General features: G+C 50.4%; 56 protein-coding genes and 1 pseudogene (1 of these 57 running past the window's edge). 49 read left to right on the plus strand and 8 right to left on the minus strand.

Annotated features, from left to right (window positions below; translation table 11 throughout):
* Window positions 1-165: 165 nt before the first annotated feature.
* The 6 genes from PHT49_01905 (at window position 166) to PHT49_01930 (ending at window position 6999) form a co-directional block, all read left to right on the plus strand.
* Window positions 166-939, plus strand: coding sequence for an AMP nucleosidase (locus tag PHT49_01905; GenBank protein ID MDD5450635.1), 774 nt, complete (start codon window positions 166-168; stop codon window positions 937-939).
* Window positions 940-1232: 293 nt separating this feature from the next.
* Entirely contained in the window at window positions 1233-1499 is a 267-nt protein-coding gene (locus tag PHT49_01910) for an ATP-binding protein (GenBank protein MDD5450636.1), read from the plus strand.
* A gap of 316 nt (window positions 1500-1815) precedes the next feature.
* Window positions 1816-2163 (plus strand): hypothetical protein, encoded by a 348-nt coding sequence (locus PHT49_01915; protein ID MDD5450637.1) that lies wholly within the window; start codon window positions 1816-1818, stop codon window positions 2161-2163.
* A 450-nt stretch (window positions 2164-2613) separates the two neighbouring features.
* A complete protein-coding gene (locus PHT49_01920) occupies window positions 2614-4242 on the plus strand; it encodes an ATP-binding cassette domain-containing protein (GenBank protein ID MDD5450638.1) in 1629 nt (542 codons plus the stop codon).
* Window positions 4243-4282: 40 nt separating this feature from the next.
* Window positions 4283-4912 (plus strand): 3'-5' exonuclease domain-containing protein 2, encoded by a 630-nt coding sequence (locus PHT49_01925; protein ID MDD5450639.1) that lies wholly within the window; start codon window positions 4283-4285, stop codon window positions 4910-4912.
* 500 nt (window positions 4913-5412) lie between these two features.
* Window positions 5413-6999 (plus strand): peptide chain release factor 3, encoded by a 1587-nt coding sequence (locus PHT49_01930; protein ID MDD5450640.1) that lies wholly within the window; start codon window positions 5413-5415, stop codon window positions 6997-6999.
* Between the two features lie 76 nt (window positions 7000-7075).
* On the opposite strand, the gene PHT49_01935 is transcribed toward PHT49_01930, so the two are convergent.
* A complete protein-coding gene (locus tag PHT49_01935) occupies window positions 7076-8239 on the minus strand; it encodes a cytochrome c3 family protein (GenBank protein MDD5450641.1) in 1164 nt (387 codons plus the stop codon).
* A 417-nt stretch (window positions 8240-8656) separates the two neighbouring features.
* Window positions 8657-9076 carry a response regulator gene (locus PHT49_01940; GenBank protein MDD5450642.1) on the minus strand — a complete coding sequence of 140 codons (420 nt, stop codon included), beginning with the start codon at window positions 9074-9076 and terminating at the stop codon, window positions 8657-8659.
* A 450-nt stretch (window positions 9077-9526) separates the two neighbouring features.
* Here PHT49_01940 and PHT49_01945 point away from each other — a divergent pair, with 450 nt between their 5' ends.
* The 11 genes from PHT49_01945 to PHT49_01995 all read left to right on the plus strand — a co-directional run bounded on the left by PHT49_01945 (window position 9527) and on the right by PHT49_01995 (window position 19720).
* Window positions 9527-9829 carry an STAS domain-containing protein gene (locus PHT49_01945; GenBank protein MDD5450643.1) on the plus strand — a complete coding sequence of 101 codons (303 nt, stop codon included), beginning with the start codon at window positions 9527-9529 and terminating at the stop codon, window positions 9827-9829.
* Window positions 9830-9842: 13 nt separating this feature from the next.
* Window positions 9843-10220 (plus strand): response regulator, encoded by a 378-nt coding sequence (locus tag PHT49_01950; GenBank protein ID MDD5450644.1) that lies wholly within the window; start codon window positions 9843-9845, stop codon window positions 10218-10220.
* 9 nt (window positions 10221-10229) lie between these two features.
* Window positions 10230-12371 carry a chemotaxis protein CheA gene (locus PHT49_01955; protein MDD5450645.1) on the plus strand — a complete coding sequence of 714 codons (2142 nt, stop codon included), beginning with the start codon at window positions 10230-10232 and terminating at the stop codon, window positions 12369-12371.
* Window positions 12372-12390: 19 nt separating this feature from the next.
* The gene (locus PHT49_01960; protein ID MDD5450646.1) at window positions 12391-14700 is read left to right on the plus strand and encodes a methyl-accepting chemotaxis protein; all 2310 of its coding nucleotides are present in this window, start codon (window positions 12391-12393) and stop codon (window positions 14698-14700) included.
* Window positions 14701-14715: 15 nt separating this feature from the next.
* Complete coding sequence (locus tag PHT49_01965) at window positions 14716-15165, plus strand: chemotaxis protein CheW (protein MDD5450647.1); 450 nt, start codon at window positions 14716-14718, stop codon at window positions 15163-15165.
* Window positions 15152-16069 (plus strand): protein-glutamate O-methyltransferase CheR, encoded by a 918-nt coding sequence (locus PHT49_01970; protein ID MDD5450648.1) that lies wholly within the window; start codon window positions 15152-15154, stop codon window positions 16067-16069. Before PHT49_01965 ends, PHT49_01970 begins: the two co-directional genes overlap by 14 nt.
* A gap of 50 nt (window positions 16070-16119) precedes the next feature.
* Entirely contained in the window at window positions 16120-16662 is a 543-nt protein-coding gene (locus PHT49_01975) for a chemotaxis protein CheD (protein MDD5450649.1), read from the plus strand.
* Between the two features lie 27 nt (window positions 16663-16689).
* Window positions 16690-17742 (plus strand): chemotaxis response regulator protein-glutamate methylesterase, encoded by a 1053-nt coding sequence (locus PHT49_01980; protein MDD5450650.1) that lies wholly within the window; start codon window positions 16690-16692, stop codon window positions 17740-17742.
* Window positions 17742-18647, plus strand: a complete 906-nt coding sequence (locus PHT49_01985) for a diguanylate cyclase (GenBank protein ID MDD5450651.1) — start codon at window positions 17742-17744, stop codon at window positions 18645-18647. The genes PHT49_01980 and PHT49_01985 overlap by 1 nt, the downstream gene beginning before the upstream one ends.
* Window positions 18648-18759: 112 nt before the next feature.
* The gene (gene greA / locus PHT49_01990) at window positions 18760-19245 is read left to right on the plus strand and encodes a transcription elongation factor GreA (GenBank protein MDD5450652.1); all 486 of its coding nucleotides are present in this window, start codon (window positions 18760-18762) and stop codon (window positions 19243-19245) included.
* 19 nt (window positions 19246-19264) lie between these two features.
* The gene (locus PHT49_01995; protein ID MDD5450653.1) at window positions 19265-19720 is read left to right on the plus strand and encodes a universal stress protein; all 456 of its coding nucleotides are present in this window, start codon (window positions 19265-19267) and stop codon (window positions 19718-19720) included.
* Here PHT49_01995 and PHT49_02000 read toward each other — a convergent pair.
* On the minus strand, window positions 19673-20905 hold the full coding sequence (locus PHT49_02000; GenBank protein ID MDD5450654.1) for an MFS transporter: 1233 nt from the start codon (window positions 20903-20905) through the stop codon (window positions 19673-19675). The two genes, PHT49_01995 and PHT49_02000, sit on opposite strands and share 48 nt — an antisense overlap.
* A gap of 61 nt (window positions 20906-20966) precedes the next feature.
* Here PHT49_02000 and PHT49_02005 point away from each other — a divergent pair, with 61 nt between their 5' ends.
* Entirely contained in the window at window positions 20967-22403 is a 1437-nt protein-coding gene (locus PHT49_02005; GenBank protein MDD5450655.1) for an aspartate ammonia-lyase, read from the plus strand.
* A gap of 253 nt (window positions 22404-22656) precedes the next feature.
* On the opposite strand, the gene PHT49_02010 is transcribed toward PHT49_02005, so the two are convergent.
* From PHT49_02010 to PHT49_02020, 3 genes are all read right to left on the minus strand, one after another.
* Window positions 22657-22977 carry a BON domain-containing protein gene (locus PHT49_02010; GenBank protein ID MDD5450656.1) on the minus strand — a complete coding sequence of 107 codons (321 nt, stop codon included), beginning with the start codon at window positions 22975-22977 and terminating at the stop codon, window positions 22657-22659.
* Between the two features lie 108 nt (window positions 22978-23085).
* The gene (locus PHT49_02015; protein MDD5450657.1) at window positions 23086-24987 is read right to left on the minus strand and encodes a biotin/lipoyl-binding protein; all 1902 of its coding nucleotides are present in this window, start codon (window positions 24985-24987) and stop codon (window positions 23086-23088) included.
* A gap of 29 nt (window positions 24988-25016) precedes the next feature.
* Window positions 25017-26456 (minus strand): biotin carboxylase N-terminal domain-containing protein, encoded by a 1440-nt coding sequence (locus tag PHT49_02020; GenBank protein MDD5450658.1) that lies wholly within the window; start codon window positions 26454-26456, stop codon window positions 25017-25019.
* Window positions 26457-26946: 490 nt separating this feature from the next.
* Between PHT49_02020 and groES the strand changes: the two genes are divergently transcribed.
* From groES to PHT49_02070, 10 genes are all read left to right on the plus strand, one after another.
* Window positions 26947-27237: a co-chaperone GroES gene (groES, locus tag PHT49_02025; protein MDD5450659.1), complete on the plus strand. Its 291-nt coding sequence runs from the start codon at window positions 26947-26949 to the stop codon at window positions 27235-27237.
* 50 nt (window positions 27238-27287) lie between these two features.
* A complete protein-coding gene (gene groL, locus PHT49_02030) occupies window positions 27288-28922 on the plus strand; it encodes a chaperonin GroEL (GenBank protein ID MDD5450660.1) in 1635 nt (544 codons plus the stop codon).
* Window positions 28923-29066: 144 nt separating this feature from the next.
* On the plus strand, window positions 29067-29339 hold the full coding sequence (locus tag PHT49_02035; protein MDD5450661.1) for a TMEM165/GDT1 family protein: 273 nt from the start codon (window positions 29067-29069) through the stop codon (window positions 29337-29339).
* A 2-nt stretch (window positions 29340-29341) separates the two neighbouring features.
* On the plus strand, window positions 29342-29845 hold the full coding sequence (locus PHT49_02040) for an Lrp/AsnC family transcriptional regulator (protein ID MDD5450662.1): 504 nt from the start codon (window positions 29342-29344) through the stop codon (window positions 29843-29845).
* Entirely contained in the window at window positions 29842-31125 is a 1284-nt protein-coding gene (hemL, locus tag PHT49_02045) for a glutamate-1-semialdehyde 2,1-aminomutase (protein ID MDD5450663.1), read from the plus strand. The genes PHT49_02040 and hemL overlap by 4 nt, the downstream gene beginning before the upstream one ends.
* A gap of 110 nt (window positions 31126-31235) precedes the next feature.
* Window positions 31236-31460 (plus strand): AtpZ/AtpI family protein, encoded by a 225-nt coding sequence (locus PHT49_02050; protein ID MDD5450664.1) that lies wholly within the window; start codon window positions 31236-31238, stop codon window positions 31458-31460.
* A gap of 5 nt (window positions 31461-31465) precedes the next feature.
* Window positions 31466-31867, plus strand: a complete 402-nt coding sequence (locus PHT49_02055; GenBank protein MDD5450665.1) for an ATP synthase subunit I — start codon at window positions 31466-31468, stop codon at window positions 31865-31867.
* Between the two features lie 3 nt (window positions 31868-31870).
* A complete protein-coding gene (gene atpB / locus PHT49_02060; protein MDD5450666.1) occupies window positions 31871-32584 on the plus strand; it encodes a F0F1 ATP synthase subunit A in 714 nt (237 codons plus the stop codon).
* Between the two features lie 63 nt (window positions 32585-32647).
* Window positions 32648-33016 carry an ATP synthase F0 subunit C gene (gene atpE / locus PHT49_02065; GenBank protein MDD5450667.1) on the plus strand — a complete coding sequence of 123 codons (369 nt, stop codon included), beginning with the start codon at window positions 32648-32650 and terminating at the stop codon, window positions 33014-33016.
* Between the two features lie 92 nt (window positions 33017-33108).
* Entirely contained in the window at window positions 33109-33741 is a 633-nt protein-coding gene (locus PHT49_02070) for a redox-sensing transcriptional repressor Rex (protein MDD5450668.1), read from the plus strand.
* On the opposite strand, the gene uvrA is transcribed toward PHT49_02070, so the two are convergent.
* Window positions 33724-36549, minus strand: coding sequence for an excinuclease ABC subunit UvrA (uvrA, locus tag PHT49_02075; GenBank protein ID MDD5450669.1), 2826 nt, complete (start codon window positions 36547-36549; stop codon window positions 33724-33726). The two genes, PHT49_02070 and uvrA, sit on opposite strands and share 18 nt — an antisense overlap.
* Window positions 36550-37563: a 4-hydroxythreonine-4-phosphate dehydrogenase PdxA gene (pdxA, locus tag PHT49_02080; protein MDD5450670.1), complete on the minus strand. Its 1014-nt coding sequence runs from the start codon at window positions 37561-37563 to the stop codon at window positions 36550-36552. It abuts the gene before it with no gap.
* A gap of 248 nt (window positions 37564-37811) precedes the next feature.
* Between pdxA and hpt the strand changes: the two genes are divergently transcribed.
* The 21 genes and pseudogenes from hpt to PHT49_02185 form a co-directional block, all read left to right on the plus strand.
* Window positions 37812-38333, plus strand: a complete 522-nt coding sequence (hpt, locus tag PHT49_02085; protein MDD5450671.1) for a hypoxanthine phosphoribosyltransferase — start codon at window positions 37812-37814, stop codon at window positions 38331-38333.
* A 290-nt stretch (window positions 38334-38623) separates the two neighbouring features.
* On the plus strand, window positions 38624-39193 hold the full coding sequence (locus PHT49_02090) for a DUF4390 domain-containing protein (GenBank protein ID MDD5450672.1): 570 nt from the start codon (window positions 38624-38626) through the stop codon (window positions 39191-39193).
* A gap of 4 nt (window positions 39194-39197) precedes the next feature.
* Window positions 39198-41429, plus strand: coding sequence for an ATP-binding protein (locus PHT49_02095; protein MDD5450673.1), 2232 nt, complete (start codon window positions 39198-39200; stop codon window positions 41427-41429).
* 21 nt (window positions 41430-41450) lie between these two features.
* Window positions 41451-42827, plus strand: a complete 1377-nt coding sequence (locus PHT49_02100; protein ID MDD5450674.1) for a sigma-54 dependent transcriptional regulator — start codon at window positions 41451-41453, stop codon at window positions 42825-42827.
* A 78-nt stretch (window positions 42828-42905) separates the two neighbouring features.
* Window positions 42906-44678 carry an AAA family ATPase gene (locus PHT49_02105; GenBank protein MDD5450675.1) on the plus strand — a complete coding sequence of 591 codons (1773 nt, stop codon included), beginning with the start codon at window positions 42906-42908 and terminating at the stop codon, window positions 44676-44678.
* Between the two features lie 195 nt (window positions 44679-44873).
* Window positions 44874-46067 (plus strand): 12,18-didecarboxysiroheme deacetylase, encoded by a 1194-nt coding sequence (gene ahbC / locus PHT49_02110; protein ID MDD5450676.1) that lies wholly within the window; start codon window positions 44874-44876, stop codon window positions 46065-46067.
* 2 nt (window positions 46068-46069) lie between these two features.
* Window positions 46070-47044: a porphobilinogen synthase gene (hemB, locus tag PHT49_02115; protein MDD5450677.1), complete on the plus strand. Its 975-nt coding sequence runs from the start codon at window positions 46070-46072 to the stop codon at window positions 47042-47044.
* Window positions 46960-48171 carry a heme b synthase gene (gene ahbD / locus PHT49_02120; protein ID MDD5450678.1) on the plus strand — a complete coding sequence of 404 codons (1212 nt, stop codon included), beginning with the start codon at window positions 46960-46962 and terminating at the stop codon, window positions 48169-48171. The genes hemB and ahbD overlap by 85 nt, the downstream gene beginning before the upstream one ends.
* A 229-nt stretch (window positions 48172-48400) precedes the next feature.
* Window positions 48401-48844, plus strand: coding sequence for an AsnC family transcriptional regulator (locus tag PHT49_02125; protein MDD5450679.1), 444 nt, complete (start codon window positions 48401-48403; stop codon window positions 48842-48844).
* A 75-nt stretch (window positions 48845-48919) separates the two neighbouring features.
* Window positions 48920-49474, plus strand: a complete 555-nt coding sequence (locus PHT49_02130) for an HD domain-containing protein (GenBank protein MDD5450680.1) — start codon at window positions 48920-48922, stop codon at window positions 49472-49474.
* Between the two features lie 56 nt (window positions 49475-49530).
* On the plus strand, window positions 49531-50781 hold the full coding sequence (locus PHT49_02135; GenBank protein ID MDD5450681.1) for a (Fe-S)-binding protein: 1251 nt from the start codon (window positions 49531-49533) through the stop codon (window positions 50779-50781).
* A 157-nt stretch (window positions 50782-50938) separates the two neighbouring features.
* Window positions 50939-51319 (plus strand): cytochrome c3 family protein, encoded by a 381-nt coding sequence (locus PHT49_02140; protein MDD5450682.1) that lies wholly within the window; start codon window positions 50939-50941, stop codon window positions 51317-51319.
* Between the two features lie 319 nt (window positions 51320-51638).
* Entirely contained in the window at window positions 51639-52934 is a 1296-nt protein-coding gene (locus tag PHT49_02145; GenBank protein ID MDD5450683.1) for an RnfABCDGE type electron transport complex subunit C, read from the plus strand.
* The gene (locus tag PHT49_02150; protein MDD5450684.1) at window positions 52931-53899 is read left to right on the plus strand and encodes an RnfABCDGE type electron transport complex subunit D; all 969 of its coding nucleotides are present in this window, start codon (window positions 52931-52933) and stop codon (window positions 53897-53899) included. Before PHT49_02145 ends, PHT49_02150 begins: the two co-directional genes overlap by 4 nt.
* Complete coding sequence (locus PHT49_02155) at window positions 53886-54482, plus strand: RnfABCDGE type electron transport complex subunit G (GenBank protein MDD5450685.1); 597 nt, start codon at window positions 53886-53888, stop codon at window positions 54480-54482. The genes PHT49_02150 and PHT49_02155 overlap by 14 nt, the downstream gene beginning before the upstream one ends.
* A 20-nt stretch (window positions 54483-54502) precedes the next feature.
* Window positions 54503-55111 (plus strand): annotated as a pseudogene (gene rsxE / locus PHT49_02160) (electron transport complex subunit RsxE).
* A gap of 21 nt (window positions 55112-55132) precedes the next feature.
* Window positions 55133-55711, plus strand: coding sequence for an RnfABCDGE type electron transport complex subunit A (locus tag PHT49_02165; protein ID MDD5450686.1), 579 nt, complete (start codon window positions 55133-55135; stop codon window positions 55709-55711).
* 48 nt (window positions 55712-55759) lie between these two features.
* Entirely contained in the window at window positions 55760-56566 is an 807-nt protein-coding gene (locus PHT49_02170) for an RnfABCDGE type electron transport complex subunit B (GenBank protein MDD5450687.1), read from the plus strand.
* An 11-nt stretch (window positions 56567-56577) separates the two neighbouring features.
* The gene (locus tag PHT49_02175; protein ID MDD5450688.1) at window positions 56578-57054 is read left to right on the plus strand and encodes a universal stress protein; all 477 of its coding nucleotides are present in this window, start codon (window positions 56578-56580) and stop codon (window positions 57052-57054) included.
* A gap of 2 nt (window positions 57055-57056) precedes the next feature.
* Window positions 57057-57491 (plus strand): SoxR reducing system RseC family protein, encoded by a 435-nt coding sequence (locus PHT49_02180; protein ID MDD5450689.1) that lies wholly within the window; start codon window positions 57057-57059, stop codon window positions 57489-57491.
* A 49-nt stretch (window positions 57492-57540) separates the two neighbouring features.
* Window positions 57541-57671, plus strand: partial view of a sodium:proton antiporter gene (locus PHT49_02185; protein MDD5450690.1) — the start only. Its footprint extends 1315 nt past the window's final position; the window shows 131 of its 1446 coding nt (coding positions 1-131); its start codon is at window positions 57541-57543; the stop codon falls past the right edge of the window.

Here is a 57671-nt window from a genome sequence, read left to right on the forward strand (position 1 = left end):
GCTCCGGGGGCAGACGCCGCCAGGTCGGCCGAGGGCGGAGGACGCCACCTTCCCTTTGAGCCAAAGGCCGATGGGCGAAAATGGCGAGACAAAAGGTCCTTTATCTGCTACGATAAACAATCATGGAATCCCTCTGGTGTGTGAGCGTTAAGGAGGCACTTGCCCATGCTTGAGCGACTTGAGATCGCCAAGTGCTGGCTCCCCCGTTATACCGGAATGCCCATCGATCTTTTCGGCGACTATATTCTTCTGACCAACTTCCGGTACTACCTCACGAACTTTGCCGAAAAGTTTAAATGCGATATATACGGGGACAACAAGCCGATGCAGGCCGCGACCAACAACAGCGGTCTGACCATAGTCCACTTCGGCATCGGAACGGCCAACGTTGCGACCATAACGGATTTGCTCAGCGCCCGCCACCCCAAGGGAGCACTGTTTCTCGGCAAATGCGGAGGGTTGAAGAGATCGACCGAGATTGGCAACTTCATCCTCCCAATCGCAGCCATAAGGGGCGAAGGCACCAGCAACGACTATTTCCCGCCTGAAGTGCCTGCGCTTCCGTCCTTCAAGCTGCATAAGTTCGTCTCTGAAAAAATTATGGAGCACGGGCATGAATACCGGACCGGGGTAGTTTACACGACAAATCGTCGCCTGTGGGAACACGACCAGCGTTTCCAAAATCGGCTTAAGCAAATGACCTGTATAGCCATTGATATGGAGACAGCGACGTTCTTCATCGTGGGCCACTACAACGAGATATCCCGGGGGGCGCTCCTGCTGGTATCCGACCTTCCGCTTACACCTGAAGGGGTCAAGACAGAAGAATTGGACGAACGCGTGACCGCGCAATGGTCTGAAATACACCTTCAGATTGGTATTGAGGCGATGACGGAGATTGGAGAAAAGGGTGAGCAGATCAAACACTTCAGATACTGACGTCTCCAGGCAGACGCCTTCTCCACGCCTTGCCTTCAAATAGTTGCCGCAGCAAATCTCCTTGACCATTCCCTTAATTTTGTGATATTTTTCTTGAAATTTCATAATGATACGTTTCTTAACCCTAGCAGAGGGGCGATGGATAATTGTCCCATAACCCTCTTATTGTAGATTAGAATGCTGGTTGAACAACTATGCGAACTTCTCCAAGAGGAATCCATGACGCTAGGCGCAAAAGTTACATTTAATTTGACATATGCAATAAGGTGGTGGAGGTTAGTGTTTAAGGCATCATGACGACGGTGGAAGAATTTGATAGGTGGCTGAGACAGCCTGAAGACAGAGACATTGAATTCAAGAAAGCAGAGTATACCTTCAGTAAGGATAAGGGCCTGCCCGACTACTGCGCCGCAATGGCCAATGAAGGAGGCGGGAGGCTGATTCTCGGTGTAAACAATAACAGGCAGGTTGTCGGCACAAGGGCGTTTGAAGGGACTGGGGTGTACTGTCCACTATTGACAGTACACCCCAAGAATATGCTAGAATCTGCCCAGATTTAGGGCTTAAAACCACCATTTGTGGCTCAAAATGAGGCACCTAAGAAAAGGGAGCTGAGATGCCGAGGGCAAACCGGCACTATGTACGGGACGTGCATAGCAAGTGGTCGGTTGCCAAGAAGAAGGAGCGGATGCGCTTCGACAGACTGAGAGTGCTTAGAGTACCGGTTGCGCCCCCGGAACGGCTGCTGAATGACAGACGGCCAAATTAACTGGATTTTCGGCGGAAATTCTGGTAAGAGGTAACCTCCGTCTCCGGGCACGATGATGAGGAAACGGTGAAGATACCCGACACGGAAAAACCAAAAAGGAGAAATCAATGGCATCCGAACGCAGGGAAACGCGGCTGAAACAGAAGGCCGAATGGGAAGTGAAGTTGCAGAAGCGTCTGGCGCTTCTTGCGGAGAAGGGGGCGGACAAGAAAAAGATCGCGCGCGATGCGCTCGTCAAGGGATTGAAGGCAAAGATTAGGGAATCGCAGATTCGTCTGCGGGCGATCGACGCCACGGAGAAGCGAACGGCGGAGTTGGCCACGATCAAGGCGGAACGTCTGGCAAGGCCCAAGGAAGAGACCCCCAAGGCAAAAAAAGTCGCCGCGCCGCCCTCCGAAGCCAAGCCCAAGAAGAAAAAGAAGAAGGAAGAGGGCGCAGCGCCTCAGCAGAGTTAGCCCGTTGAAAACTATCCGAAACCCTTGCAGGATTGAAGCCAAAATCCCTCCCAACCTCCCTTTTCCAAAGGGAGGAATTAAGTTCCCCCTTTCGCAAGGGGGGATAAAGGGGGATTTTTAAGCGCAGCCTGTTGGATAGTTTGTTTTTTCCCAAACAGCTAAAGCGTTACAAAGAGGCAATCGCGAGAACCGGAAGTCTGATTCAAAACTTTCTTACATGGAAAGCACGTTCGGAACGACCCTTATGTTGCACGGATGGAGAAAGATTATGAAGAGGGTTGCACCGGGGAGGCATGCGGGAAAGGTCCCGGACATGAGCAATCCACAATCCGCCGTTGACTGAACGCTGTTTTTTGTGTACAATACGAAACACCAAACGGGCCTGACGGCCCGATTTTTTTTGTTTTACAACCATTTTTTGGGGAATTCATCAGTTTTAGGAAGGCAAGAATGATCAACGCATCGAATGTCGCCCTCGCCTACGGCAAGAGGGTTATTTTTAAGGACGTCAATATCAAATTTGCCCCCGGCAACTGTTACGGACTGATCGGCGCCAACGGCGCCGGCAAATCCACTTTTCTCCAGATTCTCGCCGGCGAAATAGAACCGGACAAGGGAGAAATCACAGTCGGGGCCGGCGAGCGGATTGCGGTGCTGCGGCAGGACCATTTCGCCTTTGACGAGGAAACGGTCTTCCATACCGTCATCATGGGGCACCGAAGGCTTTACCAACTGATGGCCGAGCGGGAGGCGCTCTACGCCAAGACCGAACTCTCGGAAGCGGACGGCCTCCGCTGCGGGGAGATCGAGGTCGAATTTGCCGAGATGAACGGCTATGACATTGAATCCGAGGTGGCGGTGCTGCTCAACGGGCTCGGCATTCATGAGGACCTGCGCCAGAAGAAGATGAAGGAGCTCGATGGCGGAGACAAAGTGCGAGTGCTGCTCGCGCAGGCCCTGTTCGGGAACCCGGACATCCTTCTGCTTGACGAGCCGACAAACAATCTGGACCAGCAATCCATCATCTGGCTGGAGAATTTCCTTTTCCGATTTCAGAACACGACCATTATCGTTTCCCATGACCGCCATTTTCTGAATCAGGTCTGCACCCACATGGCGGATATCGACTTCGGCCGCATCCAGGTGTATGTTGGGAACTACGACTTCTGGTACGAGGCCAGCCAGTTGATTCTCAAGCAGAGGCAGAATGAGAACAAAAAGGCTACTGCCCGGGCCGACGAGCTCAAGGCGTTCATCCAGCGTTTCAGCTCCAACGCCTCCAAGGCCAAGCAGGCCACCTCGCGGAAAAAACTGCTGGAAAAGCTCACCATCGAGGACATGCCGGTCTCGTCGCGGAAATACCCCTATGTGGTGTTCAAGCCCGGGCGGCCCTGCGGCGACATCATCCTCGAGATCAAGGACCTCTGCAAGGAGGTGGACGGGGTCACGGCCTTGCATAATTTAACCCTCACCGTCAACAAGGGGGACAAAATCGCCTTTGTCGGCGACAGCACCTTGGCCAGGACGACCCTTTTCCAGATACTGACCGGGGAGATGGCGCCGGACAGCGGCAGCTTCCGCTGGGGCCAGACCATCTCCACCGCCTATTTTCCTAAGGAGAACAGCGACTACTTCGCCCATGACCTGAACCTGATCGAATGGCTCCGCCAGTTTGCGCCCATCACCGAGGGCGAGAACTTTGTCCGCGGGTTTCTCGGCCGGATGCTCTTCTCCGGCGAAGAGGCGCTCAAGCAGGTCGGCGTCCTTTCCGGCGGCGAGCGGGTCCGCTGTATGCTGGCGCGGATGATGCTGGCCGACGCCAACACTCTCATCTTCGATGAGCCGACCAATCACCTGGACCTTGAATCGATCACCGCCCTCAACAACGGCCTCATAGCCTTCCCTGAGGTGGTGCTTTTCGCTTCCCATGATCACCAGTCCGTCGCCACAGTGGCGAACCGGATCATCGAGATTACCCCGACCGGGATCATCGATCGGATGACAAATTATGACGATTATCTGGAAGACGCGGAGGTGACGAGGCTCAGAGGTGATCTCTGCCAGGCAATGGCGAGCTGAAGCCCCTACAGAAATATCCAATCACCCGGGAGAATAAGCAATGTCCGGAAAAGAGGCCGGCGACGGCCGGGGAGTTGCCCGGCGGCTTAACAAAAAGGAAATCAACGCCTGCCCTATGACCAAATGGCGGGGACCGGTTCACGTCATCCGCACTGCCGGGGAGCTGGCCGACGCGGTCCGGCATTTGGCAAAGGAGACCCTGCTAGGGTTGGACACGGAAACCAGGCCTGCCTTTAAAAAGGGAGAGAGTTACCCGCCATCACTGCTACAGCTCGCAGGCGAACAGGAGGTTTTCATTTTCCAGTTGCAGTACCTCGGCCTGCCCAAACCGCTCCGCCGCCTCTTGGCGCAGCCCGAGATCACCAAGGCCGGCGTCGCCCTGACGTATGATATCAGGGAATTGCAGAAACTGGCCCCCTTCCAGTCGGCACGGTGCGTGGACCTCGACAGGATGGCCAGAGAAGCGGGCCTTCTAAATCAAGGCTTGCGGGGACTTGCCGCCGTTCTGCTGGGGCTACGCATCTCCAAGGCAGCCCAGACTTCCAATTGGGCACGGAGCACACTAACCCCGCTGCAAATTCGATACGCGGCCACCGATGCCTGGCTGGGCCGGATACTCTTTCAAAAACTCCTGCAGATCAAAGATTCAGGAGATTCGGCAGGCTCCTAGCGTTTTTTCTCATCCTTTTTGGCTCTTTTCGCGGCCTTTTTTTCCTTCAGGGTCTTGGCCGGTTCCTTCTTGGTTGTCTTTTTGCTGTCCATGCCTTTGCTCATGCTTTTTCACCTCCCAGGATCGGCAATAGTAACAGGGGGCTAAAGACGGCCGGTAATGCTGTGGATGGGCGCATGTTGTACCTGCCGGTTCAGCTCTCAAATATCTTATTCTTGCGCGACCTTAGCTAGAAGCTGGTTTCTTGTCAACAGAAAACAGTCTAAAGGCCGGCTTTTTACCGCTTAAGGGTTCAATCCTTTTTGTCACCCCGATGTTGAGATGAGATGTAAGGCGGAGACCGGTGCGCATCATCACCTACCGGGTCGAGCTTTGTCTGCGCTATGCGGCCCAATCCGGCGTTGACTGAATGTTGATTTTTGTGTATATTACGAAATATCAAACGGGCCTGACGGCCCGATTTTTTTTGTTTTACAACCATCTTTTTCGGGGTTTATAGCGTGAACAAGGAACATCAGAGAGAAGTTGACCGACGGCGCACTTTCGGCATCATCAGTCATCCTGACGCCGGGAAAACCACCCTTACGGAAAAACTCCTCCTCTTCGGTGGGGCCATTCAACTGGCCGGGGCCGTGAAGGCCCGAAAGGCTGCCCGCCATGCTACCAGCGACTGGATGTCCATCGAGAGGGAGCGAGGCATATCAGTTACCACTTCGGTGATGAAATTCAACTACCGTGATTTCGAGATAAACCTGCTTGACACCCCCGGGCACCAGGATTTTTCTGAAGACACGTACAGAGTCCTCACGGCGGTGGATAGCGCCCTCATGGTGATAGACAGCGCAAAGGGCGTGGAACCGCAGACGGAAAGACTGATGGAGGTCTGCCGACTGCGTAATACCCCGATCATAACCTTCATCAACAAGCTGGACCGGGACGGGATGTCCCCCCTGGATGTGCTTGCGGACATCGAAGACAAGCTCCAGATCGAGTGTACGCCGCTCTCCTGGCCGATCGGAAGGGGCAAGAGTTTCAAAGGAGTGTATGACTTCTACCGTAAGAAACTGCGTCTTTTTACTCCGGGGCAAGAGACCCGGATTCAGGACGGGGTAACGGTCACCGACCTGGCCGATAGTCTGCTCGATGAAATCCTCGGCACCCAGGCTGATGAGCTGCGCCGAGACGTGGAGTTGATCGAGGGCGCGGCAAACCCCTTTGAACACGAGCACTATCTGAAAGGGAGCCAGACCCCGGTGTTTTTTGGAAGCGCTATCAATAATTTTGGCGTCAAAGAGCTGCTTGACGCCTTCGTAGAGATGGCTCCCGCCCCCGGGCCGAGGGCCGCCGTCTCGCGTGAAGTCCACCCCTACGAAGAACCATTTTCGGGGTTCGTTTTCAAGATACAGGCGAACATGGACCCGGCGCATCGAGACCGCATTGCCTTTCTCCGCATAACTTCAGGCAAATTCACGCGCGGGATGAAAGTCCGCCACAACCGGACCGGTAGAGAGGTAGCCCTGGCCAATGCCACTATTTTTATGGCCCAGGACCGCATGAATGTGGAAGAGGCTTACCCCGGAGACATCATCGGTATCCACAATCATGGAACCATCAAGATCGGGGATACCTTCAGCGAGAAGGAACCCCTCAAGTTCACTGGCATTCCAAATTTCGCCCCGGAACACTTCCGGCGGGTACGCCTGAAGAACCCCATCAAGGCCAAACAACTGCAAAAAGGCCTGACGCAGTTGGCGGAAGAGGGGGCGGTTCAGGTCTTTCGGCCGGTTCAGGGAAACGACTACATCCTGGGAGCAGTGGGGATTCTACAATTCGACGTAACCGTCACACGCCTTAAAGGCGAATACGGTGTGGATGCGGTCTATGAGCCGGTAGAATACACGGCGGCGCGATGGGTCAGCTGCCGGGACAAGAAAATAATGGAAGGGTTTCAAAGGAAATACCTGCTCAACATGGCGCATGATGCAGAAGGACACCTAGCCTACCTGGCGCCCAGCGAGTGGCGACTTGGTTTCGTGATGGAAGACTGGCCTGATATTGTCTTCCTCAAGACCCGCGAACACAACTGATATTGCAGTTATTCAATGTAGTCGATAAGCCCCCATGGTGTTCCCCTGGATTTTGTTAACGCCTCCCGTAGAGATTCTAATTCTTGCTTGTGTGACACTGGAAGCAGCCGCCGGTTCCTCCACCGCTGGCCTGGATAGTCGCATAGTCCCATCGAAGCATGTCAGGATAGGGGCTGGCGTGGGCCTTATGGCAGGAGAGACACATAACCATGTCCGTACCGATGGTTACCGTGTCACTGACCGCGACGAGTGCGGGGCGGGCTACGGGGACGATGGGGTCATACGTCGCGGTGCCGCCACCGGCACCGAAAGCGTCGGCGTATTCACCGGACGCCGGTATCCTGCGATCTACGGGGTGTCGTATCCAGGCCCCTCCCTGTCTCTTGATGTGGAAATTTCCGTGACAACCGCAGCAGAAGGCTGTGGCCGTGTTGGCCTGTATGGAGACAAACCCGCCAGTCCCGCTGGCGACCTGCTTACCGAGGTACTCATTATGGTCATTGGCACTGCTGGTGTATTGCCAGTCGCCGTCCTCTATGCCTGCAACTCCGTACTGGTAACCGCTGAAATGGCCCGACAGAAAGCGGTACCATCCCTCTGCAGCGCTATCCGCCACCCCATCCGTAACACTGGTATGATGCCAACTCTTGATTTGACTGAACTTGTTGAAGCCTGATACCATATGACAGCCGGTGCAGCCGGATCGCCCGTTCAGGTAGCCATGAATGGGCTCGAATTCGGAAGAAGCCTGAAAAGGAAGATGGAGATTGCTATGGCAAACGTTTGTGCCACAGCCGCCGCCTACGTACGCTTCCCCGGGGGCGCTCATCAGGACGTCATCGGGATTGGTTGAGAATATGTTATGCCCGTTTGCGTCATTTACCGTTACCCAATAAAAATTCCCGCCGGCGAGGCCTTGACTGCCGTAGGAGGGCTGGCCGGTATTATTGACAATAGGAGCGCCGGTTACCGGATCTTTCCAGGTCGCGCCGTCGGTGGCTGAATGGCAGCCCACACAGTCGCCTACCAGGAGTTGACCGTAGGGGCCTCCGGGTTCTACCGGAAGCCCCCCCTGACTGTTGTGCATGGTGTGGCAGTTGGCACATGGTCCTGTTACTCTGGCGGAAGCGGCGGGTGGGAGCGATAGGATCAGGACAAGGGAAAAGATTAAAGTCGCCGCGAATGTGAGTGCCTTTTGCCGGGGTATCTTGATGACCGATTTCGTCCGGTCCTTGGGCATGACCATAATGCTACTCCTGAGGCGGCCTGCGGATGCTGCTTTACACGGTAAAGCTGACGACGTCGATGATCGTAGCTAATGCAAATGGAGTGCCAATGGCATGGACATCACTGAAAGACGCTAACATGTTGTTATTACGTTGTCAATAAAGATGATGGCTAAGACGATTACCGCGACAGAGGGAGAAAGGGATTGGACCAGTGGAAAAACAATTCCACTAAAAGAGAACAATTGTTCCCATGCCACACCCCCTTATGATGCTACCTGTTTGGATTCAGACACCTTTGTCAGATTGTCCGCGGGCCTTTTCTCCGGCGCCACCCCAAAGCGGAACCTGAGCTGACGCTGCACCCGGACCATAGTGCTAAGAACAGCCGGTGCATTGCTTTTTTGTTTGGTTACTCTTCAGACGAAGTCTTACGAGAACATTTTTTTTACCCAGCTTCCTTCAACTTTTGTCTCAGGTCCCTGGCTTGCCATCACTTTTTCAACCTTGTCGACCAAACGGGTGAGTTGCTCGTCCTTGACGACGTATTCTTTTGCGCCCAGAGAAAAACCCCGTTCTATGTCGGCAATCTTGTCCGCAGTCGTAGCCATAATGACGGGTATCTTGCGCAATTCAGGATGAATCTTTAAAGAGCGAAGGACCTGCCAACCGTCCATCCCCGGCATATTCACATCCAGGATAATGAGGTCCGGCTTTTTTCCCCTGGCGATACTCAGCCCTTCTTTGCCGTCGAGGGCACTGATAACTTGAAACCCTGCATTCTCCAATGCCAACCTGAACTTGGCTTGAACCAACTTTGAATCATCGACCAACAAGATCGTTATGTCCATTTTTCCTCTTTTCCTCCTTTTCCGTCAGGGGCGTACGTTTGTGTAAGGCGTTCATAGTGCCCCCCCACTCTTCTGTGTTTTTTTTGAACATGCATAGCGAACGCATTCCCCGTCCGTCCAGGCGGACTGCGGGGAGCTTCAATATTGGATAACTACCCCTGTAATATTCCTGCAGGCAAGTTTCTGATCCGGGTATCTCCTTCGAAGACCTTATACCTGACTAAGTGGGGGCGCTCATTAGTTTAACAGATCGGCACGTATGGCTAATAACAAAAGGGCCTGAAATAAATACGGACTCTGAATATGGATGACCGAGAATACAGCTTTTCTTTTACCCCACGTCCGTCCCCGTAAGCTGAGATAGAAAAAAATTCTTTTCGTTTAAGTAAGTCTTCCTGTTAGCCGAAAAGCCATAATGAACCATTAGAAATGTAAGACTGCGAGAATTCAATGGCTGATGCGTATTCTCCGTGTCAGGAACAGGCAGAAGGCATTATTAAGTTGCGTGGCGAGATAGGCGTCCACCATCTTGACGACTTATATGAGTGCCTGAAGGATCGGTTTGTGCTGGAGCAGGATCTGACTATAGACTGTCAGGAAGTTGTACAGATGGATACAGCGGCTATACAGATACTGATAGCCTTCAAAAAATCTCTTACCGAAGGTCACAGGCTGACCATTAAAAATATACCGCCCGACTTGGAAAAGGTTTGGGAAATAATCGGGGTCAAACAGATGCTCCTGAAAGAATAGGCGGGGACGCTATATGGAAAAACATGTCCTGGTAGTTGATGATTCACCCACTCTGCGCGCCAGCATCTCTTTTTGCCTGACCAACGCCGGTTACAGGGTATCTGAGGCTGTGAACGGTCAGGACGGGCTCGTCAGGCTGCAAGAGATGGAGTCCCAAAAGAAGCCGCCGGCCTTGATTATCTCAGACGTAAACATGCCCGAAATGGACGGCATAACCTTTATAAAAGAAGTCAAAAAAACAAACTGGAAGTTTATCCCGATCCTTGTTCTGACCACCGAATCACAAGAAGCGCAGAAATTGAGAGGAAAGTCTGCCGGAGCCGCGGGCTGGCTCTTGAAACCTTTCCGGCCGGAACAACTTCTCTGGGTCGTAAGAAAATTTGTCCGTTGAGAATAGACTATGGAACAGGACGAGCTGTTACAGATATATTTTTCAGAAGCTGACGAATTGTTGCAAACCATGGAACATAGTCTGATGACCCTGGAATCCGATCCGCAAAATCAGTCCGTTATTAACGAGGTCTTCCGGGCGATGCACACAATGAAGAGCAGCTCGGCTATGGTCGGCTTTACCCAGCTCTCTGAACATGCCCATCTCCTGGAAAACCTCATGGAAAGGATACGCAGCAAACAACTGCCTATAACCCAAAACCTGGTTTCCTTTCTCCTGGAAAACCATGATGTTATAAAATCGGCAGTGGAAAATGCGGCCCAGGGAAAGCCGGACGTGGGGCTGGATGCCTTTCCGGCCATGGCCGAAAAAGTAAAACGGTTCCTGGGCCTCGCCGCAGGACAAGAAGAAGACCGGGTAACTGCGCCGATAACTACCGGCATGTCCGGCGGCCAGAAGGAATCCTCCGGGGGATCTTATTATGAGATTGATATGCGCTTTCGCAAGGACATCTTCCAGACCGGACAGGATCCGCTGATGCTGCTGTATGAACTGGGAGATTTGGCTGAGATAATATCAGTAGAGACAGACCTGTCTTCTCTGCCGCCATTTCTGGAAATGGACCCCTTCCAGCTTTACCTTGCCTGGCGGCTCCTGATCAAAACCGACCGACCCCTGCCCACCATAGAAAAGGTATTCGTCTTTGTTCAGGAAGATGAATTAAACCAGGTTTCCATAAGAGACGTATCATCACATTTTCGGGAAGGGGTGGACACCAGAATGGCTGACAAGCCGCTGGGAGAGATATTAATTGATCAAAAACTGGTCAGCGAGCAGGAAATACAAGAAGTCCTCACCCAGCAGAAAAAGGTGGGAGAGGCTTTATTAGAAAAGGGCAAAATCTCCCCGGATGAACTAAATAAGATCGTTGACCTCCAGGAAAAAAGCCGGACGGTCCTTCGTAAGTCCACGGTACGCGTAGATACAGATAAGCTCGACCAGCTCGCAAACATGGTGGAGGAAATGACCATACAACTGGCGCGAATCTCCGCCATCCTGGGGGATTTGCCACCGGACGTCACCAGAAAATTGGGCAGTGAGCCGGATATCCTGAACAGGATTGGCCGGGAGGTGCAGGAACAGGTTATGCGTCTCCGCATGTTTCCTATCGAAGGCACATTTCAAAGGTTTCAAAGAATGGCCCGGGACCTGGCCCGGGAGCAACATAAGCAGATTAAGATTATTCTGGGCGGGGGAGAGACAGAACTGGACAAGGATGTTATCGAACACATAAACGATCCCTTAACGCACATAATACGCAATTGTATCGGCCACGGGATCGAAGATCCTGACGAAAGAAAGCAGTCGGGCAAAACCCCGGAGGGGATCATCAACCTTAATGCTTACCAACAGGAAGGCAAGATATACATTGAAATTAAGGATGATGGCCGCGGTATCGACGCCGAAGCAGTGCGGCGAAAGGCTATAGAACGGGGCCTGATCAAAGAAAACGACCAGCCCTCGCCTGAAGAGATTTACAAGTTTCTATTTATTCCTGGATTTTCCACCGCTAAAGAGGTCAGTTCTATATCCGGCCGCGGGGTAGGGATGGACGTAGTACAGAATAACATTCAGCAATTGGGAGGGACGATCGATATCTTTTCCGAAAAGGGCAAAGGAGCTACCTTCGTCATAAAGCTTCCTTTAACCCTGGCGGTTATTGATGGTATGTATGTTGGCGTGGGGGCCGATATTTTTGTCATACCCTTGCTAACCGTTCTAAGCACAGCCGTGCTTAAAAAAGGCAACTTAAAGACCATAGAAGGCAAGGGTGAGGTGGTACGTTTGGGGGATTCATACGTGCCGCTCATCCACCTGGATAGAATCCTGGGTATAGAACGCCGGCAAACAGATACAGAACCATTGGTCGTCTTTGTAAGCAGTGAAAAAAGGATCCTGGGCCTAGGCGTGGACGAAATACTCGATCATCAGCAGGTCGTAATTAAAAACCTGGAGAAAAATTTCTGTAGAATTTCCGGGATTGCCGGAGGCGCTATTATGCCTGATGGCAGCGTAGCTCTCGTCCTGGACGTGTATGGTCTGGATCATCTATTCTTTGGTCGAAATCGGGTCCATGAGCTAGTCCATTGAATCAAAAAGGGGGTTTCCCATGCTTAAATTACTTAAGGCCTACATCAACAAGAAATTGCGCTTCAAGATTCTGATTGCACTAATATTGACCTCGGCGCTTTTTGTGGGGGTCCTTATATACCTCGGCGTTAATGGTTACAGAGAAGACGTCCTGAATAAAGTGACGCGGTTTGAGCTGGAACTGGCGAACATGACACACGCGGGAATAAAACACCCCATGGCTATCGGCAATATGGATGCAGTCAAGGAACAACTAAAAGACATCAAAACGGCTATGAAGGGGATAGAGGTTTACATAACGGATGCCGACCAGACTGTATTCTATGCCAGTCATGAAGAAACAGTCGGAACTAATCTCGGAAACCTGTTAGCGGATCCTGAACTCACAAAAACCCTGAGCAACATACTTTCTACCGGCGCTGATCCCAGACGACCATTCCTGCAGACTATAAATGGCGAACCATATAACCTTATCTTTCATCCCATTCTTAATGAACCGGCTTGTTACAACTGCCATGCCCCGGCCAAAAGGGTGCTGGGCTCTCTGGTGGTGCGTCAATCCGTAGCCGCTGATTATGCTTCTATTGCCTCTCTTAGAAACCGGTATATCATGGCCGGAGCGCTGGGAGTCATATCTTTGGTTGTAATCCTTAACTATCTGATAACCCGCCTCATCACGCGTCGCATCCGTTACCTATCCGATAAGGTAACCCAGGTAGCCGAAGGAGACGTAGATGTAAATATCGAGGTGAGGGGCGAAGACTCCATAGGAAGGTTGAATAAAAACTTCAATATCATGCTGCTACACCTGCGTGACAGGATAGAATATGCGAACAGTCTGAAGCGCGGGATCAGCGATCCATTCTTCGTTGTCGATCCAGATCTAACCATAACCTATATGAACGATGCCGCTGCGGCCATAACCGGATACCAGAAAGAGGAAGTAGTAGGCAAGATGAAGTGTTGGGACGTTTTCAAAAGCAATCTCTGCACCGACTGTAGCTTAAAAAAGTGTATGGCCACCGGCCAGGCTGCGGAAGCGGAAAGGGTGCGGTGCGAAATAACCAACCGCCATGGAAAGATAGTTCCCATAGAGGCCAGCGTTGCCGCCCTTAAAGACGCTGGCGGCAAGATACTGGGGGGCTTCAAGATCTTTCATGATATCACCGCCAGGGTCGAAGCAGAAAAGATTCTCAAAGAAACAGCCGCTAAGGAAGAGGAGCAAAGGCGATATCTGGAAGGACGGGTGGACAATCTGCTCAATGTCCTGGACAAGGCCGCCGGGGGAGATCTCACGGCCAGAGTAGAGTCCATAGGTAAAAAAGACCTCATGGACAGGCTGGCAGACAAGGTCAACGAGATGTTCGAGAAGATTGGCTCGCTCATAAAGCAGACAAAAAGGACTGCGAACATTGTGGCTCAGGGGACAAATCAGATCTCCGCGGGTAATCAGGACCTGTCGCAGCGGACTCAGGAGCAGGCGGCCACTATAGAAGAAGCCGGCGCCACCCTCGAACAAATGACCGCCAATGTCAGCCAGAACGCTGCCAATACCATGAAGGTCAACCAGTTGGCCCAGGAATCCGTGACCCTGGCGCAGGAAGGAACATCAGTAGTGAAAGAGACGGTCCATGCCATGACTGAGGTGTGGACCGCCAGCAAAAAAATTGTAGAAATTATGGACCTGGTTAACGAGATCACCTTTCAGACCAATCTCCTGGCCCTTAATGCCGCGGTGGAGGCCGCCCGGGCCGGTGAACACGGCCGCGGTTTTGCGGTGGTAGCCACGGAAATACGCAATCTTTCCAAGAGAAGCGGGGAGGCAGCTAAAGATATACAGAATCTCATCCATGACAGTATGGCTAAGATTGAAGAAAGCCATAAGTTAGTCGGTCAAACCGGCAGCAGTCTGGAAAAGATAACCGGATGCATTACTGCCGTGTCCGAGGCCGTTTCTGAGGTCTCGGCGGCTACTCAGGAACAATCACGCAGTATTGAGCAAGTGAATCAGGCTGTTACCGATATGGGGGATGTTGTACAGCAAAATGCCGCTCTGGTTGAACAATTAGCAGGCGCTAGTCAAACGCTGGCGGCTAAGGCCGCACTCCTGAAAAAGTTAACTAAGGAATTTTCTGTGGCCGGGGCAGATGAAGATTCCATAGAGGAAGAGCCGTTGACTCCGGCAACTCTCACCGGGAGAGAAAAAAGGGGGACTATGCCCCCGGTAAAAAGGCCTTTACGTCAAGATATGTTGCAAAAGGCCGTGCTTAAGGAGATATCCCCGGAAGAAGCAGATCTCAACATGGAGGAAGGTTTTGAAGAATTCTAAGGAGCCAAAGTCCACATGGAAGAACAGTATATAACCTTTTATCTTGATGACGAAGAATACGGGATAGAAATTAATAAGATAAGAGAAATCATCGGCTATCGCCGTTTTACCCGGGTACCCGGGGTTAAAGATATTGTAAAGGGGATGGTTAACTTGCGCGGTGTTATATTTCCCATCTTTGACCTGAGGCTCAAGTTTAATCTGCCACCAAAGGAATACAACAAATTTTCCGTTATATTTGTCCTGGAAATCGCGGGGCGTGTCATGGGCATTATCGTAGATACTACCTCAGACGTCATCTCACTCAGCCCGGCAGAAATCTTGCCTACACCCAGGCTTTCTCCTTCCATACGGACGGAATATATAAAAGCCGTGGCCCAACAGGGTGACCGTTTAATCATCTTACTGGATCTGGAACGAATTCTGGATGAAAAGGAATTGGAAGAACTGGATGCAACCGCTTAAGAACGGCCGTGATCTTTCTGAAGAAAATGACGTGGGCCATGCCACAGGCAGATTCGCACGTCCAGGCGTATCTTCGACTGGGGCAAACTTCAAGCCCCTCCAAAAACTGATAGAAGAAAAAACAGGTATCTTTTTGCCTGAACATAAGAAGATGTTATTCACATCCAGATTAAACAGCCGTCTTAAATCCTTAGGGCTGAAATCGATCGCTGCCTATACTCAATATCTGCGGCATGCCCCGGATGCTGAGAACGAACTGGCCATGGCCGTTGATTGTTTAACCACTCACACCACGCATTTCTACAGAGAAAAACACCATTTCGAATTCCTAAATGATGTAGTCTTCCCCCACCTTCTGCAAGAAGGAGAAAAAACCGGTGTCAGAAGATTAGCTGTCTGGTGCGCCGGCTGCTCTACCGGTGAAGAGGTATATACCGTAGCCATTACTACGAACACGTTCTGGGGGCAGTACCCGTCCTGGAAAATAAAAATTATGGCCACGGATATAAGCCGGGATATTTTAGAAACGGCTCGCACAGGTATTTACCCGCACAGTATAAAAAAAAACATTCCTACCCTGTATTTGAGGAGTTTTTTTACAGAGATCACCTCGGATGGTCTCCGCTGCCTTCAGGTTAAGCCGATACTTGAGAATATAATTTCCTTTGAAGAACACAATCTTATGGATGGGATCCCATCTCCATTTCCCTTTGACATCATTTTTTGCCGCAATGTTCTGATCTACATGGGAAAAGAGGCGAAGAAAGATATCTTAAATACATTTTACAGGGCGCTGAGGGACGATGGTTTTCTCTTTCTGGGACATTCCGAGTCCTTGATTGGATTAAATGATAAATTTTATCCTATCGGAAGGACTATATACCAGAAAATTCCCGAAGCATAACAATGTATCGTACTTATCATCCCAAATTAAATAAAACGGTCATAATTTTGATGCCCGGAGAATATTATGCCACGGCTAATGGAGAAGTAATATCTACGATGGTGGGTTCCTGTATAGCTACATGCATCTTTGACGAAGAACATAAGATCGGAGGCATGAATCATTTTATGCTCCCCGGTGTAGTCGGGCCCAAAAACCTGCTCCTGACCGAGGCCGGCCGTTATGGAATGTTCGCTATGGAGTTACTGATCGGCGAGCTGATAAAAATGGGTGGGAACAGAAAAAAATTCAAGGCAAAAATTTTTGGCGGGGGCTATGTCATAAAATTCAGAAAATCAGATGGAAATGTCCCGCAGGCCAATATTGATTTTGCAAAGAAATTTTTAGAGCTGGAAGGTATTCCACTATTAGCTGAGGATGTAGGCGGCGATAACGGCCGAAAAATATTATTTTTTACGCATACCAATAAAGTTCTTGTCAGGCGTATAGGCTCCAGGGAGGCCATTACTCCGGTGCAAAAGGCGGAAGAACAATATAAGGCCCGGATTTTGAGAAAACGGCTTGATGAATCCGGCTTGACACTTTTTGAGTAGATAAAGGAAGGCAGTGGGTAGAACTTTATGAAGAAAATAAAGGTCCTGATAGTTGATGATTCGGCCCTCTTCAGACGTTTTCTTTGTGACCTTCTCGCGCAGGATCAAACGCTTTCTGTAGTCGGGACTGCTGCCGATGCCCATGAGGCCGGCGATAAAGCCGTCAGCCTGAGGCCTGATGTCCTTACTCTCGATGTAGAAATGCCGGGGATAAGCGGCATCGATTTTCTTCGGAAACTTATGCAAACCAATCCCTTGCCGGTGGTAATGGTAAGTTCTTATACTGAAGAAAATGGCCTCCTGACTATCGAGGCCCTAGAGGCCGGCGCAGTGGACTTTGTTTTAAAACCGGTTAACGGCGGGACCCGGGATAAAGAGAATTTTGCCGGAGAGGTTGTGCAGAAGGTAAAAACAGCCGCCCTGAGCCGGATAAAAAAAACTACCGGACTGGATCAGATACAAAAAGAAGAGATAGCCTTTCAATACGAAAAACGGCATTTTCTCAGGCAACTGGTGGCCATAGGGGCCTCAACCGGCGGCACGCGGGCTGTGTATGAGGTATTACGTGTCTTGCCTCCGGATACGCCGGGGATAGCAATCGTTCAGCACATGCCGCTCAAATTTACCCGTCTTTTCGCCCAGCGCATGAATGAGTTATGTCCCCTGTCCGTTAAGGAGGCCGAAGATATGGATTATATTCAGCCCGGACATGTCCTCATAGCCCCAGGCGACAGACATATGAGGATAGAAGGCAACGAATCAGGCCACCGTATCCGACTCTTAGACGGGCCGCCGGTCAACTTTTACAGACCTTCTATCGATATATTCTTTCAATCCGTGGCTGAAATCGCCGGGAATAAGGCGGTTGGGGTTATATTAACGGGCATGGGGACCGACGGGGCAAAAGGCCTCTTGGCCATGCGCAGAAATGGCGCCTATACCATTGCGCAGGATAAAGAGACTTCTTTAATATTCGGCATGCCGGGTGCAGCCATAAAGCTGGGCGCTACCTGTGAGATAGCGCCGATACATAGGATACCGGAGTCCATATTGGCCGGTTTGTCCACAGGAGCAATCTGATGGCCAGGGTCTTGATTATAGATGATAGCCGCCTGATGGTGGAGTTTGCAAAGAGCATCCTGGTAAAAACCGGCCACGAGGTATTTACGGCCCCGGACGGACCTTCTGGAATAGAAATAGCCAAGGCGGAAAAGCCCCAGGTGATTCTTTTAGATGTAATAATGCCGGGGATAGATGGTTATGAAACCTGCAGCCGGTTAAAGAATAACGAGGACACTAAGGACATGGCCATCGTAATGTTGACATCAAAGGCCGAGCCGGCCGATAAGATCAAGGGATTGGCCCTGGGGGCGGTGGATTATGTTACCAAACCTTTTGATGCCGGGGAACTGATCGCACGGGTGAATACCCAGGTCAAATTGCAAGAGCTGTACAATGCCCTACAGGAAAGAAATCGTCAACTGGAAGAGATGGCCATCCGCGACGGGTTAACCACCCTTTACAATCATCGATATTTTCAGGAACAACTGGCTACGGAATTTGCGAAGTCAATACGTTACGGCGATGCATTGACCTGCATTATCATAGACATTGATCACTTCAAGCAATTTAATGACACATACGGACATCAGACCGGAGACGCCATCCTTTCCGAGATGGGCAGGCTGTTAAGGCAGTTAACCCGTTCCGGCGATGTGCCGGCACGTTACGGCGGCGAAGAATTTGCTGTTTTGCTCCTCAGGTGCGATAGAACTACGGGCCGGTCCTGCGCGGAACGGTTAAGAAAGGCGGTAGAAGATCATGAATTCATATTTCAGGACACCACCTTTCAAGTTACGGTTAGCGTAGGCGCGGCCAGTTCTCCAGACGAACGGATATCCCTGGCCAAGGAACTACTGGAAGGGGCAGACAAGGCCCTGTATGCAGCCAAGAGGGGCGGACGTAACAAGGCCGAGTTTTTCTGATTACATCGTCGCGACTTAACACTTCCACTTTTCCGCTTTTTGTATTACACTAAATAACACATTAAATCCTTTTTCTATATCACAATGGAACTTTCCCAGGGGTGAGGAAGTCATGAATCGTACACCAATTACCAGAGAAGGTTATGAGCAGCTGCGTCGCGAGTTAGAAAAATTGGAGAAGATCGAAAGACCCTCCGTAGTCAGGGCCATTGAAGAGGCACGCGGCCACGGAGATCTTTCTGAAAATGCCGAATATACAGCAGCCAAGGAAAGGCAATCTCTCGTCGAGGGCAAGATACGGGATTTGCATTATAAGCTTGCTACCTCAGAGATCGTTGATTGTAATAACCTGAATTGTGATCGCGTTGTTTTTGGGGTCGTTGTGGCCTTAACTGACCTGAAATCGGGAGAAACAGTAAAATATCAGTTGGTTGGTCCGCATGAATCGGATGCCTCCAGTGGCCGGATCTCGGTCATTGCCCCACTCGGGCGGGCGCTTATTGGGAAAGAACCGGGAGATGAGATTCAGGTAAAGACGCCCGGGGGACTTCGTAATTTTGAAATTATGGATATTATGCCTGCGTGGCCAGCTTCATAATATCTCCGGGAGAGCGACCATGGAAGATTACAAAAAGATACTGTTTGGGACCGATTTTTCTGAAAATGCGGATATAGCCTTTGAGCACGCTATCAACTTGGCGGGTAAATATAAGGCCCGGTTATATATCGTACACGTGATCAATATAGCCCCTATGGCCACCTATGAACCTTATATGCCGGTAATCGATTTCTCTGATTTCAGCCGTAATGTCGAGGCCCGGCTACAAAAGGACTATATCCCGCGCATTCCCCCGTCCATCACTGCCGAGCCAAAAGTCCTTTCCGGTTACCCGGCCGTTGAAATGGCCAATTTTGTGGATCAGGAGGGGGTTGACCTTATTGTCGTTGGGGCCCATGGTGAATCCGGCCTGGTCTATACGCTTTTTGGCAGCGTAGCTGACCGGCTTGTACGCAAGGCCCGATGCTCAGTACTTGTGGTCCGATCGTCTTCTGCTGCCCATAGTCAAGAATAAATAAAGACCAAGACCAAAAGTAATTAGTTCTGCCAGGATAGCGCCTGTAGATATAGCCCGTTGAACCCCGATATATTGTGACAGACTCCCTGAAAGCAGACTTCCCACCGGCATCATTCCCAGAAATACAATACTGTAAAGCCCCATAATCCGGCCTCTCCTGTCATCAGGGGCATTAAGCTGGACATAGGCGTTGGCAGTGGTGAGAAAGCCCACCATGGTCATGCCCGCCAGAAAAAGCAGGAACAACGCAAGATAATACCGGTTGCACAGGGAAAAGGCCCAAATAAAGGCCCCAAAGAGGAGGGCGTTACTCCAGAGATAAAGCAACTTGTTTCTTTGCCCGGCTATAGTAGCTATCATGATCGCTCCGATTAAGGCGCCCAGGCCCATAGCGGAGAAAAGAAAACCCAGCCCCTTAGGACCTACTTTAAGGATGTCACGGGCAAATATAGGTAGCAACACCGTATAAGGCAGGACAAATACACTGAAGGTGGCCACCAGCAAAAGTAGCATGAGTATCTCTTTCTGCCCGCGGATGTAATATGCCATCTCCTTTATACTACCCTTCTTTTTAAAACCTACCATATTTGCCTGTTGTAAGTTTTGCATACGTAACAGGCTGACGATTACAGCCAGAAAACTGAGACCATTAATTAGAAAACATATTTCAAGCCCGAGGTAGGCAATGACGAAGCCTGCTATGCCCGGGCCGATAAGTCTGGCCGCATTGAATATAGAAGAATTCAGACCAATGGCATTAGTCAGGTCCTCCCGGCCGACCAACTCTATAAGGAACGATTGACGGGCGGGGAGATCAAAGGCCATAACCGTACCCATGAAGAAGGCCAATAAGACCACGTGCCAGGTCTTAATCAGGTTAAGGGTGACCAGGAAGGCTAAGCTGAAGGCGAGACACATCGCTACTGTCTGGGTGGCAAGTACAATACGGCGCTTACTCTTCCGGTCAGCCACACTTCCACCCCAGAAGGAAAAAAGCATGGTGGGTAAATATCCGAAGGTCCCCACCAGCCCCAGGGCAAAGGCAGAGTTACTGAGCTGCAAGACCAGCCATCCCTGAGCCACAGACTGCATCCAACTTCCGATAAGAGAAGTCAATTGTCCAAAAAAGAAAAGACGGAAGTTACGATGCCGCAAGGCCCTGAAAGTTCTATTTCTCACCATTACAAGATGTTACCTTTGCATTATTTACCTTTTTACGCTACAATCCACCTCATAAAAGGTATTGTATATTAAACGAAAAGCAGGTTCTAAGGAACAGTTTTCTCTCCAGCACCTTATGGACAAGAGATACAGAATAGAAAGAGACCCCCTGGGCGAAAAGATGATCCCCGAAGACGCCTATTATGGGGTCCAGACCCGGCGCGCGATAGAAAACTTTCCCATAAGCGGGCTAACCATGCATCCTCTCATGGCCGAGGCCACTGTTATGATTAAAGCGGCGGCGGCCGAGACTAATATGGCGCTGGGCGGGCTTAAGGCGGAAATCGGAGAGGCCGTTATTCAGGCCGCCCGTGAGGTGCTGGAGGGGAAAATTACCGGGCAGTTCGTGGTTGATGTCTATCAAGCCGGTGCCGGAACGTCCTACAACATGAATATAAATGAGGTCCTGGCTAACAGAGCCCTTGAGATTTTAGGCAAAAAACGGGGGGACTATACAGTAGTTCATCCTAACGATCATGTAAATATGGGGCAGTCAACAAACGATGTATTCCCTACGGCCATGAGGTTGGCCGCCTTAAAGGCAGTGGCGGGCCTCTATCCCGTGGGTATGAATCTGGCACAGGCCCTGAAAGATAAAGGAGAAGAATTTTACCCCATCATCAAGGCCGGACGCACGCACCTTCAAGATGCCGTTCCCATGCGTTTAGGCCATGAGTTCCGTGCCTATGGCCAGACTGTGGAGGATGACTTTGAGCGGCTGCGCCATGCGGCAAAGGAACTGGAATATCTGGGCATAGGGGCCACGGCAGTAGGGGCAGGCACAAATACCCTGCCCGGCTATCGGGAGATGGTGATAGAGAAGCTCTCTATCTTAACCCGGTTTGACTTAAGACCCAAAAAAGACCTGTTTGAAGCGACTCAGAATATGAATGTATTTGCCTCGATCGCCTCTCAATTAAAACTTGTCGCGCTGGATGTTGGCCGTATTGCCAATGATCTTCGGTTGCTGAGCTCCGGCCCCCGCACCGGCCTGGCCGAGATTACACTACCCGCCGTCCAGCCGGGATCGTCCATAATGGCCGGTAAAATCAACCCGGTCATAGCAGAGATGATGAATATGGTTTGTTTTCAGGTGATCGGTAATGAGACAACCGTGGCTATGGCCGTCCAGGCCGGCCAATTGGAACTAAATGTTATGATGCCCGTCATCATTCATAATATATTGACGTCTATCCAGATCCTGCAGAATGCCCTCTCTATTTTTGCCGAACGCTGTGTGCAAGGAATAACCGCTAATCCTGAGACCTGCCGCCGTTATGCCGAGATGAGCACGGCCCTGGCCACGCTCCTGAATTCATACATAGGCTATGAAAAGGCGGCGGCTCTGGCCAAAGAGGCCTTTGCCCGGAACATGCCCATAAAAGACCTGGCGAGAGAAAAGGGCATCCTTACTGATGAAGAGATAGAGAAGATTTTTAGATCGGTGCCGGCTTCGTAAAAAGTCCATTTGCTGCGTTGTCCGCTGCGGCGGATCACTGCGGCGTAGCTATGGAAATAGTTCACCGTTCACAGTTCACCGTGCACCGACAGCAAAGAGCAGACTGGAATATGTCCACGCATTATCGGTGAACGGACAACGGTTAACGGATAACGACATGCATGCCTCATTCCTTCCGCCACGGCGGACGCGCCTTGTCCGCGGCGGAGAGCTTTTTACTGTGCCGTCCGAACCTTGGCTTTTCACGAGTTTATCAGGATTTGGGTTTCAATACCAACTGGCTTCTGACTTCTCTGACGCCTTTTACGCCGCGTGCAATCTGGACGGCACGATCGATTTGATCATTACTATCCACGAAACCACTCAGGATAACCACTCCACGGAAGGTCTCCACGCTTATGGCAAAGGATCTGAGGACCAGATCTTTTGCCAGCAAGGCCTTAACCTTGGCTGTAATCACCGAATCATCCAGATATTCACCGGTGCTTTCCCTGGTTGAACTGGCGGCACAACCCAGGGCTGCGGCGAATACGATCAATAAAAATAATGTGGTAATTTTCTTGTGCAGAGACATTGGAATAACCCTCCTTAGTCAGAAAAATGACAAAGTTCAAAGTTCAGGGTTCAAGGTTAAAAACGTGAAAGTGGAACCCGGAACCGTGAACCTTGAACCTAGAACTTGTTATAAGGGAGAGATAGTAAGCAGCTTATCCCCAACCTGTACGGCCTGCCCCAGTTTAACAAAAACCTGATCGATCTTCCCCTCAACTTGAGATTCTATGGGATTTTGCATCTTCATGGCCTCCAGTACAATGACAAGCGCTCCTTTTTTCACTTCCTGACCGGCCTTGACCGGTATCTGGCATACATTGCTGGCAAAAGGCGCCCGCATATCTCCCACCTTAGCCAGGGAGGCAATCTCTTTCTTACTCAATTTTGCTGCCGTCTCCACCCCGGCCTTTTTTTCTTCCTCGAGCAGGAAGACCTCAGAGTGGTGGTCCACAAAGAGGTAGAGGGTCTGTTTACCATTTTCGGAGCGATACGAAGGCCCGATTTCAATCACATGCGACTTGCCTGTATAGTCCACGAAATCAAGGTGTTCACCCGGGTTAAAACCCTCTTTCCGGAACCAGATTTGTGGAGGAAGGACATAGGCTTGGCCATATTCCTCTTCAAACTTGAGGAAATCAACGGCGTCATTTGGATGCTGCAAATAAAGTACCATCTCTTCTCTGGTCACCGATCGGCCCAGGCGCTCTACGAGTGTGGCCTCCTCTTTTTCCAGGTCAATGTCCTCTATTTTGGCCACCCCGCCCTGCTCTTTCAGAATTTTTTCCCAGTCCGGCCCGAAGACCTTCCTGTAAATTTCTTCGGAAGGTCGATAAAACGGGAATGGTCCATATTTGCCCAGGAGGAGGTTTTTCAGGTCACCGCTGGCGTTCTCATACCGTTCACCCGAGAGCACATTATTGACGGCTGTAGTCCACAGGATCTGAGAGCCGGGAGTAACACTCCACCAGTTGCCTAACTCAATCTGAACACGCGGCAATTCCTCGCGCAGAATCTTTGGCATGAGATGGAGGAATTCCCCCTTGACCGCCTGCTCAAAGCTGCTGCCGGTGGCCCCGCCCGGCAGTTTATGCACCTGTACGGTGGAGTCAAATCCCTTGAACTGGGACTCAAAATCCGCATAGGCGCCCCGCTCCGGCCGCAGCGCCTCGGAGGTCTCAATAACGGCGTCGGTGCTTACGCCCTCAGCCCGGATGCCATGGGCCTCCATGGTCTGGATAACGCTTAAAACCGGCGGCGGGCCATAAAATCCGGTAAAGGCATGATCGGCGGCATCGACGATCTCGGCCCCGGAAAGGATGGCTGCCGCAATACGCGGCACGTCGTTGCTGTCTGTATTGTGACCGTGGTAATGGATTAACAGGTCCGGGAACCTCTGTTTAATGGATGCCACCAGTTCACCGATGCGCTTAGGCGTCCCCAGGCCGCCGTGATTCTTGATGCACAGGATGATGTCCTCGCCGGTAACGTCCAATATCTCCCGCACCTTACCTACATAAAATTCATCTGTGTGTTCCGGCCCCGTAGAGAAACAAATAGATGGCTCCAGTATCTTCCCGGCCTTTTTGACCTCTTCAAATACCGGAACCATGTTGGGAATATAGTTTAAAAAGTCGAAGACGCGCCAGACCTCCACATACTTGGCAAATTCCCTTACCGTCAGTCGGATGGCATTCTCCGGATACGGCCGGTATCCGAATAGGTTGACGCCCCGGCACAGGGTCTGGAATAACGTGTTCGGCATCTCACGCCTGAGGAGTTCCAGTTTAAGAAAGGGGTTCACCTGCTTGCGCAGCATATCCACGTGCACTGAGGCCCCGCCGGTTATCTCCAGGGAGAAATATCCGGCCGCATCCCGCGGTTTGGCCGCTAATAAGTCTGTATGCAGCAAGATGCGGTTCTTAAAGTCAGATTGCGATAAGTCGCGGGCTGTATTAGTGATAAAATATCCTTTAGCCTTTTTTAGACGCCTGAGGATATCTTTAGTGTCCATTCCCGGGCGAATGTGTTCCATCTTATTATCTCTTCCTTCTGTAAAGCGAATTATGCAGCAAAGGGATTGAACCCCTTATGGTGAATAGTAGCGATCAGCCTGGCCAGTTTGGCTACCTCACGGTCTTCTTCTTTATATACAAAAAGATCGGGCTTCAGGTCCAGATAACTGGTGTTGAATATACCTTTCTGGAAATCAGGCTCATTAACGATGTTGAGGTAAAAGGGGATCGTGGTCTTGGGGCCCACGATAGCAAAACCCTTCAAGGCCCGGCGCATGCGCTCCACGGCCTCCTTCCAGGTAAAACCATGCACCGTCAGTTTGACCAGCAGCGAATCATAGACCTGCGGGATGACATAACCCTGATAGGCAATGCCGTCCAACCTTATGCCGGCCCCCCCCGGAGAATTATAAACCGTTATAGTCTTGCCGCCTTCCGGCAAGAAATTATTTTTAGGATCCTCGGCGTTGATACGCATCTCGATGGCATGGCCCCGGATGTGGACATCTTCCTGGGAGAATTTGAGCTTTTTCCCGGCTGCAATGTCAATTTGGGCCCGGACAATGTCCATACCGGTGACCATTTCCGTGACCGTGTGTTCGACCTGCAGGCGGGTATTCATCTCCAAAAAGTAGAAATGCCCGGCCTCGTCCACCAGAAACTCCACGGTGCCGGCGTTCACATAATTGGCTTCTTGCGCCACCTTGATGGCCGCAGTACAGATATTATCCAGAAGGGTCTGGTCAGTAATGAGGGCCGGCGCTATCTCCACCAATTTCTGGTTGCGCCGCTGGATAGAACAATCCCGCGTGCCCATGTGAATAATATGGCCGAAACTATCGGCCAGTACCTGAACCTCGATATGTTTCGGATTTATTACACCTTTTTCCAGATAGAGGCGGGCGTCATTAAATGCGGCCTTGGCCTCGGCCCGGGCCAGCGGCATCTGATCTATCAGCTCTTTGGGGTTATTTACCTTACGAATCCCCCGGCCGCCGCCACCCGCCGTGGCCTTAAGCATCAACGGAAAACCGTGTTCCTGGGCAAAGGCCAGGGCCCTTTCCTCCCCTTCCTGTCCATAGGGAAGGTTTTCACTGCCCGGGATGACCGGAACACCGGCGCTTTCGGCGATGGTCCGGGCGATGACCTTGTTGCCTAGGGCATGAATAACCTTTGCGGGCGGACCGATGAAAATAAGTCCGGCATCCTCACAGGCCTTTGGAAAATCAGGGTTTTCCGCCAAAAAACCATAACCGGGATGGATGCCGTCGGCCCCGGCCTTACGGGCGGCCCAGATCATTTTATCAATGTTCAGGTAGTCCTTGCGCGGTCCCTCGCCGATCCAGATAGCCTCATCAGCCGCGCGTATATGGCGCGCCTCTTTATCCGGAGTTTCATAGACTCCGACCGCTGTTAACCCCTGCTCCTGCACCGCACGCAGAATCCGTAGCGCGATCTCCCCGCGATTAGCAATAAGAATCTTTTTCACTTAACCCGCTCACCTTCCTCATATTTTTGCATAAAAAATCCTTATATCACACTTTTCCTAGGAATCAAACAGAAAAAAATGCCTTTCCAGTAAGTGTCCCAGCATGGAATAATTACAATTAATTACAAATAGATATGATATGCTATCACATGAGAATGCCACATAAAGTTATACCGATGCCCCATTCTATATTGGCAAAAAACAACAAAAATTATTATTATTTAAAGATAATTCGCTTATAATGGCATATATATTTCATATTTTTGGAGATTATCGTTAATAATTCATTAAAATCAAAATTGCATTTTTAGAGGCATCTGCTAATTATTAGCACTCGCTTGAGGTGAGTGCTAATAAAAGGGGCCATAGTCATATTCGGCCCTGCACAAGGAGGTGATAGGGCGCACTCAGACTTTATTGACTTTGCTAAATTATTAGAGAACTTCTATCTTAAACAAATAAAATAGGAGAGAGAAGGGAGACAGAAGATATGAAGATCAGACCATTGCAGGACAGAATCGTAGTCAAGCGTTTGGAGGAAGAAGGGAAGACCAAAGGCGGGATAATTATCCCGGACACGGCCAAGGAGAAACCCATCGAAGGGAAGGTAATCGCCGTGGGCAATGGCAAGGTAATGGAGAATGGAACGAGGGTGCCGCTTGAAGTAAAGGCGGGGGATCGCATCTTGTTCGGTAAGTACTCCGGTACAGAAGTGAAAATCGATGGTGAAGAACACCTCATTATGCGCGAAGACGATGTGCTGGGTGTTATAGAAAAATAAGGCGCATCAAAAAATCAAATATTAATAACAGTAAATTCAAGGAGGTTATCATGCCAGCAAAAGAGATAAAATATGATGTCAAGGCCAGAGAGGCTTTGTTGCGGGGTATAAATACCCTGGCCGATGCAGTAAAAGTAACTCTGGGACCGAAGGGACGCAACGTTATCATAGAGAAAAGCTTTGGTTCACCCACGATCACCAAGGATGGTGTTACGGTAGCCAAGGAAATCGAGCTTACCGATAAATTTGAGAATATGGGCGCGCAGATGGTAAAGGAGGTTGCCTCCAAGACCAGTGACGTAGCCGGGGACGGCACGACCACCGCTACCATCCTGGCCCAGGCCGTTTACGCTGAGGGTTCAAAGCTCGTGGCCGCCGGAAACAACCCCATGGCTATTAAACGCGGTATCGACAAGGCAGTTGAGGCGGTAGTGGATGAACTCAAAAAAATCAGCAAACCGACCAAGGACCAGAAGGAAATTGCCCAGGTCGGGACGATCTCTGCTAATAATGATTCCACTATCGGCAATATAATCGCCGAAGCCATGGAGAAGGTAGGTAAAGAAGGCGTAATCACGGTTGAAGAAGCTAAAAGCATGGAGACTACCCTGGATGTGGTCGAAGGTATGCAGTTCGATCGCGGTTATATTTCACCTTATTTTGTTACCGACCCGGAGAAGATGGAGGCAGTCTTAAGCGATCCCTACATCTTGCTCAACGAGAAAAAAATAAGCAATATGAAGGACTTATTGCCGGTCCTGGAGCAGATTGCCAAGATGGGCAGACCCCTCCTCATTCTGTCTGAGGATGTGGAAGGCGAGGCCCTGGCCACATTGGTTGTGAACAAACTCCGTGGCACCTTACAGTGTGCCGCGGTCAAGGCCCCTGGCTTTGGCGACAGAAGAAAGGCCATGCTGGAGGATATAGCCATCCTGACCGGCGGGCAGGTTGTCTCTGAAGACCTGGGCATCAAACTGGAAAATATCTCCTTAAAAGACCTCGGAACGGCTAAACGTATTACTATAGACAAAGACAATACAACTATAGTCGATGGCGGCGGTGAGCGGTCAGCATTGGAAGGACGGGTAAAACAGATTCGCACCCAGATTGAAGAGACTACATCCGACTACGACCGCGAGAAGCTACAGGAGCGCTTGGCTAAGCTAATCGGCGGTGTGGCGGTAATAAATGTAGGCGCGGCCACTGAAACGGAGATGAAAGAAAAGAAGGCACGTGTGGAAGATGCCCTGAATGCTACCAGGGCTGCCGTGGAGGAAGGGATAGTGCCCGGCGGCGGTGTGGCTTTTGTCCGTTGCATACCGGCCTTGACCAAGCTAAAACTCCATGGTGACGAGCAGCTCGGCGTTAATCTGATCAAACGTGCTTTGGAGGAACCCGTGCGTCAGATTGCGAACAATGCGGGTTTTGAAGGATCCGTGGTGGTCGACCGTGTTAAAAATGAGAAGGATTCAGTGGGATTCAATGCGGAAACAGGTGAGTTTGAAGATCTGATTAAGGCTGGTGTCATTGACCCTACTAAAGTAACGCGTTTTGCCCTGCAGAATGCGGCCAGTGTAGCCGGCCTCTTGCTTACAACCGAAGCCATGGTGGCGGAGAAACCGGAAGAAAGGGAATCCAAAATGCCTCCAATGCCCCCGGGTGGCGGTATGGGCGGTATGTACTAAGATACGGAACCCGGTATCGAAAAGCAAAAACCCCGGCCACCTGGAGATGACCGGGGTTTTTGCTTTTCTTAAAGGGGAAGATGTGTTAAAAATACAGAATGAAGAAGCAAGCAGGCTGACTGAAATTTATTTTTGAGGTCCTGTATGGATATAAGACTCTTCACCAGCACATTTATTGCCATCTTTCTCGCTGAATTAGGTGATAAGACTCAACTGGCGACCTTTTCACTGGCTGCTTCCAGTGAGAAGCGCTGGGCTATTTTCCTGGGGGCTTCCCTGGCCCTTATTGCATCCACTTTAATAGGGGTAACGGTCGGCGGGTTTATTATGAACATTGTTCCGCCGGAGTACATCCGAATAGGCGCGGGCCTCCTGTTTATTTTATTAGGCATAGCTATGATCATGGGAAAAATTTAACTGTGGACACAGTCCCCAAAAGAGCAGTCCTTACTTCTAAAGAAAAAATGGTAATCCAGGTCCTGCAGGATGGAATTCCTCCGGCAGAGAGACCCTTTCAGATACTGGCTGAAAGGGCTGGCCTGCCTGAAGAAGAATTTTTGGCATGTGTGAAAAACCTTTGCAACGAAGGGTGCATACGCCGCTTTGGCGCTACACTGCAACACCAGATCTCCGGATATGCCGCCAACGCCATGATCGCCTGGCATGTAGAAGAAGAGAAGATAGAAAAGGCAGGCCGGATCATGGCCTCCTTTAAGAATGTAACCCACTGCTATCAACGCCGGACAATCCCCGGGTGGCCCTATAACATTTATACTATGGTGCACGGCCGAACCGACGCCGAATGTCATGCTGTGGCCCGGGAAATAGCAAAAAAGACCGGCATAACCGATTATCAGGTACTCTTCAGTGAAAAAGAATTAAAAAGATCTAATATCAGGTACTTCAGGGAGGAGCAGGTGTGAAAAGAGAGCGTTCCCAGGCCTACTTCGCGAAGGCAAAGGATGTTATCCCCGGTGGCGTAAACAGTCCGGTTCGCGCCTGCCGTTCCGTCGGATGCGATCCTCTTTTTGTGGCCAGGGCCGCTGGCTCTAAAATATACGACGTCGATGGCAATGTCTTCATCGACTGTGTCGGTTCCTGGGGGCCAATGATCCTGGGCCATGCCCACCCTGAAGTCACCGCCGCCTTAAGAAAGGCGCTCGAAAACGGGACCAGCTTTGGCGCCCCAACGCCCCTCGAAGTTGAACTGGCTGAATTACTCATAGAGGCCGTTCCCTCACTGGAAATGGTTCGACTGACCAGTTCCGGCACTGAAGCCACCATGAGCGCCATCCGTTTAGCCAGGGCTTATACCAGGCGTAAGAAGATCATTAAATGCGATGGTTGTTATCATGGGCATGGAGACGCATTTCTCGTCAAGGCCGGCTCCGGTGTCGCCACTCTGGGCATACCGGGCAGCCCGGGCGTGCCGGAAGAGATTGCCGGCCATACTATATCCATTCCATATAACGATGCCGATGCCCTGGCCAAGGTTCTGGAAAAGGAAGGCGGGCAGGTGGCCTGTTTTATTATCGAGCCTGTACCCGGTAACATGGGCGTGGTTCTGCCCCGCGAGGGATATTTAAGAACGGTAAGGGAACTCACAGAAAAACACGGCGTCCTGCTTATTTTCGATGAGGTGATCAGTGGATTCCGAATGTCTTTGGGTGGCGCACAGTCCTGCTATGGTATTTCCCCGGATTTAACCTGTCTGGGCAAGATTATCGGGGGCGGGCTGCCCGTGGGGGCCTACGGTGGTCGTAAAGACATCATGTTACGGATTGCCCCGGAGGGAGATGTCTATCAGGCCGGGACCCTCTCCGGCAATCCTCTGGCTGTAACTGCCGGCATAGCTACATTAAAAATACTTTCCCAAAAAGGCGTTTATGAAGATCTGGAGGGAAAAGGCGCATACCTGGAGAAAAATATCAATGGGCTTATCCGGCGCTATTCCATCCCGGCCCGGGTCAACCGTGCAGGCTCCCTCATGACCATATTTTTTACAAAAGATGATGTATTTGACTTTAAGTCTGCACTGGCCAGCGATACCAATTGCTTTGCCAGGTTCTATCGGGGCATGCTGGAAAAGGGTGTCTATCTGCCCCCCTCACAGTTTGAGGCCATATTCATCTCGCTCGCGCATACAAAGGAAGATCTTGATAGAATGTTGGATGCCGCGGAGGAATACTTTAAGGTTTTATGAATCGCTATTCAAAAAAATGTTGACTTTACCGGGGCGCTATGATACCAAGTAACTTGTTTTTGCCTTGTTATTTGAAATAGTCCCCGGCAGTCAACTGTGCAGGCTGTCCAATGAAGGAAGACGTAAAGAGGCTTTTTAGGCTGATTGGAGACGTTAGCACTATCGGCATAGCCGTAGCCGCTTCCGTATTCGTCGGTTTTTTTATAGGCTACGCATTGGATGAGTATGTGTTCGGCGGACGCACGAAACCATGGCTAACCATTATTTTTCTTATTTTAGGAGTCATAGCCGGGTTTCGGAATCTGGTGCAGTTGGCCAGGCGGAAGGATCTATAACGACCATGTCAGATTTTTGGCGTTCGACACAATTAATAAAAAAAGTACAGGTTCCCAGTCTGATATTGTGTCTAATTCTAACTATTTTCGGGGTCATCTTTGTCTCGATAGATTTCGCCTTGGGTATACTGGTCGGGGGAATAATAGCCGGTTTTAATTTTTACTGGCTTCAGACGGCGCTCCGGAAGATATTTGATCAACAGGTCGTTTTTGGCCATAAGGCTATTTACTACGTCAAGTACTATCTGCGCCTGATCATTATCGGGGGCGTCCTTTATGAACTGATAATGAATAAGATGGTACATCCTTTAGGGCTGATTACCGGACTTTCGGTAGTTGTTATTAATATTATGGTAATTGCTTTCACAGAATTGTGGAAGATCATCAGGACAAAGGAGGCAACTTAATCCATGGAACATCCAATTCTGTTTATCAACCTATTACTGGAGCTGTTTCATCTGCCGGTACATGGTGGGCATGGCCTATTGCCCAAGATAATCGCGCCACATGTAACGAATGCTTGGTTCGTCATGCTCATACTGATCCTCTCTGCCAAGCTCTTTGTTGGTAAAATCCAAATGATCCCCGGCAAGGGGCAAAATTTTTTTGAGGCTGTAATTTCCGGCATAGAAGGCTTTGCGGCTGAGAATATGGGTGAAGAAGGGGCAAAGCTAATGCTTCCTATGATTGCTACATTGGGAATTTACATCTTTATAGCTAATCTTATAGGGCTGTTCCCCGGATTTATGTCCCCAACCGCCAATGTAAATACGACCCTATCACTGGCCATTACTGTGTTCATAACCACTCATATTTTAGGGGTCAAATTCCACGGGGTAAAGTATGTCAAACATTTTATGGGTCCGGTTAGCTGGCTGGCACCTCTTATGCTTCCTATAGAGCTTATAGGACACTTTGCACGCATTCTGTCGCTGTCCATACGACTCTTTGGCAATATCATGGCTAAGGAAGTCTTGCTCGGGCTACTCTTCCTGCTGGCAGGCGCATTTTTGGGGCCGTTGCCAATAATGGCCTTGGGTGTATTTGTCTGCTTCGTGCAGGCCTTTGTTTTTGTGCTCTTGTCTATACTCTATTTTACAGGGGCCATGGAACACGCTCATTAAAATGATAACCTTTTGGAAGAAGGCAGTATATAAACTCTTAAATAGAAAGGGGGGATATTAGAGATGAAAAAGGCGCTATTGGTATCTTTACTCGTGATTCTTACCATGGGCGTGGCTTCTGTTGCTTTTGGTCAGGAGACGGCTGACGCCAAGACGGCGGGGTTAGACTTCTTCATTTGGACGGTCATAGCCTCGGGTAGTTGTATCGCCGTTGCCGCTTTTGGTGGCGCTCTTGGACAAAGTGCGGCCATTAAGGCAGCCTGTGAGGGCATAGCCCGCAACCCGGAAGCCTCCGGCAAGATCACGGTTACCATGATCATCGGTTTGGCATTGATCGAGTCCTTGGTTATCTATGCCTTGGTTATTTGTTTGATCATGCTCTTTGCCAACCCGGCGACCAGCAAGGTATTGGCCTTAATGGGTCTGGCTTAAGAAGGTTTTTTTTTAAAAAAACCGGGGTTGTATTCTTTTACAGCCCCGGTTTTTGTTTCTAGTAAAATAACGCCCCGGAGTTACCTCCGCGCATGAAATATATAAAGATTCCGCCTGCCACCATTTACAGGTTGTCCAGGTACAGCCGAAAATTAAGCCTATTGTCAAGAGAGGGGCTGGAGGTCGTATCATCAGAGAAACTGGCCGCCGAGTGCGGTGTTAACTCGGCTCAGTTGCGTAAAGATCTGGCATACTTCGGTGAATTTGGTGTAAGAGGGGTAGGTTATTATACAGGGCATTTATTACAGCATATAAGAAACATCCTGGGTCTGGAAAAAGAATGGCGGCTTGGCCTTTTTGGCGTGGGAAATCTAGGTCAGGCATTGCTACACTATCCAAATTTTATTAACCAGGGATACCGGTTCGTTGCCGCCTTTGACGTCGATTCCGGTAAGATAGGGCAGACCTTAGGGTCTGGATTAGAGATATCGGATATGAAAGATATTACCGAAGTCGTGAGTCGAGAACCTTTCGAGATCGGCGTCATAACTACACCGGCCGGCCGGGCGCAACAAGTCGTTGAACTGGCTATTGAGGCCGGGGTAAAAGGGATTTTAAACTTTGCCCCCGTTATCCTCCGGGTACCTGGAGATGTTGTCGTTGAATATGTTGATTTTACTTTAAGATTAGACTCACTATCTTATTATCTATCTAACAGGGGCTAACACCTTTCGTAAAAACTGACCGGTATATGACCGCTTCAGGCGGGAAATCTCTTCCGGAGTGCCGGAGCCTACCACCCGGCCGCCTTCGTCACCGCCTTCCGGTCCCAGATCAATGATATAATCAGCCGTCTTGATCACGTCCATATTGTGCTCAATAATAACCACCGTATTACCCGCTTCGACCAGTCTATTAAGCACCTCAAGCAGCTTGTGTACGTCTGCCGGATGTAATCCGGTTGTAGGTTCGTCCAGGATATAGAGGGTCCGTCCGGTGCTACGCCCGGATAATTCCCTGGCCAACTTGACCCGCTGGGCCTCACCACCGGAAAGTGTGGTTGCTGACTGCCCAAGGTGAACATAGCCCAGGCCAACTTCACGCAGCACCTTCAACCTGGCCTTTATAGCCGGTATATTCTGAAAAAACAGATAGGCTTCGTCCACGGTCATGTCCAGGACATCGGCTATGGTTTTGTCTTTATATCTTATCTCCAGGGTCTCCCGGTTATAACGCTTACCGCGGCAGTTCTCACAGGTCACATACACATCAGGCAAAAAATGCATCTCTATTTTAATCAGGCCGTCGCCGTCACAGGCCTCACAGCGGCCGCCCTTAACGTTAAAACTGAACCTCCCGGCCTTGTAGCCCCGTGCCCTGGCCTCTGGTGTACGGGCAAAAAGCTCACGTATCGGCGCGAAAAGTCCGGTATAAGTAGCCGGATTGGACCGCGGAGTACGCCCGATAGGGCTTTGATCCAGGTCGATAACCTTGTCTATAAACTGTAATCCGTCAATCTTTTCTACAAGTCCCGCTCTTTCCTTTGAATGATATAACCTCTGTGCCAGCGCCTTGTACAAGGTATCGATAACCAGGGTGGACTTTCCTGAGCCGGATACGCCGGTGACGCACACCATCTGCCCCAAAGGAATTTTTACCGTAATATTTTTCAAGTTATTTTGAGAAGCCCCTACTGCCGTAATATACCCATGCGCCAAGGTGCGCCTCCCGGCCGGTATGGGAATGGCCAGTCTGCCGGATAAATACTGCCCGGTAAGGGATGCCCCGGCATGTAGCAGTTCTGCCGGCGTCCCGGCAAAAATCACTTCGCCGCCATGCTGGCCTGCGCCCGGCCCCATGTCGATAACATAGTCGGCAGAGCAAATTGTTTCAGGATCGTGTTCAACCACCAGCACCGTATTGCCCGTATCCCGCAGTCTTTTCAATGTAGCCAGAAGCCGGGCATGATCGCGCTGATGCAGGCCGATACTCGGCTCGTCCAGTACGTAAAGGACTCCCACCATCTGCGAACCGATTTGTGTGGCCAGACGGATGCGCTGGCCTTCGCCGCCGGACAAAGTAGCCGATGTCCGGTTTAGGGTCAGGTAATCCAGCCCTACCTCTTTAAGAAAAGACAGGCGACTGTTTATCTCCCTTAATATGCGCCTGGCAATCCCGAATTCCTTTTCCGTAAGCGGCAGACGTTCAACTACCTGTATAGCCGTTTTAATGTCCAGATTCACTATCTGATCTATTGCCCAGGGACCAACCCGTACCGAAAGGGCCTCTTTCCGGAGCCTGGCTCCCTTACAAACCGGACAGGGTTGTTTGTTCATGTATTGTTCAATTTCCTCCCGGGCTGACCGGGAGAGCGTTTCACGGTAACGACGTTCAAGCTGCGGAATTATACCTTCGAATGGTTGTCTATAGAAGTGACGGCGTTCGTCTTTATCATAAGAGAATGATATCTCCTCCCCATTAGAGCCGTAAAGCAAGATTTTTTTGGCCTGATCGGGAAGGGCCTTGAAAGGGGTGTGGATGTCAAAGTGATAATGTCCGGACACCGATTCCAGTATTTGTATAAAATGAACGCCGTGCCGGTGCGACCAAGGGGCGATGGCGCCTTCACGGAGCGACAGATTGGGGTTGGGAATAATCAAATCGGGATCGAAAAATTGACGGACGCCCAGTCCGTCACAGGCCGGACAGGCCCCGCGGGGATTGTTAAAAGAAAAAAGCTGCGGGGTCAATTCCGGCAGACTGATCTCACAATAGATGCAGGCCTGTTTCTGGCTAAAAAATATTTCCGCCTCTTCGTTTACCTGCACCAGGGCTATACCTTCAGATAGTTTAGTGGCAAGGTCGAGAGAATCGGCCAGCCTTCTCTCGAGGCCCGGCCGGACAACAATACGGTCAATCACTGCCTCAATAGTATGACGCTTGTGCTTATCAAGGATTGGAATCTCTTCTAAACTCAAAATCCGGCCGTCGACCCTGGCCCGGACAAAGCCCTCTTTCCTTAGCCGCTGCCAGACGTTTTGATGCTCTCCCTTTTTCTGCACTACTATCGGGGCCATGATTATTATCCGGCTTCCTTCTCTTAGCCGCATAATGGAATCAACCATTTGATCAATGGTCTGAGTCTGGATCTCGCGGCCGCACTGATAACAAAAGGGCCGGCCAATGCGGGCAAAAAGGAGCCGCAAATAGTCATAAATTTCCGTTACTGTGCCTACTGTGGAACGAGGGTTTTTGCTGACTGTCTTTTGCTCGATGGCAATAGCCGGAGAAAGGCCCTCAATGGATTCGACATCCGGTTTATCCATCTGCTCCAGAAATTGCCGGGCATAAGCCGACAGGGATTCCACATAACGACGTTGCCCTTCGGCGTAGATGGTATCAAAGGCCAGGGTGGACTTGCCGGAACCGCTTAGGCCCGTTATAACGGTGAGCTTATCGCGGGGGATGGTAACATCTATGTTCTTGAGATTATGTTGCTTGGCGCCCCGCACCACTATGTATTCAGCAGCCATTTATCCTTCGACTCTATTTGCTTTTCGGTGAGTAGCCATCCGGGCGGCTAACCTGAGCGCGGCCAGAAGGCTGGATGGATCGGCCTTTCCGCTGCCCGCCAGGTCATAAGCCGTTCCGTGATCTACAGAAGTGCGAATAATGGGCAACCCTAAGGTTATGTTTACCCCATCCTTGAAATGTAATAGTTTTAAAGGGATAAGGGCCTGATCATGATACATGGCGATGACCGCAGCGAACTCTCCCCGGCTGGCCCTATAAAATACAGTGTCAGCCGGAAACGGCCCGGCGGCATCTATCCCCAACCCCTTAGCGGCATCAATAGCAGGGGCGATTATTCTGACCTCCTCATCCCCAAAGAGACCTCCTTCTCCGGCATGCGGATTCAAGGCCGCAACGGCAAGCCGGGGTTGTTCCAGACCAAAATACCGGCGCAATGCCGAATCCGTAACTATCAGGTTTTCCAGGATTTTTTCCCGGGTCAACCGGGTTGCCACGTCCCGGAGGGGCAGATGGATGGTTACCGGCACTACTTTTAGCCTGTCGCCCGCCAGCATCATGGCGTACTCTTTCTCACCTGTTTTTTCTGCCAGGAGCTCCGTATGGCCCGGGTACTCATACCCCGCCATGTGCATGGCCTCTTTATTAATGGGGGCGGTGGTTATAGCCTGGACGAGGCCGGAGAGGGCCAGTTCAATAGCCCGCAGGATATAATTAACCATAGCGGCGCCCGTCCGGGCAGTCGGCCGGCCATAAACACATTGTGCGGAATTCAGCTCAGAAACTGGAAGAAGAAAGATTTTTTCAGGTCGATCGCCCTGTCGAAAGGAGCGCCCGATTTGCTCAATATCGGCCTCCTTTATTATGCTTATTTCTAAAGAGAGGCCTGTAGTCTTAACCGCCCGTTCCATGATAGCCTGATCTCCCATCACAACAGGCCGGCAATAGGTATATACCTCATGTAAGGCGAGAGAACGGGCGATAATTTCCGGACCGATCCCCACCGGACAACCCATAGTCAAGGCAATAACGGGTAGCGTCAGCTTCTTAACTCCTTAATGGTTTTTAAAATATCAATTTAAAAAATCAGATGCTTAATGTCAATGTCCGTTTCTCTCCCGTCAACCCCTATACCCAAATCCACCGTCTAATTTGGCTATCAAGATTAAAGTCAGCAGGTTCAGGGTATAAAGCATAAGTTGACAAGTGTTCACCTTTATTCTAACGTGAGCATCTGAATTTTGTCTATAAACAGGGAGATCCTATGTATAAAACGCAGCTCGTGTTTACCCGGGATGTAATCCAGAAGAGGATCAAAGAGTTAGGGAAAGAAATCTCCAGGGACTACGCCGGCCGTGAACTGGTATTAATCGGTGTATTAAACGGCGCTTTTGTTTTTATGGCTGACTTGATGCGTTCCCTGGATATCCCGGTTCAGATTGACTTTGTACGTTTGGCCAGCTATGGCCCCAAAACAGAATCCACCGGCGAGGTCAGGTTCACCAAAGATATCGAGCTGCCTATTACCGATAAACATGTCCTGGTGGTGGAAGACATTATAGATACCGGTCATACGCTGAGTTATTTTAACGACATAATAGCCCTTCATAAACCGCGTTCTATCAAGGTTTGCGCCCTCATAAGTAAGACCGGGCGACGAAAAACGCCCATTGTTATAGATTATGTGGGTTTTGAGCTGGAAAGAGGTTTCCTGGTAGGCTATGGCCTGGATTACAACGAGAATTATCGTCACCTGCCGGATATTTGTTCCATTACTATGACTTAGTGCGCATACGCTTTTACTTACCGGCAATGGAAACCGCCGTCCCTTCGCTTCACGGCTTGCGCAGTGACCCCTTTGGGACTCGCAGGTGGGGAGCTTACCCCTTCCAGCCACTAAAGGGCTGGCTTTCCCCTTCCTGCTCGTCCTCGAAGGGTGCCCCACTGCTCCAGTAAGTTTCGCTCAGGAATGGCGGTTTCCATAAAATAGGGGAAATTCTAGATGAAAAGCTATTGCAATTCACTATGCTATTAGTTAAATTTTCCAAAAACACACCTGATTCTGGCTCATAACTTATGAGAAAAACAATTCATCATAACTGGTGTCGCCTTCTTGTTATTTTTGTGGCCCTATCTGTGTTTCTTACGCCATCTCTGGAGGCCAAGGATATAAAGTTAACCGATGTCATTGTAAACAACTCAAGCAATGAACTGCTGGCCTTTTTTAACGTTCGAAACTGCTTCGATAGCGACACCAGGAAGGCCCTTATGAACGGCCTTACGATAAGACTTACCTTGAATATCCGTCTTTACCAGGTCTATCATCTCTGGCCGGACTCTCTCCTGGCCTCGCTGGATATGGAGCACAGTATTCGCTATGATGCGCTGAAAGAGGAGTTCTTTGTTGATTTAGATGGTAAGAAGCTTAGATTTAGGGAAGCGGCCAAGGCCCAGCAAGCGGTAAGCGAAATAACCGGGATACCGGTTATTGCCTTAAAGAAACTCACCCCAAACACTCTCTATCAGCTCCAGATAAAGGCCATCCTTGAGAAAGAGCCTACTTCCTCTGCATTTCATTATGTAATCTCTTTGTTTTCTTTTTGGGATTCGGAGACAGATAATTATAGCGTAGAGTTTAAATACTAAAATAATGACCGAAACACCGGATATTCAGAGCAAGGAAAGGAAAAGACAGAAACGGGAAAGACTTATTATTCTGATTACGCTGGTCTTGATTATCGGGCTGGCCTTTCTGGGTATCAAGGTTTTACATCTTTCTCCGTCCAAGGTTTTGGGCGGGAATATCCTCCTTTTTGCCGTCATAAATATCAACCTTATCCTCATTCTTCTTCTCATTTTTTTGGTTCTAAGGAGTGTGGTCAAGCTTATCTTTGAACGGCGTCACAACATACTGGGGTCCAAGCTGCGCACCAGGCTGGTTGTGGCTTTTGTCCTGTTTGCCCTGCTGCCGACCACCTTTCTCTTTTTTATTTCATTGCAGTTCATAAATACGAGCATTGATTATTGGTTTAATGTACGCGTAGAAAAGTCTCTCGAGGACTCCTTAGAAGTAGGACGTACATTTTATAAACAGGTCGAGGAAAATGTAATTACCCATGCCGACCGGATGAGCAGAGAAATCACCCGGTCCGGGTTGATGTCTGAAGCGGCCCGGGGCGAGCTCACCCGTTATCTGCGGGCCAGGCCGGAAGAGTTTCACCTTGATACTGTGGAGGTTATTCTCCCTTCGTATGAAGAATTAGCCGGTTACCGGCGGCCGGGTGTAGGAATGTTTGAACTGGCACAAATTTCCTCAAAAACATTGAGACGCTGTCTCAATGGCGAAAGGGGGATTGTCGATACCTTTACCTCCGCTGATGGTGATTTAGTGAGGGGATTTGACCCTATTTTTTCATCTGCCGATGGGAATGATGTTATCGGTATCCTGGCCGTCGGTATTTTTGTCCCGGCCGGCCTTACCGACAAGATGAAGAATATAGCCGGGGGTATTGAAAACTATAAGCAGTTAAAGCTCCTTAAAAATCCGATCAAGATCAGCTTAATTATTATTCTTTTGATCATCAGTCTGATTATCGTTTTTTCCGCGACCTGGTTTGGCTTTTACCTGGCCAGAGGCATTACCGTCCCTATTCAGCATTTAGCCGAAGGGACGCGTCGCATTGCCGGAGGCGATCTTGATTTTACTATTGACGTCCGGTCAGAAGATGAGGTCGGAACCCTGGTGGAGTCGTTTAACAAGATGACCGCTGACCTCAAGAGAAGTCACTCCGAGTTGGAAAGGGCCGGCGAAGAACTCCAAAAGAGTTATCTGGAGTTGGAACAAAGGCGGCGCTACACGGAAATAATCCTGAGGAATGTGGCGGCCGGTGTCGTTTCCATTGATAATGACGGCCGCATCAGCACCATGAATAAATTTGCCGAGGAATTGTTCGGGTTACGCCACGGAGACGTTGTCGGCAAGACCTATCACGAATTGGCTACGCCGGGGCAATTAGCTATAATTAATGCCCTGGTGGAGGAAGCCCGGCGGGCCAAGAAAGGTTCCGTACAAAAGTCGGTTCGAATTACGGCCGGCAACAGGGGACTTTCCCTCCTCATTAACGCCACGGTTTTGAAAGATGACGTCGGGAATAATATCGGCATGGTAATTGTTTTTGATGACCTGACGCAATTAGAAAAGGTCCAACGGATGGCGGCCTGGCGTGAAGTGGCCAGGCGCATAGCGCATGAAGTAAAGAACCCTTTGACCCCGATACAATTATCGGCCCAGAGATTGCGTAAGAGATATATTGAGAAGTTGGCCGATGACAGTAAGGTGCTCGATGACTGTACCCGGACCATCATTAACCAGGTAGAGGAATTGAAACAATTGGTCAATGAATTTTCGCTTTTTGCCCGCTTGCCGGCGACAAATCCAGCCCTGAATAATTTAGAAGGCGTTGTTGAGGAAAGCATAACCCTATATCGGGATAGTCATAAGGATATCGACTTTGTCACCAGGGTGCATCAACCTATTCCCCAATTTTACTTTGACCGCGAGCAGATCAAACGGGTCATGATCAATCTCTTTGATAATGCGCTTGCCGCTATGGAGGGTCATGGTAAAATTGAGACAGAGCTTTTTTATGACAGTTCTAATCCGCCTATGGTAAGGATTGAAGTCAGTGATACCGGTAAGGGTATCGCCCCAGGAGACAGAGAGAGGCTATTTGAACCTTATTTTTCAACTAAGAAAGGTGGAACGGGTCTGGGATTGAGTATTGTAAGCACTATTATCTCGGATCATAATGGTTATATAAGGGTGCAGGACAATGAACCCAATGGGGCCAAGTTTGTTATTGAACTGCCCTTGCAGGTATGAAAGGACGTATGGGTTCGGGATATGGCCAAACGCATATTGATAGTTGATGATGAAGTAAGCATCCTGGACTCCCTGGGCGGGATACTGGAGGACGAGGGATTTGAGCCTGTCCGGGCACAAAATGGCGAGGATGCCCTGGGCCGGTTAAGCGAGGCAGCGCCGGATTTAGTGCTTTTAGACGTGTGGATGCCTCCGGGCATAGATGGGCTGGAAGTGCTCAGAAGGATCAAACTCGATTATCCATTTCTCCCCGTAGTGATAATGTCCGGCCATGGCACGGTGGAGACGGCAGTCAAGGCGACCAAGCTGGGGGCGCATGATTTTATTGAAAAACCGCTTTCCCTGGAAAAAGTCGTTCTAACTATAAATAATACGCTTGATTTCAGCCGGTTAGAAGAGGAAAACCTTCTTTTACGCCAGCGGGTAGGGCGTAAACCAGAACTCACCGGGCAAAGCGAGGCGATGCTGGAGTTAAAGAGACAGATTGTCCTGGTGGCGCCTACTTCGGCCTGGGTATTGATAAAGGGGGAAAACGGGGTAGGCAAGGAGTTGGTATCTCATGCCATACACAGGCAGAGCAAGCGAGCGTCCCGGCCTCTGATCGAGGTAAACTGCGCAGCCATCCCTGAAGAACTTATTGAAAGCGAGCTGTTCGGGCATGAAAAGGGCTCCTTTACAGGCGCTACCAACATGAGGCGCGGCAAGTTTGACCTGGCCAACGAAGGCACACTCTTCCTGGATGAGATCGGCGATATGAGTCTTAAGACCCAGGCCAAGATACTGCGCATCCTGCAGGAGCAAAAATTCGAACGGGTAGGCGGGACAAAGACCATAAATGTTGATGTGCGGGTCATCGCCGCATCTAACAAGAACCTTGAGGAAGAGATTAAAAAAGGGAATTTTCGTGAGGATCTTTACCACCGATTAAATGTAGTGCCGATCGAAGTCCCTCCGCTAAGGGAGCGGTTGAGCGATATCCCCCTTTTAGTTAAGGAGTTTTTGTCTGAATTCGCTTCGGATGGCGGGTTAAAGCGCAAAGAAATAAGCGATGGCGCCCTGCAATTGCTCGCTGCCTATCATTGGCCCGGAAATGTCAGGGAGTTGAGAAATGTTGTGGAAAGATTGGTGATTATGTCTCCGGGCGCACTTATTACAGAGAAGGACATCCCTTCTTCGATACGGGGGGCTAAAGCGGTAGAAAAGAAGACAGGCGATATGTTTGCGTTCGGGACGTTTAAGGATGCCAAGGCCCATTTTGAGCGCGAGTTTATATTGCATAAACTGGCTGAAAATGACGGCAATATCTCCCAGACGGCTGAAAAGATAGGTCTGGAGAGAAGCCACCTCCACCGCAAGATGAAGGCCTTAGGCATGGACAGTGTAAAGTCCGGGCAATAGAAATAATTTGAAATATGGGCAGTTAGTGACTATATTGATAAACATAAGAGATTTTGTATAAGACCTGGTAATTTTAAGATGGGAAACGACAAAGAATATAATAATGTTCCTGACCAGAAGGAATTAGAAAAGGAGCTGGCGGAGTATCTGTCCAAGAAATATGGGGATAAGGTGCGTATCCTCTCGCCGGTCGTCCTTCCCAAACCGGGCTCGTCTGAATCCGGGGGCAATAAGACTTTAAGGGGTAGGGATATTATCCTGAATTTTAATATCAAACCCAAAGAGCTTGAGGCCTACCTGGATGAGTATATAATCAAACAGGAGGAGGCCAAGGCTATCCTGGCTACCAAGGTCTGCACCCACTTCAACCGTATTAAGTATGCGCTGGAGCATAAGAGAGATACGGAGGTGGGGCAGATCAAAAATAACATCATTATGATCGGGCCTACCGGTGTAGGTAAGACCTATATGATAAAGCTGATCGCCGGGAAGCTCGGCGTGCCTTTTGTTAAGGGCGATGCCACCAAGTTCAGCGAGACCGGTTACGTGGGCGGTGATGTGGAGGATCTGGTTCGTGACCTTGTGCAGGAGGCGGGCGGGGATATGGAACTGGCCCGGTATGGCATCATTTATATCGATGAGATAGATAAGATTGCCTCCAGCACCCACCATTTAGGCCCGGATGTCTCACGCACCGGCGTTCAGCGCGCCCTTCTAAAGCCGATGGAAGAAACAGACATAGATCTCCGGGTTCCCCACGATCCTATCGCCCAGCTTGAGGCCATAGAGCGTTACCGGAAGACCGGCAAACGGGAAAAAAGGACGGTTAACACCAGAAATATCCTTTTCATAGTGAGCGGCGCCTTTAACGATCTGGCGGATATTATCAAGAAGCGCCTGACTGATCAGGGAATCGGTTTCGGTGCGCCTGTTACTTCCAAGAGTGACAGGATCGATTATTTATGTCATGTTAAGGCGGAAGACCTTATTGCATACGGGTTTGAGTCAGAGTTTGTAGGCCGGTTGCCTGTAGTAGCGGTTTTTGAGGGCTTATCCGTGGAGGACCTGTATAATATCCTCAAAAATTCTAACTGCCCGGTAACAAAAGGTAAAAAGCACGACTTTAAGGCCTATGGGATAGACATAACATTTGAAGATGAGGCATTACATATTCTGGCTGAGAAGGCCTATACAGAGAAGACGGGGGCGCGGGGATTGTCCAGAGTTGTAGAGCAGGTCCTTTTAGGATTTGAAAAAACCCTGCCTTCAACCTCGATTCGTTCCCTGGTTGTCACTCCGGAGATGGTCGAGAACCCGGTCGCGGCGCTGGATCGTTTGCTGGTCGGCCCGGATGATCCGGTCTATATTGAACGTTATCGTCGGGCCCGGGAGAGAGAATTAAATATTATAAAATCAACCATAGTGAAAGGTCAAAAAGAAATCTTTGACAACCGTGGGCTGTCTGTCACCCCGTTCAGGCTACGGTATCTGGCCGAGTTATGTTTGACCAAGGATATCGATATACAGGCCTCTGTGGAAGAGCTTCTATTTATCACTGAGGAAATAAAAGATTATGAAGCCACTTTTCTGGACAAATATGGTATAAAGATCATCTTTGAAGATGAGGCTATCGACCAGATAATCGGACAGGCCTGGCAGGAAGGCAGCACGGCTTATGTCATTTGCAACACCTTAACCGAATCATATAAGTATGCCTTGAGAATAATTCAGGATAGGACCGGGCAAAACGTTTTTCATCTTCCTACCGAGGCGGTGTCCACCCCGGAAGGATTTATCAGCCATCTGATCAAAGAGTCCCTTGATAATTCTTTTGGTAATTCCCCAAAATAGGGCAAAAATACAGGAGACAGAAGCCAGAATACAGGAGTCAGAACACTATTACTCCGGCAATTAAATATATAAATTTGCCCAATCCCCCCATCCCCCCTTTTCCAAAGGGGGGTGAGGGGGGATTTAAGTTTTTAATTGCCGGAGTAATAATAGCCGAAAGCTAATTTTTTTAAAACAAAGGAGCATTCAAAAAATATGATCGGTATATCTAAACTTTATTGCGGTACGGTGGAGCCGTCTGACGCCTTGCGCTATGGCAGACACTCCGGGAAGCTGCCTTCGCACCTTCTCCAGTTTTCGGCAGACAAAAAGCCGGTGGTGGTCTGGAATGCCACCCGGCGTTGTAACTTAAAGTGTGTGCATTGTTATGCCCAGGCGGACAGTGTGGGCGCACCGGATGAACTCTCCACGGCCGAAGGGAAAAAACTGATCGATGATCTAAGCCAGTTCGGCAGCCCGGTTCTTCTTTTCTCAGGCGGCGAGCCTTTTACGCGTCCGGATCTGCCTGAGCTTGCGGCTTACGCCGTGGAAAAAGGGATGCGGTCCGTAGTTTCTACAAATGGTACGCTTATCAGCAAAGACATGGCCAAGGTATTGAAGAAGATCGGCCTCTCTTATGTGGGTATAAGTCTTGATGGTATGGAAGAAGTCAATGACCATTTTCGTGGGGTTAAGGGGGCCTTTGCCGGGGCCATGAGGGGTATCAGAAATTGTCAGGAAGCTGGTATTAAGGTGGGGTTAAGGTTTACCATAAATAAGCTTAATGCCGCCGAGATACCGGCTATTTTTGACCTGTTGGAACGGGAAGAAGTCCCGCGGATCTGTTTTTATCATCTGGTTTATGCGGGCCGGGGCAGTAAGCTGGTCGAAGAAGACCTCGCTCACGAAGAGACCCGGCGGGTAGTGGATATTATCATCGATCGTACCGCCGACTTGCACCGTCGCGGTAAGCCCAAAGAGGTGCTGACGGTGGACAATCATGCCGACGGGCCTTATGTCTATCTGCGTATGGTAAAGGAGAATTCACCCCGGGCTGCCGAGGTCCTGGAATTACTTGAAATGAACGAGGGGAATAACTCCGGCCGGGGTATCGGCTGTGTAAGCTGGGACGGGAGCGTCCATGCGGATCAATTCTGGAGGCATTACTCATTTGGCAATGTCCGCCAACGTCCGTTTAGCGAGATATGGACGGACTTATCCAATCCGCTTATGGCGGCCCTTAAGAATAAGAAGGCCCATGTCAATGGCCGCTGCGCCCGGTGTAAGTGGCTGGATATCTGCGCCGGGAATTTCCGGGTAAGGGCTGAGGCTGTCACCGGGGATATCTGGGCGCCGGACCCGGCCTGTTATCTGACGGATAAAGAGATCGGGATTGCCGAGGAGGTCTAGAGATGCTGTTTCCGGATTATCGCCCGCGCCGTATGCGCCAGAATGAAAATTTCCGCGCCCTGATTCGCGAGACACACCTTGCGCCGGATCAGCTTGTCTATCCCCTTTTCGTCGTGCCGGGGAAAAAGGTCAGAAAAGAGATTCCTTCCATGCCCGGTTGTTTCCAACTTTCCCCGGATCAGTTGAAGGCTGAAATAAAAGAGATAAAGGACGCCGGGATCAGGTCTGTTCTCCTTTTCGGCATCCCGGAAAAAAAGGACGAGATAGCCTCCCAGGCCTATGCCAAAGACGGCATTGTGCAAAGGGCGATAGCCGAGATAAAGGCATCTGATAAGGACCTTCTGGTTATTACGGATGTCTGCCTCTGTGAATACACGAGTCACGGTCACTGCGGATTTGTCTCCGGGGGTAAGATTGAAAACGATGCGACCCTGGAGATACTGGGCAGGGTAGCCCTTTCCCATGCCCGGGCCGGTGCGGACATGGTTGCCCCTTCGGATATGATGGACGGACGGGTGGCTGAGATCCGTGAGGCCCTGGATGAAGCCGGTTTTGAACACATACCCATTATGTCTTATGCGGTCAAGTACGCCTCCAGTTTTTACGGGCCTTTCCGCGAGGCGGCGGAGTGCGCCCCCCAGTTCGGCGACCGGCGTTCCTATCAGATGGACCCGGCCAACAGCCGCGAGGCCCTGCGCGAGGCCACCCTGGATATGGAGGAAGGGGCTGACATCCTTATGGTTAAACCGGCCCTGCCTTATCTGGATATCATCTCTCATTTGCGGGAGGAATTTGACCATCCTATCGCCGCTTATCACGTCAGCGGCGAGTATGCCATGGTAAAGGCGGCGGCCAAGATGGGCTGGCTGGATGAGGAGCGGGTCATGATGGAATGTCTTCTGAGTATCCGGAGGGCCGGAGCCGATATTATCATCACTTATTACGCCAAGGAAGCAGCGAGGTTGCTGACCAGATGAAACCGAACCATCCCCATGCACATCCCCACCACTCTCAAGGCCATACATCCGGGCAGGATGTGCCGCCCCTTCGTCTTGTAGCCTGGGAATTGACCAGAAATTGCAACCTCTCCTGTGTCCACTGCCGGGCCGCAGCCACTCGCGGGCCGTATGACAATGAATTGACAACCGAAGAATGCAAGGGGATTATCGATGATATCGCCGCCCATGCCCAGCCGGTTATGATTATGACCGGTGGTGAGCCTCTCCTGCGCGAGGATATCTTTGAACTGGCGAGCTATGGTACAGACAAAGGCCTGCGTATGGTGATGGCCACTAACGGCACCCTCATCACCCCGGAAGTGGCCGGGAAAATGGTAGATGCGGGGATAAAAAGGATCAGTATAAGCATTGACGGGGCGACGGCTGAAAGTCATGATAAATTTCGTCAGGTCGAAGGGGCCCTTAAGGGGGCGCTTCAGGGGATTGAAGAGGCCAAAAAAGCAGGTCTGGAATTCCAGGTCAACACCACTATTACCGGGATCAACCTCAAGGAACTGCCGGCTATACAGGAACTCACCGTATCACTTGGGGCGGTAGCTCACCATATCTTTCTCCTGGTACCTACCGGCCGTGGTAAGGACCTGGCTGCTCAGGCCCTTTCTGCCGCTGAATACGAAGAGACCTTAAATTGGTTCTATGACCAGAAGGATAAAGTTCCTCTGCATCTCAAGGCCACTTGTGCCCCGCACTATTATCGCATCCTTAGGCAGCGGGCCAAAGCGGAAGGAAAAGAGGTTACCTTCCAGTCCCACGGGCTGGATGCCGTGACCCGCGGATGTCTGGGGGGCGTCGGCTTCTGCTTTGTCTCACACCGGGGAGATGTCCAACCCTGCGGTTATTTAGAGATAAACTGCGGATCGGTGCGCGAGATGCCCCTTTCCCGCATCTGGCGGGATTCCCCGGTTTTTCTCAACCTGCGTAATCCGAAAATGTACAAAGGCAAGTGCGGTGTCTGCGAGTATCATCGTTTCTGCGGCGGGTGCCGGGCGCGAGCCCATGAGATGTCCGGTGATTATCTGGCTGAAGAACCCCTTTGTACATATCAACCCTTAAAAATGCGGGCGCCGGCGAAGGAAAGTCATTAGATTTCGACTATCAGTCATCATCAACTAACCAGTTCCCATCCGAAAACTCCGGTTTTCCGGATGGAGCAGTCAGCGCTCAGCTATAAGCATGAAGCCGGTTCACCGTTCACTGTTGACCGTTTTTCCGAAAGAAAATGTCGGACAACGGTTAACGGATAACGGATAACAAACATGCTGACGGCTGAAAGCTGATCGCTGTAAGCGTGAATTCGGAATAGGATTTAACAAAATGGATGCTACAGACCGGGCCATTTTAAACGAGATACAATCCCATTTTCCGATTGAATCCCGCCCCTATGCGACTATAGGAGAGCGGCTCCAACTCACGGAAACAGAAGTTTTAGACCGGATTAGGCGTTTGCAGGATAGGGGCATCATACGCCGTCTGGGGGCAAATTTTGATTCCCGCCGTCTGGGTTACATGACGACCCTTTGCGCCGCAAAGGTTCCTCCGGAAAGACTGGATGAGTTCATAGGGGTTGTAAATTCTTATTCTGGGGTAACCCATAACTATCTGCGAAAGCACGACTTCAATGTCTGGTTTACCTTTATCGCCGGGTCGGAAGAGGCCATCGAGAGGCAACTGCAGGAGATAACCGAAAAGACCGGCGTGAAGGTCTATAATTTTCCCGCCATACGCTTATTCAAAATCAAGGCTGAGTTTAAGGTCTAAAATTATTATCAACCTAGGGTTGAATCCGAGAACCGTTGAGGTGACAATGTCCCATCTGCTCGGAGAGGAGAGATTATGAAGAGGATTGCCAAATTGCTCTTTGAGGCCGGGATGCTGAAAAAGACGCCGCGTACCGGCTTCCGTTTTCTGGGTTCCGGGCAGGAATCAGTGGCGGATCATTCCTACCGGGTCATTCTCATCGGATATGTGCTGGCCGGGATTTCACCGGGTGTCGATCGATCTAAGGTAATGGAGTTATGTCTCTTCCACGATCTGGTTGAGGCCCGCACCGGGGACCTGAATTATGTTTACAAGGACTATGTCACGGTGGACTCAGTCAAGGCGGTCGCTGCCCTGACCAAGGACCTCGATTTTGGGGAGGACATCGCCGGATTAATAACAGAGTTTAAATCCGGCCATACCGAAGAGGCGAAATTAGCCCGGGACGCCGATCAGTTAGACCTCATCCTTGAGCTCAAAGAGCAGCATGATCTTGGGAATAAGTTTGCCCGGGAGTGGCTTGCACACGTAGTCAAACGGATCACCACACCGGCCGGCCAGGAGCTTGCCGGGGAGATATTGGAGACCGATTTCTGCTCCTGGTGGTTTGATAAGTACCGGGGGAGATAAAAGAAGTTCAAAGTTGAAAGTTCAAAGTTTTTGTTACAGTTTAGGAGGTAGTATCCATTAGCACACCCTCATGCAATAAGTGCGGGACGTGCATGAGTGTCTGTCCCGTTTACCAGGTAACGGGGCTGGAGGCCTATTCCCCACGGGGCAAATTAAGCCTTATTGAGGCCAACCGGGAAGGCAGGTTACCGTTTTCCGACCGCTTTGAAGAATTGCTCTCGTACTGTCTCCTTTGCGGGGCCTGTACAACTGTCTGTCCCGCCGGGGTAAATGCGGATGCCTCCATACAGAAAGCGCGGGCAAGGTTGGTCGAAGAGAAGGGGCTTCCCGTGGGGAAGCGATACTTTTTCCATTACCTTCTGGATTCTGAATATCTTTTGCCTTTTATATTAAAAGGCGGTTCCCTGATCCAGGGCCTCCTTTGCAAAAGAATCCCGGAAGATAGCGGCCTTCATTGTCGATTTCCGATCCCTCTGTTGGCCGGAAGGTCATGGCTGCCGCCATTGGCGCCGACCTTTTTTCTGGATAATGACCTGCCCCAGGAAACAAGCGCCCCGGCTAAGGCGGCTTACTTTACCGGGTGCATCACAAATTATCTCTTTCCTGACGTAGGGAAGGCTGTCCTGAATATTTTTGACTTTCTCGGAGAGCCTGTATGGGCGCCCAAGAAGCAGAAATGCTGTGGGTTCCCGGCCTTTTGTGCCGGGGATGAAGAGACGGCGCGTTCCCTGGCCAGGGCCAATATATCTGCATTTATGGATGGACGGTTCGATTACATCGTTACGACCTGTGCCTCCTGCAGCTCCCATCTAAGATTTAATTACCCCAGGCTTCTGGCTGATGACCCGGTTTTTGCAGAAAAAGCGGCGGAGTTTTCAGCAAAAGTGATGGATATATCGGTCTTTTTGTTCCATAACAAGGGCTTTTCCCGGCAGTTATCGGACCTCACGCCGAAAACCAGCAGCCTGAAGGTGACGTATCATGATCCCTGCCATTTTCGGTTTAGAGAAAAGATATTCGAGGAGCCGCGTATGCTCATCAAGTCGCTGCCCGGAGTCGATTTTCGCGAACCGGCAGGCGGAGCTGCGTGTTGTGGGCACGGCGGGTTGTTTAATATAACTCATTATGACCTATCCCAGGTGATTCTTGATAAAAGGATGGCTGTGTTAAGAGACACGGGAGCAGATACCTTAGTCACCAGTTGTATGGGCTGCCTGCTACAGTGGCGGGAAGGCTTGTTCAGGCATGGGCTTAATGCGCAGGCCATGCATCTGGTGGAGTTATTCGATATGTTTTTATCAAAATGAGCCGCCTATTTCGGGGATAGACATTTTCCTTGACATGCAATCTCTATTTTGTTACACACAAGCTGAACTGTGATTCAGTAGGTGACTGTGAAGAATAATTATAGGGCTCTGTAGTTAATCTTTTGGCAATAAGTTATTGTTAGTCAGGAGGAAAGAGATGAAAAACAGGGGCATTCTGCTGATGATAGTCATGGCTGTTTTTATAATAGCTACCTGTGCTTACGCCCAGGAGGAAATGCTGAAACTGGAGCATAAGGCCTTTGAAAAACGACAGAGGCCGGGCGTAACATTCCCGCATGCCCAACACTTTGCTACCATTGAGTGTACGGCGTGCCATCATTTTTATGTAAATGGACAGAACGTCTGGGATGAATCGCGGGAGACGAATTGTGCGGCCTGCCACGGCTTGGAGGCCGAAGGTAAGAAAATGGGCCTTATGAAGGCGTTTCACGAAAACTGCGTAGGTTGCCACCGGGAGACCAAACCGGCAGCAGGCAAGTTACTCCCGGTGATGTGTGGCGAATGTCACAAAAAATAAATATGCAGATGTAATTTTTTTAAACGGGAAGTTTATAAACTTCCCGTTTTTCTTTTGCGGACCGTATTAGTAATGACGGCTTGGTAAGAAGTCAATTTCTCACGCAAAGGCGTAAAGACCGCGAAGGAAAAATGAAAATCTGGAAATCAGAAATCAGTAATAAAAGATTTCTTCATGAGTTTATGAGTTCCAAATTTTATTCTTTTTGCGTCCTTGGCGGCTTTGCGTGATATTTTGGTGTTGCTTTTTTTATCTTGACAAAGAGTATGTTTAGGTATATCCAATCCCGTAATTTGCTGGAAGGAGAGAGTGAACCAATATGAGCCCAGGTAGCTTTTCTGGCGGTATTTGCTTGTCTATTTCAGACGCAAACGCAAACAAACCCTTCGAACGTATCATCCCCTCCGGTGTTGTGACTATCCCTCTCAGGCAGGATCTCGGCGGAATTTGCAATGCCAAGGTCAAAAAGGGTGATGAGGTCAAGGTCGGACAGGTAATCGGTGAAAGCGCAGGTCCGGAAGGCGCCTCTATCCATGCCACGGTTTCCGGTAAAGTAGCCGACGTAATAAAGGCCTATCCCCATTTTTCAGGGGGATTCGTCCCGGCTGTGCTCATAGAATCCGATGGCAAGGATGAGTGGGTGGGACTGGAGGGCAGCGCGGATCCAATGGCCGCCATACAACAGGCGGGAATTGTTGATTTTGATATAAAACCGGTCCCGCTTGTGACTAAGCTCAACGAGGCAAAGTCTCGCCGGGCTAACGCCTTTATTGTGAATGCCATGGACATAGAGCCGGTACTCTCGAGCCGGTCACGTCTGTTGTCTGAAAGGGTTCAGGAAGTGGCCTGCGGGATAGACACTATAAAAAACATAATCGGCGCGGCATCGGTGTATGTTGCCGTCGATAAAGGTGCGTCTCAGGCTATGTCCGCTGTCGGTTCCGCCTGCGGTGGCGCGGCTACCGTAGTGGGGTTGAACCCTAAGTACCCCCAGGCTGTTGACCTCTTACTGGTAAAGTCGATCCTGGGGAAGGAGGTGCCCTGTACAGAGGCCTATTGTGTGGCCGATATAGGGGCCCTGGTTCTGAGCGTCGAGACGGTGGCGGCGGTGGGCCGGGCTATGGCGGACAAAAAGCCGGTGGTGGACAGGTTTATAACCATTACCGGCGCCAATGGGACCGGCGCCAAAAATGTCCAGGTAAGGATAGGCACGCCGATTAAGGAAGTTCTGGGGCACTGTGGAATTTCCGTGGAAGGGATGGGCAAGGTTATAGCCGGCGGCCCCATGATGGGCACGGCCATCGCCAATACCGAGACGCCGGTGACCAAAGAGTTGCTCGGTATTTTCGTACAAAATGAAAAAGACATCACAAAATCTGAAGCGGCCGTCTGTATAAAATGTGGTTTTTGTGTGGACGTTTGTCCAATGCAACTCATGCCCTTCCTCATCTCGGGCTTGTCTGAATCGGCCAACTACACTATGGCCCAGGGATATGAGATTTTTACCTGTATAGAGTGTGGTTGCTGTGCCTATGTGTGTCCGGTGAGGATACCCATGGTGCAATGGATAAAATTCGGCAAGGCACAAATTCTAGCGCAAAGGAGTAGCGAATGAAAGCCCCGGAACTTGTTGTATCCGCAACGCCGCATATCCATAGCGGCAATTCCGTTCAAAAGATGATGCTTAATATAATTATCGCCCTGCTCCCGGCTGTAGCTATCGGTATTTATTTTTATGGCATGGGTGCCTTAGTGGTAGCGGCCGTTTCCGTAGTTTCGGCAGTGGCCTGGGAGGCTATCCTGCAGAAAATATTAGGGCGGCAACTCGCCCTTGGTAATCTTACTGCAGTGGCAAGCGGTCTGGTTTTCGCTGCAATCCTCCCACCCACACTCCCCTGGTGGATGATAACCATTGCCACGCTCATCATGATACTCCTTGGCAAGGAGATTTACGGGGGGTTGGGAAACAACCCATTCAATGGAGTATTGGTAGCCTATGTGGCCTTAAAAATATCTTACCCGGAGGCCATGATCACCTGGACGCCGCCGGCCGGTGATATCATGACCGAGCTGCCCCCCCTCCAGGTCTTAAGGGATGAAGGGGTCGGGGTTATCTGGGAATACTTTACTTTGAAAGACCTCCTCATGGGCAAGGTTGCCGGTACCGTAGGTGAAGGGTGCAAGATTGCGTTACTGATAGGCGGCCTGTTCCTTCTTTTAAGGCGGAATTTTTCCTGGCACATCCCGGCTGGTTTCCTGACGGGTATCGTCGTCTTATCAGGTATTTTGTGGATGGCCAATGCCGAAAAGTACGCCAGCCCGCTTTTCCATCTCCTGACCGGTGGTAGTCTCCTGGCGGCCTTTTTCCTGGCTACCGATTCGACTACCTCGCCGGTTACACCGGGCGGTAAACTTCTGTCTGGATTGTTAGCCGGTATGCTTGCGGTGGTTATCAGGGCATGGGCTCAGTGGGAGGATGGGGCCTATTTCGCTGTTTTTATGGCCGGTACGTTAACCCCGCTCTTAGATAAGATCAGACCAAGAGTTTACGGGAGGGTAAAAGCCAGTGCAACTTCGTGAAATTATCAAGATGATCGTGGTGTTGACGCTTGTGGCGGCTGTCTGCGGCGGCGGACTGTCTTTAGTAAAGATGGCCACGGCTGAGCAAATTGCCTACCAAAAGATTAAGAATATCAAGGAACCGGCGCTGAAGAAGGTGCTGACCGGTTATGATAATGATCCCGTCACAGACCGGAAGGACATCGTGACCGGCAAAGACAAAAAAGGGAAAGATATTATAACCACGTTTTTCTTTGCCAAGAGCGGAGGAAAAGTTATCTCTGTGGCGTTCGAGACTTCTGCCGGTGGATTTCACGGAGATGTCGGTGTTATGGTGGCGGTAAACCCTGCTACCGACAAACTGGACGGCTGTGCCATTACCACTCAGACCGAGACACCGGGTGTCGGCAGCAGGGTAGCGGATGACCCGTCCTTCTGTGCCCAGTTCAAAGGCAAGTCTGTATCGGAAAATTTCGGACTTACTTCAGCCGGCGGTGTGGTACAGGGCCTGAGCGGGGCCACGGTGTCATCGACCGGTGTTAGTAATGCGATGAAGGCCGGTATAGAAGTGTATAAAAAATACAAGTCCCAGTTGGGTGTATAATCTATAAGGAGGGTTCATAGATGGCGTCGCGTTACGTATCGGAATTTACCAAAGGCCTCTGGAAGGAGATACCGCCATTTCGTTTTGTTCTGGGTCTCTGCTCTACAATGGCCGTGACCACGGATGTGGCCAATGGTGTGGGCTTGGGGGCCGGGGTCATTTTTGTGACCACCATGGGGAATGTCTTTATCTCCATGCTGCGGAAGATTATCCCGGATAAGGTGAGGATAGCAGTATTTATTGCTATTATTGCCAGTGCGGTCATCATAGTGGAACTGGTAATGCAGGCCTATTTCTATCCGCTTTTCCTGGTGCTCGGTATCTGGATACCTCTTATAGTAGTTAACTGAATACCCCTTGGACGGGCGGAGGCCTTCGCCCGCAAAGAGTCGGTCGGACTCTCTTTAGTTGATGGGCTGGGAATGGGGTTGGGGTTTACTATATCACTGACTGTAGTATCAACTATCCGTGAGATACTGGGTAAGGGTTCATGGTTCGGTATTCCGCTGATGCCCGAGGGTTATCCGGGCATGCCATACCTTCTCAAGCCGCCGGGCGCTTTTGCCCTCCTGGGAATCCTGCTCGGGATCATGAACTTTATATCCCTGAAGATGGAAGCCAAGAAGTAATCTGAAAGGAGAGGTCGCATTATGGAACAAAGCTGGTTCATGTTTATACTTTCAGCTATCATTATAAATAACATCCTCTTGATAAGGTTCCTGGGTAACTGTCCGTTTCTGGGGGTTACCACGGCCATGGACAGCGCCATCGGCATGTCGGCCGCCTGTATATTCGTCAACGTCCTGTCCGGGGTTCTCTGCTGGATATTTCAGAAGGCGGTGCTGGATACCCTGGGTCTGGAATATCTCCAGACCCTGGCCTTTATCCTGATCATCGCCGGGTTGGTCCAGTTTGTAGAGATGGTCCTTCAGAAGATGTCGCCTGGGCTATATCGTGCCCTGGGTATCTACCTGCCGCTTATTACTACCAACTGCATGATTTTTGGTGTGGCCGTGCTGAATATCCAGGAAGACTACGATTTTATGCATACAGTGGTGTATTCCATTGCTACGGCGGTGGGTTTCAGCGTGGCCATGGTGATCATGGCCGGCATCAGGGAACGGATGCGGATCGCACATATACCGAAGCTGTTGGACGGGGTGCCGCTTGGCCTGATTACGGCCGGGATGATAGGCCTTTCCTTTTTCGGACTGGCCGGCGTAGGTTGATGGATTTACGTTTACCAGGAACAAAATGAAATAAGAGGGTGGTATGTTATGGGACCGACAATTACGGCAATCGTAGCTATGGGGGCACTGGGATTGGGGCTGAGTGTAGTGCTGGGGGTGGCCGCCAAGGTCTTTTACATCTACGTTGACCCCCGGATAGGGGCAGTTACGGATGTCCTGCCCGGCGCTAATTGTGGCGGCTGCGGTTATGCGGGATGCAGCGACTGTGCGGCGGCTATTGTGGAAGGCAAGGCGCCGGTTAATGCCTGTAAGGCTGGCGGCGCCGGTACGGCCGCGGCCGTGGCCCAAGTGTTAGGTGTTTCAGCGGCGGTTGGAGAGCGCGAGGTCGCCAGGATCTTCTGTAAAGGTGACAGTGCCAAGGCCGAACGAAAGTTCAAATACATGGGTATTAATGACTGCCGGGCGGCCATGCTGGTCTCCAGTGGTGATAAATCTTGTAGCTACGGATGCCTGGGGCTGGGCACATGCGTAGCCAATTGTCCGTTTGGGGCGCTCAGCATGGGGGAAGACGGCCTGCCCAAAGTAGATGATGAGAAATGTACGGCCTGCGGGACGTGTGTCAAGGTGTGTCCGCGGCATATCCCTAAGGTGGTTCCGGTATCGCAGAAAGCGGCTAGTCTGTGCTCTTCGCATGATGTCGGCAAGCTGGTCAAGGAGATCTGCGATGCCGGCTGTCTGGGCTGCGGCCTGTGCAAGAAGGCGTGTCCGGAAAAGGCGATTGAGATCGTGAAATTCCTTTCCGTAGTGGATGCCAAAAAATGCACCGGATGCGGGGCATGCTTTGAGAAGTGCCCGACCGGTATTATTCAAAGCTTAGTTTTCACCGTAGTATGAGGAGGCGTTGAATGTCTCAGAAGATATTGATAGCCATGGATGAGTCGGAATATTCCATGAAGGCGGTGCGGTATGTGGCTGATACCGTGAATCCAAAGGCCGTGGAGATAACCCTTTTTAGCGTGTTGCCGGAGGCGCCTGGCACCGGCCTGGAAAAGGAGCCATCGCTGATTCCCCTTTTTCAGAGCCGGTTAACCGAGTTAAAGGGTCTTACGGAAGAGAAGCGCAAGATAATGGAATCCGCTACGGCTTCAGCCAGGAAGATTCTGGAGGGAGCAGGGATACCGGACAACAAAATAGGCGTCAAGATCCAGGTAAAGAAGGTTGGTATAGCCCGGGACATCATGTTTGAGGCCCAGGAAGGAAAGTATAGCGCCATTGTCGTTGGGCGACGAGGTGTTTCTGCCATAAAGGAATTTATGTTCGGCAGCATTTCGAACAAGGTGGTAAGTTTCGCACGAAACTGCACGGTCTGGGTTGTGGATTAAAAATGTCTCGTATTCGCGAAGAAGAAGGCGAAGTAATCGCCGTTGAAGGCAAGCAGGCCAAGGTCAGGATCAAGTGCAGTCCGGCCTGTGACAGTTGCTCAAGCCACAAGACGTGCGGGCTGCTTGGTGAAGGCGAGATGGTGCTTACGGCATTAAATAGCGTAGGGGCCTCCAAGGGTGAGAGGGTGCGCGTCTCACTCAAGGTAGAAGGGGAAGTAAAGGCGTCTTTTATTTTATATCTTGTTCCCCTGGTTGGTCTGATAGCCGGGGCGCTGATAGGTTATTACACGCAGTTTTTGGGCGATAAGGATATTTCAGGGGCCGTTTTTAGTCTTTTGTTCGTGGCGCTTACCTTCATCGGCATAAAATATTATGCCCACTTCAAATATAGCGGAGATCAGTCCTACAATCCAATAATTACAAAGGTAGTGGCTTAGTAGCTGGAAAGCCATAAGATTCTGGAGAGGATACTGGAGGGGAATACTTATGACTCGAGGAAAGTTGTCGTCGCTTTTTCTGCTGATATGTCTAACCGTGTTTCCATCGGTTGCGCTGGCCTCTGAGGCCGGGCACGGACATGGAGGGATTAATTTAGGAGAGGTGCTGCCTCTTTATAG

This window comes from Desulfovibrionales bacterium (genome assembly GCA_028715605.1).
Classification (GTDB): Bacteria; Desulfobacterota; QYQD01; order QYQD01; family QYQD01; genus QYQD01.

Coding starts and splice junctions, on each gene's coding strand:
- PHT49_01950 (MDD5450644.1), top strand. CDS start 9,843: ATGGAAAAACATGTCCTGGTAGTTGATGATTCACCCACTCTGCGCGCC.
- PHT49_01935 (MDD5450641.1), bottom strand. CDS start 8,239: ATGCCCAAGGACCGGACGAAATCGGTCATCAAGATACCCCGGCAAAAG.
- PHT49_01940 (MDD5450642.1), bottom strand. CDS start 9,076: ATGGACATAACGATCTTGTTGGTCGATGATTCAAAGTTGGTTCAAGCC.
- PHT49_01955 (MDD5450645.1), top strand. CDS start 10,230: ATGGAACAGGACGAGCTGTTACAGATATATTTTTCAGAAGCTGACGAA.
- PHT49_02000 (MDD5450654.1), bottom strand. CDS start 20,905: ATGGTGAGAAATAGAACTTTCAGGGCCTTGCGGCATCGTAACTTCCGT.
- PHT49_02105 (MDD5450675.1), top strand. CDS start 42,906: ATGGGAAACGACAAAGAATATAATAATGTTCCTGACCAGAAGGAATTA.
- PHT49_01910 (MDD5450636.1), top strand. CDS start 1,233: ATGACGACGGTGGAAGAATTTGATAGGTGGCTGAGACAGCCTGAAGAC.
- PHT49_02170 (MDD5450687.1), top strand. CDS start 55,760: ATGGGACCGACAATTACGGCAATCGTAGCTATGGGGGCACTGGGATTG.
- PHT49_01995 (MDD5450653.1), top strand. CDS start 19,265: ATGGAAGATTACAAAAAGATACTGTTTGGGACCGATTTTTCTGAAAAT.
- PHT49_02095 (MDD5450673.1), top strand. CDS start 39,198: ATGACCGAAACACCGGATATTCAGAGCAAGGAAAGGAAAAGACAGAAA.
- PHT49_01965 (MDD5450647.1), top strand. CDS start 14,716: ATGGAAGAACAGTATATAACCTTTTATCTTGATGACGAAGAATACGGG.
- PHT49_02125 (MDD5450679.1), top strand. CDS start 48,401: ATGGATGCTACAGACCGGGCCATTTTAAACGAGATACAATCCCATTTT.
- PHT49_01920 (MDD5450638.1), top strand. CDS start 2,614: ATGATCAACGCATCGAATGTCGCCCTCGCCTACGGCAAGAGGGTTATT.
- uvrA (MDD5450669.1), bottom strand. CDS start 36,549: ATGGCTGCTGAATACATAGTGGTGCGGGGCGCCAAGCAACATAATCTC.
- PHT49_02035 (MDD5450661.1), top strand. CDS start 29,067: ATGGATATAAGACTCTTCACCAGCACATTTATTGCCATCTTTCTCGCT.
- PHT49_02180 (MDD5450689.1), top strand. CDS start 57,057: ATGTCTCGTATTCGCGAAGAAGAAGGCGAAGTAATCGCCGTTGAAGGC.
- hpt (MDD5450671.1), top strand. CDS start 37,812: ATGTATAAAACGCAGCTCGTGTTTACCCGGGATGTAATCCAGAAGAGG.
- PHT49_01975 (MDD5450649.1), top strand. CDS start 16,120: ATGCCCGGAGAATATTATGCCACGGCTAATGGAGAAGTAATATCTACG.
- atpB (MDD5450666.1), top strand. CDS start 31,871: ATGGAACATCCAATTCTGTTTATCAACCTATTACTGGAGCTGTTTCAT.
- PHT49_02150 (MDD5450684.1), top strand. CDS start 52,931: ATGAAAGCCCCGGAACTTGTTGTATCCGCAACGCCGCATATCCATAGC.
- PHT49_01960 (MDD5450646.1), top strand. CDS start 12,391: ATGCTTAAATTACTTAAGGCCTACATCAACAAGAAATTGCGCTTCAAG.
- PHT49_02130 (MDD5450680.1), top strand. CDS start 48,920: ATGAAGAGGATTGCCAAATTGCTCTTTGAGGCCGGGATGCTGAAAAAG.
- PHT49_02090 (MDD5450672.1), top strand. CDS start 38,624: ATGAGAAAAACAATTCATCATAACTGGTGTCGCCTTCTTGTTATTTTT.
- PHT49_02050 (MDD5450664.1), top strand. CDS start 31,236: ATGAAGGAAGACGTAAAGAGGCTTTTTAGGCTGATTGGAGACGTTAGC.
- PHT49_01905 (MDD5450635.1), top strand. CDS start 166: ATGCTTGAGCGACTTGAGATCGCCAAGTGCTGGCTCCCCCGTTATACC.
- PHT49_01985 (MDD5450651.1), top strand. CDS start 17,742: ATGGCCAGGGTCTTGATTATAGATGATAGCCGCCTGATGGTGGAGTTT.
- PHT49_02015 (MDD5450657.1), bottom strand. CDS start 24,987: ATGGAACACATTCGCCCGGGAATGGACACTAAAGATATCCTCAGGCGT.
- PHT49_01945 (MDD5450643.1), top strand. CDS start 9,527: ATGGCTGATGCGTATTCTCCGTGTCAGGAACAGGCAGAAGGCATTATT.
- atpE (MDD5450667.1), top strand. CDS start 32,648: ATGAAAAAGGCGCTATTGGTATCTTTACTCGTGATTCTTACCATGGGC.
- groL (MDD5450660.1), top strand. CDS start 27,288: ATGCCAGCAAAAGAGATAAAATATGATGTCAAGGCCAGAGAGGCTTTG.
- PHT49_02055 (MDD5450665.1), top strand. CDS start 31,466: ATGTCAGATTTTTGGCGTTCGACACAATTAATAAAAAAAGTACAGGTT.
- PHT49_01970 (MDD5450648.1), top strand. CDS start 15,152: ATGCAACCGCTTAAGAACGGCCGTGATCTTTCTGAAGAAAATGACGTG.
- PHT49_02145 (MDD5450683.1), top strand. CDS start 51,639: ATGAGCCCAGGTAGCTTTTCTGGCGGTATTTGCTTGTCTATTTCAGAC.
- PHT49_02100 (MDD5450674.1), top strand. CDS start 41,451: ATGGCCAAACGCATATTGATAGTTGATGATGAAGTAAGCATCCTGGAC.
- ahbD (MDD5450678.1), top strand. CDS start 46,960: ATGTCTTCTGAGTATCCGGAGGGCCGGAGCCGATATTATCATCACTTA.
- groES (MDD5450659.1), top strand. CDS start 26,947: ATGAAGATCAGACCATTGCAGGACAGAATCGTAGTCAAGCGTTTGGAG.
- PHT49_01925 (MDD5450639.1), top strand. CDS start 4,283: ATGTCCGGAAAAGAGGCCGGCGACGGCCGGGGAGTTGCCCGGCGGCTT.
- pdxA (MDD5450670.1), bottom strand. CDS start 37,563: ATGGGTTGTCCGGTGGGGATCGGTCCGGAAATTATCGCCCGTTCTCTC.
- hemB (MDD5450677.1), top strand. CDS start 46,070: ATGCTGTTTCCGGATTATCGCCCGCGCCGTATGCGCCAGAATGAAAAT.
- greA (MDD5450652.1), top strand. CDS start 18,760: ATGAATCGTACACCAATTACCAGAGAAGGTTATGAGCAGCTGCGTCGC.
- PHT49_02010 (MDD5450656.1), bottom strand. CDS start 22,977: ATGTCTCTGCACAAGAAAATTACCACATTATTTTTATTGATCGTATTC.
- PHT49_02165 (MDD5450686.1), top strand. CDS start 55,133: ATGGAACAAAGCTGGTTCATGTTTATACTTTCAGCTATCATTATAAAT.
- PHT49_02140 (MDD5450682.1), top strand. CDS start 50,939: ATGAAAAACAGGGGCATTCTGCTGATGATAGTCATGGCTGTTTTTATA.
- ahbC (MDD5450676.1), top strand. CDS start 44,874: ATGATCGGTATATCTAAACTTTATTGCGGTACGGTGGAGCCGTCTGAC.
- PHT49_02070 (MDD5450668.1), top strand. CDS start 33,109: ATGAAATATATAAAGATTCCGCCTGCCACCATTTACAGGTTGTCCAGG.
- PHT49_01980 (MDD5450650.1), top strand. CDS start 16,690: ATGAAGAAAATAAAGGTCCTGATAGTTGATGATTCGGCCCTCTTCAGA.
- PHT49_01915 (MDD5450637.1), top strand. CDS start 1,816: ATGGCATCCGAACGCAGGGAAACGCGGCTGAAACAGAAGGCCGAATGG.
- PHT49_02175 (MDD5450688.1), top strand. CDS start 56,578: ATGTCTCAGAAGATATTGATAGCCATGGATGAGTCGGAATATTCCATG.